Here is a 54,870-nt window from a genome sequence, read left to right as displayed (position 1 = left end):
GCAGACCGGGGCCTTTGGGCGTTTCGGCGATGATGCGGACCGCTTGGAGATGGCCGGGATCGAAGCGGCGAATATTCGCATAAGTGACGCAGTCAATGGCCGCACTGTCAGCCCTGCCTTCGGCGACTGCCCCGATGCTGCCGCGGTGGCTGCCGGTTTCGATAATCCGGCCGAAGAAGCGACCGCTGTCGGCAAGCGGAGCGACCGCTGCGCGAAAGAAATTGCTGCCGGAATTGCTGTCAGGGCTGTTGATCGCAGCCGTGGTGCCCCGCAAATCCGCCAGCGAGCAAAGGGGAGAATCCTTGCGGACGACAATGAAGCTGCGCATCAGCGGACCGTCGCAGCCAGGATGGTCATAGATCGGCGTCGCCACTAGGCGGACCCTGCCTCGCAGGCTCCTGGCAAAGGGATAGCCGCATGCCTGCGAGAGAAGAAGATCCGGCCTCAACCAGGCTTCGTCATAGGGAACCGTCCGATCGAGTTTTTCAGGCAAGCCCTTGAGGCCGGCATTCGCGAGATAATGCCGGAGGAACGACCAGAACTCAGCCGTCGCATCCGCGAGCGGCTCCGATGTGACATACATGGCGATGCTGACGAGAGGCATTCTGGTCTTTCCCTGCGACGAGGCGCAAGCATCGACCAGATCAGGCAATGCCGCCGAGGCATACATATTTAAGCTCGGTGTATTCGTCCAATCCGTGCCTCGACCCTTCGCGACCGAGACCCGACATCTTCACGCCACCGAACGGAGCCTCAGCCGTGGAGACAAGACCGGTATTGACGCCGACCATCCCATATTCGAGGGCTTCGGCGACGCGAAATACCCGCGACAGATCGCGGGCGTAAAAATACGAAGCAAGCCCGAACTCGGTGTCGTTTGCCTGTTCGATGACGTCCTGCTCGTCGCGGAAGCGAAAAAGCGGTGCAAGCGGCCCGAAGGTTTCCTCGCGCGCGACCTGCATGCCGGCAGCGACATCGCGCAGGATTGTCGGCTCGAAGAAATGGCCGCCAAGCGCGTGGCGCTTGCCGCCCAAGACGATCCCGGCCCCCTTTGCAACGGCATCGCTGATATGGCTTTCGACCTTGGCGACGGCGTTGTCGTCGATCAGCGGGCCAAGCACGACGTCGCGGTCGAGACCGTTGCCGACCTTCAGGCCCGAAACCGCCGCGGCGAGCTTGGCGGCAAACGCCTCGTAGACGCCGTCCTGGACATAAAGCCGATTGGCGCAGACGCAGGTCTGGCCGTTGTTGCGGAACTTGGCGATGAGCGCGCCTTCGACGGCGGCGTCGAGATCGGCATCGTCGAACACGATGAAGGGGGCATTGCCGCCAAGCTCGAGACCGAGCTTTTTGATCGTCGGCGCGCATTGCCGGTAAAGCAGCTCGCCCGTCCGGGTGGAGCCCGTGAACGTCAGGACCCGAACGTCACGGCTTGCCGTCAGCGCCCCGCCAATTGCCGCTGCGTCACCCGTGACGATGTTGAGAAGCCCSGGCGGCAGGCCGGCACGCTCACCGAGAACGGCGATGGCGATGGCGGAGAATGGCGTCTGCAGCGCCGGCTTGAGAACGACGGCACAGCCGGCGGCAAGCGCGGGGCCAATCTTGCGGGTGATCATCGCGTTCGGAAAATTCCAGGGCGTGATGGCGGCCACTACGCCTGCAGGCTGGCGCAGGACGAGGATCCGCTTGTCGGCCTGATGTCCAGGGATGGTCTCGCCGTTGATGCGTCTCGCCTCTTCGGCGAACCATTCGATGAAGCTCGCGCCATAGGTGATCTCCCCCTTGGCCTCGGCCAGGGGTTTTCCCTGCTCCAGCGTCAGGATCATCGCCAGATCGTCGCGGTTTTCGATCATCAGCCGATGCCAAGCCTTCAGAACGGCGGCGCGCTCCCCGGCGGTCTTCCTCGCCCAAAGCTTCTGGGCAATCACGGCGGCGCGGATGGCGTCCTCCGTTTCCGCGGCACCGAGATCAGGGACCACCCCCAGCGGTTCGCCTGTCGCCGGATTGCGGACCGTCGCCGCCTTGCGGCCTTCCGTTTCGATCCAGCGATCGGCGATGGGGCATGCCTGACGGAACAGCGAGGGATCATTGAGCTTCATATGACAACTTTCAACAGAATACGTGAGCGGCACCGGGATCGAAATTCAGATGGACTATATCTCCGCGGCTGAGCCCCGCGATAGCCTCGTGACCGAACGGCAGGCGAACCGCCAGCGCCTCGCCTGTTGCCGTCTCGGTGGAGACATGAATATTGTTGCCGAGAAAGGTAATGTCGCTTACCGTTGCGGCAAGGCCCGCTTCCGCCGCTTGGGCGCGCGACAATCGAATGCGTTCAGGCCTCAGCATCAGGGCTGCCCTCGTCCCGGAGGTTCCTTTTCCATGCACCGGAATATGATTGAAGACGCTCCCGCCGCCAAGCGAAATGGTAGCCTGCCCATCGGAGGATGACAGCAGGTCGCATGAAATGAAGTCGCTGTCGCCGATGAATTCGGCAACGAAGCGGGTCCGCGGATTGGCGTAGAGTTCCGGCCCCGTGCCGATCTGGTCGATGACGCCCTTGGAAAAGACGGCGATGCGGTCGGAGAGCCGCAACGCCTCCTCCTGGTCGTGCGTGACATAGAGGATCGTCACTTCGGTCTGCTGATGGATCCGGCGTATTTCATGCTGGATTTCCTCGCGCAGCTTCTTGTCGAGCGCCGACAGCGGCTCGTCCATCAGAAGCACCGGCGGATCATAGGCAAGGGCTCTGGCAAGGGCGACACGCTGCTGCTGGCCGCCGGACATTTGCGCGGGCTTGCGATCCTCGAAGCCTTCGAGCCTGACGAGGCGCAGCATCTCCTTCACCTTGCTATCGACCTCGGCTTTGGACTTGCGCCGGACCTTCAGCGGGAATGCGATGTTTTCGCCTACCGTCAGGTGCGGAAACAGGGTGTAGCGCTGGAACACCATGCCGATGTTGCGCTTGTGCGACGGCGTGGCGAGCAGGGTCTTGCCCTCCAGCGTGATGTCGCCTTTCGTCGGAGTTTCAAAACCGGCCAGGATGTAGAGGGTCGTGCTTTTCCCGGATCCGGACGGTCCGAGAAAGGTCAGGAACTCCCCGCGCCGAACGTCGAGATTGACGTCGTGGACGGCAACGACAGGGCCGTATTCCTTGCGTATTCCGCGGATCTGAAGGAATGGTTCTTTCATTGTTTCAGTACCTTACGCACGACGGCAACCAGCGCCATCAAGATGATCGTCAAAAGGATGAGAAGGGTCGACGCCGCAGCGACAACCGGCGTCAGGTCTTGCCGCAGCGTCGCCCACACTTTTACCGGCAGCGTCTGCAGCGTCGGGCTGGACATGAAGATCGCCACCACCACCTCGTCCCAGGATGTCAGGAACGAGAAGACGGCCGCCGAAAATAGCCCATGGCTAATCGCAGGCAGGGTCACCCTGATCTTTGCTTCCAGAGGCGAGGCCCCGCACAGAACCGCCGCGTCCTCGATCGACTTGTCGAAGCCCTCCAGCGCACTTGAGATGGACAGGATCGAGAAGGGCAGCGCGAGAACGAGGTGCGAAATGACGAAGCCTACCAACGTGCCGCCAAGGCCGATCCTCAGGAAGAAGGCATAAAGGGCAACCGCAAGGACCACGACGGGAAGGATCATCGGCGTCAGGAACAGCGCTTTCAGCGCATCGCGGAACAGGAACGAACCGCGCACCAGCCCGAAGGAGGTCACGAGCCCGAGCAGCACCGACAGGATCGTCACGATGACCGCGATCTTGAAGCTCGTCCAGGCTGATTCCAGCCAGCGCGGATCGGCAAAGAGCTCGCTGTACCATTGAAACGTCCAGCCGGGCGGCGGAAAGATCAGCCACTGCGAGGAGCCGAAGGACAGGGCGGCGATAAAGACGATCGGCAGCAGCAGAAAGGCCGCAGTCAGAACCGTTATCGTCAGCAGCATGTATTTCCACCAGCCGAGGCGGTCGAAATTGAGCAACATATCAACGCCCTCCCGGGTTCTGGTTGCCGACGAAGCGCAGCTGCACGGCATAGAGCGACAGGGTCACCACGAGGAGAACCAGCGCCGCAGCACCTCCCATGCCCCAGTTGACCAACGACTGCACGAATTGCGCGATCAACTCTGCGAGCATCATGTTCGCAGTGCCGCCGAGAAGCGATGGCGTGACGAAATAACCAAGCGACATGACGAAGACCATGAGGGCACCGGCCGCCATGCCAGGCATGGCCAAGGGCAGCAGGACACGGGTCAGGCACTGCCACCGGTTGGCTCCGCAAAGTGCTGCCGCCTGCAGGGTCGACGGGTCGATCTTCTTGATCACGCCGTAGAGCGGCAGGATGATGAAGGGCAGCATGATATAGGTCATGCCGATCGTCACCCCGGTCAGGTTGTTGACGAGCGCCAAGGGCTTGTCGATCAGCCCCATTCCGATCAGCATCTTGTTGATGAGCCCCGTCCGCTGCAAAAGCACCATCCAGGCATAGGTGCGGGCAAGCAGGTTGGTCCACATCGACAGGAGCAGGATCGCAAAGATCACCGACGTCAGGCGGCCGGGCATGATCGCCAGTGCCCAGGCGACGGGAAATCCGATCAGCAGCGAAATCACCGTGACGAGACCGGAGACGATGAAGGTGTTGGCGAAAATCTTCAGATAGGTCGCGGACCCGATCAGCTGGGCATAGTTTCCAAAGCCCGGAACAGGTTCCAGCACGCTGCGCAACAAGAGCACCGCCACCGGCGCGATGAAAAAGATCGCCACGAAGGCGAGAGCCGGAACGACTCCGCCAAAACCCGTTGCCCTGCGCGCCTTTGGCAGGGGCATGATTGCGCCGGAGGCATCGCTATATGTCGACATGACAGTCCTTCCCACCCGCCAATTTCCACAGGCGCCGAGGTCCAACAAACGGGCACTAGCGCTGCGGCAGGCACGGCGAACATTCGCCGTGCCTGATCATCTCAAGTTTCAGGCTATTTCGCCTGCCAGGCGTACCATTTCTCGCCGATGGCATCGCGATTATCAGCCCAATAGTTCATGTCGGCATTCACCTGGCTTGCCGTCTGCTGATCCGGCAGGGTCTTGGCCGTCTCCGGATCCATCAGCTTGGCCGAGTCAACATTGATTGGTGCATATCCGGTGGCTTTTGCAAGGGCGGCCTGCGGTTCGGCCGAGGTCGCCATTGCAATGAACTTCATCGCGGCTTCCGCGTTCGGCGAACCCTTCGGCACGACGAGTGAATCCGCGGCGGTGATGTTCTGTTCCCATGAGGTCTCGGTCTTGATACCGCTCGCCGCAAGCGCGGTCATGCGGCCATTCCAGACACTGCCGAAGGGAGCCTCGGCGGATGCCAGAAGCTGCTGCGACTGTGCGCCGCCCGACCACCAGACGATATCCGATTTGATCGTATCGAGCTTCTTGAAGGCGCGGTCGAGATCAAGCGGATAGAGCTTGTCGGCAGCCACGCCGTCGGCAAGCAGCGCCGCTTCGATCACGCCGGGAGCCGACCATTTGTAAAATGTGCGCTTTCCCGGAAACTTTGCCGTGTCAAACAGGTCCGCCCATGTCTTTGGGCAGGCGCTGACGGCATCGGCATTGCAGCCGATCACGAAGGAATAATAGAAGCTGCCGACCGAATAATCGGTTACGAAGCGCGGATCGAGCTTGGATTTATCGATGACGGAGAAATCGAGTTTCTCGAGCTGGCCATTCTTGCCGGCCTGAGCGGCATAGTCGCCTTCGACGTCGACCACGTCCCAGGTAACCTGACCGGCCTCGACCATCGCCTTGAGCTTGCCGTAGTCCGTCGGTCCGTCCTGTACGACGGTGATACCGGTCTTCTCGGTGAACGGGCTGGCCCATGCTGCCTTCTGCGCGTCCTGGGTCGTTCCTCCCCAGCTCGAGAAGACCATGTTGTCGGCGTGCGCCGGTCCGGACACAGCCACGAATGCGGCAACCGCCGCGAAAGCAAATGTTGTTTTCATGTTCCCTTATCCTTGTTCTGGTTTGTCCTGTATGCCTTATGCCGTCAGTGCGCCTCGCTCCTGGGAGAAAAGTTAGCTGGCTTCATAATCTTGTTTTCCGCCACCTCGATGAGATCGCGGATCTTGGGCAGGAAGGCCTGCCACCGGGGATCGGCCAAAAGCCTCTGGCGCCTCGCTTCCCGGTCGTCCAAGCTCGCAAAGGCCCAGATGTGGACGATTTCGTTGATCGTCCCGATCTCCGAAAAGAAGTAGCCGACGAGCGTGCCGAGATGGCTCTTCTGGATCTCGATCCCCTCTTCCTCGACGATCTTGAGATATTGCGGGATCGTGCCGTTCTTCAGTCGATAGGTGCGGATCTCGTAAAACATCGGCGCTACCTCATCACGAAGGGATCGGGGATCGGATCGTCCGATGTCCTGAGCCAGATCGTCTTGGTGCGGGTATAGTCGAGCGCCGCGGCCATGCCGCCTTCCCTGCCATGGCCAGACAGGCCGAAACCGCCGAACGGCGCGATCGGTGATACCACGCGGTAGGTGTTGACCCAGACGATCCCGGCACGGAGCCCCTTCATCAGCCGGTGCGCCCGGGTGAGGTTCTGGGTGAAGACGCCGGAAGCCAGGCCATAACGGGTATCGTTGGCGAGCCGCAGCGCCTCGGCCTCCGTCTCGAACGACACGACGGACAGGACCGGTCCGAAGAATTCCTCGATCAGGGACGGCGAGGCGACATCGTCGCAATCGAGAATCGTCGGCGGGAAATAATAGCCGTCGCCGTCGATCTTGCTTCCGCCCGTGACGAGGCGGGCGCCGCTTTCAATCGACTTGGCGACGAGGGCGCCGATATTGTCCTGCTGGCGCTTGGTGGCAAGCGGGCCGACTTCTGTCGCCATATCGAGCGGAGCACCGATCCGGATCGCCTCCGCCTTCTCACGCAGCATGGCGACGAACTTGTCCTTGATGCTGCGTTCGACGATCAGCCGCGATCCGGCAACGCAGCTCTGCCCCGTCGCGGCGAAGATGCCCGCGACCTGAGCATTGGCAGCGCTCTCGAGATCCGCGTCGGCAAAGACGATGAATGGCGACTTGCCGCCAAGTTCAAGCGAGGTGGAGGCGAGGTTTTCGGCCGAGTTGCGAACGACGTGCCGGGCGGTTTCTGGACCGCCGGTAAAAGCGACGTGCGCGACCTTCGGATGGCGGCCGAGGGCGGCGCCGCAGGAGGCGCCGAAACCCGTGATGATGTTGATGACGCCGGCGGGAAAGCCTGCCTCGTGCACGAGCCGCGCAAATTCGAGAAGCGGCGCCGGCCCATCTTCCGAGGCCTTGACCACCATCGTGCAGCCGGCCGCAAGCGCCGGGCCGATCTTCACCGCCGACAGGAAGAGCTGGCTGTTCCACGGCACGACCATCGCAACGACGCCGATCGGCTCGCGGCGAAGCCAGACATCCATGTCGGGCTTGTCGATCGGCAGGTAGGCGCCTTCGATCTTGTCGGCGATACCGGCATAATAGCGATAGTATTCGGCGACATAAGCGATCTGCGCAGATGTCTCGCGGATGATCTTGCCGGTGTCGCGTGTCTCCAGTTCTGCGAGGATCTGCGCGTTGGCGGCAACCAGGTCGGCCAGCTTGTAGAGCAGCTTGCCGCGTTGCGTGGCCGTCAGTTTCGGCCAGGCGCCTTCGTAAAGCGCCCTGTCGGCCGCGTTGACAGCCCGATCGACATCCCCTTCGCGCGCTTCGGGCATATCAGCCCAGACCGCGCCGGAGGCTGGATCGATGCTCGGATAGCTGGCCTCGCCATCCGAGAATTCGCCGTCGATGTAGTGCTGGAAACGCCGCATGGTCTTACTCCTGAAATGCTGGCATGACCTCGGTGATGAAGCGTTCGAGCGACGCCTTCTTGCGCTCGAAGCTCATGCCGGTGTCGATCCAGAAGGAATATTCGTCATAACCGAGCGCTTCATACGCCTTGAGCCGGTCGATGACGGTCTCAGCGTCGCCAACGACATTGTTGGTGCGCATGACCTGATCCGACAGCATCGCGTTTGCCCTGACCTGTTCGTCCGGGATCCGTTCAATCAGACCCTGGGTAACCGGCTTCTCATTCTTGAACCAGGCGAAGAAATAATTGTAGTAGACGCTGAGTTCATGGGCAGCCTGGGCGACATCGTCCTCTGACGAGCCGACATAGGTGTGACGCAGCAACATGATCTTGGGCCGCTCGATCTCGGGATTCTTCGCGCAGGCATCGTTGAAGCGCTCCATCAACGACTGAACCTCGTCGTCGCCCTGCCAGAGCGGCGTCACCTGAACGTTGCAGCCGTTGGCAACGGCAAATTCGTGCGAGTTCGGATCGCGCGCTGCCACCCATATGGGCGGGTTCGGCTGCTGCAGCGGTTTCGGCGCCGACGTGGTCGACGGGAACTTGAAGAATTCCCCGTCATGCGCGTAGTCGCCAGCCCATATGCCTTTGACCGCCGGGATGAGCTCGCGCATGCGCTGGCCAGCACCCCAGGCATCGAGACCGGGCAGCAGACGCTCGTATTCGAAGGAATAGGCCCCGCGCGCGATGCCGATGTCGAGTCGTCCATCGCAGATGATATCGGCCATGGCCGCCTCACCGGCGAGTTTGATCGGATGCCAGAAGGGGGCAATCACTGTTCCCGTCCCAAGCCGTGCCCGCGATGTGCGGCGCGCCAGATCGGCAATGGTCACGAAAGGGTTGGGCGCAATGGTGAAATCCATGCCATGGTGCTCACCCGTCCAGATCGCGTGCATGCCGCCTTTGTCGGCGATCTCGCAGAGCGCGACGAATTCCTCATAGAGGCTCTTGTGGCTTTGGCTGGCGTCGAGCCGTTCCATATGGACGAAGAGGGAGAACTTCATGCTTTTGCGTCCTTGGCTGGAATTGGGTGAACAGTGCCGCCGGTCTCGTCGCCGAAATAGACTCCGAAATTGCCGATCGAGCTTTCCATCGCAAAACGGTTGACGATATCGGCAGTCGAACTGGTCTTGAACTTTGCCGCAACCAGTGCGTCAGGCTTCAGGAACCTGCCCCCGGCAGGCTCGCCCTCTCCGGCAACGGCGTGATAGACAATGTGCTGCTTGCCGTCGCTCTTGCCCTCATAAACCGAATAGAGAAAGCCGATGCTGACCTTCAGCCCGGTTAGTGTCTCCAGGTATTTTTGCAGTGCCTCGGTCGGGCTGCCGTCATGGGCGTCGACACTTGGCAGGCAGAGCACATCCTCGCCGAGCAGCAGAACTTCCCCGCGCCGCTCGACAACGGCCGCAAGTTCCATATTGCCTTCGCTTGCCGCGGACACCGCCTTGCTTGCGAGCGTCGGCGTGAAATAACCGCCACGCGCATAACCGAGACCGTTGCGGCCGCTATTGTCGAAAGCTTCGATGCGCCCCATCAAGATGACGTGGTCGCCAGCCTCGATGACCTGCTCCATGGCACATTCGAACCAGGCCGCCACGCTTGAGAATATCGGGCAGCCTGCCGATCCCCTCGCCCACTCGACCGCCGCGAATCTATCCTCGACCGGTCGAGCAAAGGTGTTCGACACGTCTTTCTGCGTTTCCGAAAGCACGTTGATCGCAAAATGCTGCGCTCCGGTCATGATGGCGAAATTGCGCGACGTCTTGGCAAGGCAGACGAGGAGAAGCGGTGGATTGAGCGAGACCGAGGTGAAGGAGTTCGCCGTGAAGCCGATCGGATTTCTGTCCCCGTCGCAGGCGGTGACGACAGTCACCCCGGTCGGAAAAGCCCCGAATGCATCTCGCAGCGCTCTTGGGTCGACAGTCTGGATTGTCATCGTTCATCCTCCCCGAACGACAGCCACTCAGCGAGCAGCGAATTTACGATATCAGGCGCGGTCAGGTTCACCATATGACGATGGCCTTCGACGATGCGGGCATAGCCCCGCGGCGCAAGCTCGGCCATTTGCGTTGCCATCAAGGGCGTCGAGTTCGGATCATCGGACCCCGTCAGAAACAGGGCCGGACCAGCCACGTCTTTCCAGCCGTCAGCATAGGTCTCGTCTCCTCCCGCGAAGGCGGCGTAGGCAACGGCATATCCCTGGGGATCGACGAGGTTCAGCCATTTTCGTGTCAATTCACGCGCAGTGACGCTGTCCGCATCCTCGCCGAACCAGCGGGCCAGAGGGCCTTCCTTGTCCACGCCCGATACCGGAATGGCCGCGGCGCGCGAAAGCACGGCGGCCTTTGCCTCGGGGTCACGCCTGTAGACACCGTTGAGGTAAGCGACGCGGCTGATACGCTCGCCAAAGGTCGCGGCTGCCCCTCCCGAAACCAGTGCGCCCATTGAGTGCCCGGCAACATTTGCCGTGCCGATTGCCATCTCGTCGAGAAAGCGTCCGAACCAGGCGACGAACTCCTCGAGCCGACTGCCCACCGGCAGCTTTGCGCTTTCCCCATGTCCCGGCATATCGACAGCGATGACGCGATGGCCTGCAGACAGGAATGCGATCTGCGGAGCCCAAGCCTCAAGCCGCATGCCGACGCCGTGAATGAGAACCAGCGGCTCGCCGCTGCCGGCATCATGATAGGCCGTTCCGCTTGCCGTCGTCTTTCGGGGCAAGGCACCGGCGGCGTTTGTTGCTGCAGCGGTGCGTGTGGTCGATCCGGCCGTCAGCATCTCAGAGCCGCTCCCTCAAACGCCCGCAGGATTGGCAACGTCCTGCCCCAGGTCTTTCAGATCCTGGTAGCGGTCGCCGATGCGGTGATGCGGGCGCCCGCCTATCGAAGCCCCGAGAGCCACGACGATCTCATCGGCAGCAGGCGCATCGGGGATCGACGTCTGGATGGTCAGGTAGTGCGAACGGCGGCCTTCATCGTTCTTGTCCATCAGCGGGATCATGATCGGCGCATTGGCCGGACCGCGTGTGTTGCAGAAGGCGAGATAGGATTTGGCGCCGACGGCCTGGCGATAAAAATTGCCGAAGCGCAGCGTGTGGATGAGCGCGGACCCGTGTTCGATCTCGCCGTCCAGGCCGACGACAGCGGACTTTCCATATCCTTCGACAGCCTCGCCGGACCCGACCGCATCGATGATCATCTTGGTCAGCAACTCGCCGAGCACTGGAGCGCCTGCGTGAATCTCGGGCTTGAGGTCGTCGACAAAGCCGCGCCCTGCCCAAGGATTCTTCACGACCGCAAAGGCGGTAAACAGCTTCAGCGGAACCGCAGCGGCCTTGCCGCCTTCGATCAATGTCGTTTCGATCTGCAGTCCCGTCTTGCGAATTTGAATGGCCATCGAACACCTCATCTCTCAATTTCGTATTATGGTATACCATAATATATGAGTGTCAAGTTGGCTCCTGCATGGACGCAGTTCAGGCCGAGGCGGAGATTTTCAATTTGGCGCGCGTGTGCTCTCACGCTTGGAAAGCGCCTCTTCTTTTCAGCTTATTTTCAGCAGCCACAGACCGCGCAACGGCAGCGCCGAAGGCTCACGGCAAGTCCGGAGGTCACGATTGTCCCAGTTCATATGATACCGCCTTATGTATTATTTATTATGGCATACCATCACATTGAGCAAAGTTGGGTGTCAAGCTTGGAGTGCGGAGTCTGCTAAATTCCTAGGAATATGATTGCGCTTAGTGGAGTGACATCGACAGATGCTCGGTGCCGGCGCTTTGCCATCCGCCTGCGACGAAGACCACAGCGAGTCCGCCGCGCCTAGTCGGCAGGCTGCTTCGCCGACAGCACCGCTTCGGCAATCGCGCTCGCGGCGGCGACGTGATCCATCGCCGCCCGGTAAGCCCCCTCGCCGTCACCGCGGCGGATGGCGTCAACGATCTTCGACATCTGCAACGGCCCTTCGATGCCGCGCCTCTCCGTCTTGATCGTCATCGAGCGCAGGTGGTTTATGCGCACGGTGAGAAGATTGACGACACCCCAGGCAACGTTCCTGTCAACCATCGTGAACAGCGTATGATAGAAGGCAGAGGTGTTCGTCAGCACAGCCGACATGTCGTTGTCGCGGTAACTGTTGCGTATCCCGGCCAGCGATTCCTCCAGCGCAGCGACGATCTCGGGGCTGCCGCGCTCCGCGCACAGCCGCGCCGCCATGCCTTCCAGCGCGCCACGGATCTCATAGATCTGCTTGGCTTCCTCGATGTCGAGTTGCGCGACGATCGGCCCCTTGTTCGGCAGATTGGCGACAAGCCCTTCCGATTCCAAATGCCTCAGAACCTCGCGCACGACTGTTCGGCTGACGCCGAGCTGGGCGCAGAGGTCACGCTCGACAAGACGATCTCCGGGACGGAAATATCCATTGACGATCGCCTCGCGGACCTTGTCGAGCGCCAATTCCCGCAAGGTCTTCGCAGGACGCTCAACTCTAATGGCGTCCTTCAGAGCACCGCTCATTCTGTACCTCAGTGTTGGACTTTGCACGCTCAACTTCCGCCGCGGCAGCCGAATGCAAGAATCGTATTATGGCGTACCAGATACTGTAGCTGTCGGCGGCCGGCAATTCAACAAGCCGTGCCGACCTATAGCGCCGCGCGTCTTTCAGACGTGCAAAGGACGCTGTAGCACTAAGATCTGCTGCTCTAGAAGTCGCGAGCTAGCCTCTTGAAACAATCTCCTCGACCACGGTCTTGGCCTGCACCCGGATATCCGGAACGGCCGTGATCTCCCAGAATTGCCCCGCCGTCAGGGCGCCGACCGCAAACAGTCGGGCAGGCGAGATCCGGGACGAGGCTATCACCTCCGAAGCGGCATCCACCTGGATTCCAAGGCCAAGAGGATCGGGGACGATCAACTCAAAGCGGCTCATTTCCTTCAAAAGCGGTGAATGACTGATCCCGGCCCGCTCCATTCCCGTGCAGTTGACGAGCCAGTCCGCCCTGATCTCGGCGATCTCGCGCGTTGATCTGACCCTGTAGCTGGCAGCGAGCCGCCCCTCCTCGGCTCCGAGCGATTTCAGGAAGCCCGCGTGGAAGCGAACGGTTCCGTCTAAGACCAGCTTCTCAAACCTGTCGAACACGTCAGGCGCGACCCGGTGACGGTGGATGTTCCACCAGGGAAGTGCATGCCTGAGGAAGCGTGCCCGCTCCTTGTTCGAAAGCCGTTGCCAGAGAGCCTGCGTTGCAGGCCTCAGGCCGTCCATCACGGCTCGCCAGTCGGCAACCGTCCTGCTCTTTCCCCGCAGGGTCTTCAATATGCCGCTGATCGTCTCCGGAAGCCTCTCGACGTCGATCGGCAGAGGCACCGGCGGCTTCCACGCGTGTCCGAGCGGTGCGAGCCCGCGCCGCGAAAGCACATCAATCTTGCCGCTGTGGCCATGGGCGCGAAGCGCGAGAACCTGATCGATCATCGTCAAGCCGGATCCGAGGATACACACCGCATCGGATGGTGCGACGCGCCTCAGCCACGAAAGCCGCCACGGGTTCTCGATGATCCGTGATCGCAGCGATGGCGGGACGCCATCCGGATCGACCGGAAGGCTCGCGTTACCGACACCGAGGCAGAGCACCACGTTCTTCCCGGCGATCTCGTCACCATTGCCGAGATGGAAGGCCAGCGTGCTGCTATAGCGTTCAACGCATCCCGCCGCCTTGGCCTTGATGAAATCGACCCGGCAACGGCCGTCCCGCTTTCGAAGCAGCCGTGCAAGCGTATCGCGAACATAAAGACCGTAATCGCTGCGCGAGGCGAAATCGCCTGCCTGCGTCAGGCGTCCATGGCTTTTCAGCCAGTCGACAAAGTCGTCGGGTTGATGCGGCAACAGGCTCATGCGGCCGGCGGGAACATTGAGGCGATGGAGATAGAGCTCCGTCCGGTAGGCCGTCCCGCGGCCGAAACCGGGATCGTCGCCAACGACGGCGATCTTCGCCGAAGCGGGAAGCTGTTCGATGAGATTGCAGGTAACCGCTATCGCTGAAAAACCGGAACCGACGACGATAACATCGTATATCAACGCATTCTCCCTGAAGCTCAGGCAACGTCATCGAGACATTTTGTCATTCAAGCCTCGACGTCGCTCGCCGGGCCTTATGGATCGCACAAGCGGCAGAATCACGAAACAATTATCTCTATAGTCTATAAATATAGTTTGTTATTTCTCCCGCTAACCCCTTTCCGACGATTACCCTTTTGAGGGTGAGATCAAGAGCCGAGCGGCTCTGAACAAAGGGGCTCAAGATGAATTTCAGGAATTTGGTTGCCGCAATCGCCGTCGGCGTCGGCACTCTTGCAACGGCTGTTGTCGCTGAAGCGGCGGACAAGAAGGTCGTCGTCGCCTATCAAACCGACGCCTTGCCGTCTTCCGTGGCGATCGCCAATGGCGAATTCGCCAAGGAGACGGGATACGAGATCGACTTCCGCCGTTTTAACTCAGGCGCCGAAATCTTTGCGGCGATTGCTTCCGGCGACGTCCAGGTCGGCTATGTCGGCTCTAGCCCGTTTGCGGCTGCGGTATCACGCGGGCTCGAGGTCAAGGCCTTTTATCTCGCCTCGATCTCGGGCATCGACGAGGCTCTCGTCGTCCGTAACGGCTCCGGTATCGAAAGCCTGAATGATCTGAAGGGCAAGAAGCTTGCTGCTGCGCCGGTGTCGACGGACCACTATCAGCTTCTGGCGCTGATCAAATCGCTCGGCCTGACCGAAAAGGACGTTCAGGTCTTCGCCATCCCTCAGCCTGAGATCGTCGCCAGCTATAACCGCGGCGATATCGATGGCGGCTTCGTCTGGGATCCGGCACTCACCGAACTGAAGAAGAACGGCAAGGTTCTGGTGACCTCCAAGGAGGTGGCAGATAAGGGTGCGCCGACATTCTCGGCCTGGGTCGCGACCTCGACGTTTGCCGCCGACAACCCGCAATTTTTGAAGGGTTTCGCTTCGGTCATCAACAAATACTACGCGTCCTTCGCGTCGGACAAATCCGCCTGGGGTCCCGACAGCGACAACGCCAAGTCACTCGCCAAGCTTCTCGGCGGCACAGCCGACCAGCAGGCATCGGCCCTGAAGAACCTCACGCTGCTGACACCTGAGGTCCAGGCATCGGATGCCTGGCTTGGCGGCGGCGAAAAGGCGGGTGCCGGCAAGATCCTCAAGGACACCGCATCGTTTCTGAAGGAACAGGGCAAGGTTTCTGACGTGCTGGCGAATTACGGCGCCTTCGTCACCGCAGATGCCCTCACCGGCGTCAGCAACTGATCCTCCCCAACGCCGGCGCGCCTTGCCGCGCCGGCGTCGAACCTGCGAGCGGCAACATGCTTAAAGTCGATCACGCCAGCGTTTTCTTCGCAGCCCGCGACGGGCGGACCGTTCACGCGCTCGATCGCGTTTCCTTCGATATTCCCGAACGGGGCTTCGTCGTTGCGCTCGGAGCGTCGGGATGCGGCAAGTCAACCCTTCTCAATGCGATCGCCGGTTTCCTCCCGCTTTCGGATGGCCGGATCACGCTCGATGGCCGCGCGGTCGAAAGACCCGGCGCGGATCGTGGCGTCGTCTTTCAGAAGGACTCGCTGCTGCCCTGGAAATCGGTTGTCGACAATGTCGCGCTCGGTTTGAAATTCGCCGGGGTCAAGCGCAAGGAGCGCGAGGCCCGCGCGCTGGAGCTTCTCCGGCTCGTCGGTCTCGACGAATTCGCCGGCGCTTTTCCCTACGAGCTGTCGGGCGGCATGCGCCAGCGTGTCGGCATCGCGCGTGCTCTGGCGACAAATCCCGACATCCTGCTGATGGACGAGCCGTTCGGCGCGCTCGACAGCCTGACGCGCGAGCAGATGCAGGAACTGCTGGTTTCCATCTGGGATAAAACGGCAAAGAAGATTTTCTTCATCACGCACTCGATCGAAGAGGCCTTGTTCCTGGGCACGCAGGTGCTGGTCATGTCACCGCGACCGGGCCGCGTCGTGGCACGCTTCGATCTCGATTTCGTTCGCCGCTTCGCCGAAACCGGCGACGCCCGGTCGATCAAGGCGTCGCCGCAATTTGCCGAGCTGCGCGAGGAGATCCGCGCCATTCTCCACAGCACCGAAGACCTCAGGAGCGCCGCATGAGCGACATAGTGCAGGCCCCGCCGATTGCGGCGGGCAGAGAGGACCGCCAGGTCAAGCTGGTAAAAATGGCAAGCTTCGGAGCCGGCGAGAAATCGACGGTGGCCATCAGCATTGTCACGGCCCTCGCCATCCTTCTGCTGTGGTGGCTGGTATCGGCGCTCGGTGTCGTCCCACACCTGTTCCTGCCGCGTCCAGACGAGGTGCTGACACAAATCGGCGCCATTTATCGCGACGGTTACGCCGGAGCGTCACTGTCCGAGCATGTTTTTGCGAGCTTGTTCCGCATCGTGGTCGCAGCCCTCATCGCCGTTTCCGCCGGCATCCCGCTCGGGTTGCTCATGGGCCTGAATCGCTGGGCAAAAGAGGTGCTCGACGCGCCGATCGAATTCTACTGGCCGCTTCCGCCACTCTCCTACCTGCCGCTGATGATCATCTGGCTCGGCATTGGGGAGACGTCGAAGATCACGCTGCTGGTGCTTGCGATGTTCGCGCCAATCTGCCTCTCGGCCCAGGCCGGCGTTCGTTCGCTGCCGATCGAGCGCGTCAATGCCGCGCGTTCGCTGGGCGCGAGCCGGCTGCAGCTCTTCCTTGATATCGTCCTGCCGTCGGCCCTGCCCGAGATCCTCACCGGTATCCGAATTGCGCTCGGTGTCGGCTGGGGCACGCTGGTCGCGGCCGAATTGATCGCATCCACGCGCGGGATCGGTTTCATGATCATGTCGGCTTCACAGTTCCTGGCGACCGACGTCGTCTTCGTCGGCATCGGCATCATCGCGATCTGCGCGTTCACCTTCTCGGCCGCCATTCGATTTCTGGAGGCGTTCCTCGTGCCCTGGAAGGGCAAGCTCTGACCAAGTGGCGGCAGGGACGCCTATTCAATGGCTTCCTGCCGCCGCGTTCAGCCCGTGTATGGCGACAAGCTCGTCGGCGACCAGCTTCTGAAGCCGCCATAAATTGCGGTCCCGGATGCCACGCTCCTCCAGATGCTTCACCGTCAGATACAGATATTCGGCGCAGGAGCCCATGTGTCCGCAGGCTCTCGCAAGCACCTGCGCCACCGTCTCCAGCGGCAATTTGCGGGAAACCCGCTCGCCCTTCGGGCCAGCCCAAAAGACCAGCGCGCGCACCAGCCCATGCGCGGTTGCGACCGGGATCCAGCGAACCGTCGCAGCGTCTTCGATCGTGCCGACCTCACGGCGGATCAACCGCCTAATCTGGCCAAGGCGATCATCATCGGCAAGCCTGAAGACAATGCCGTTGCAACGTCCACCGCGGTCAAGTGCCATCATCAGGCCCGGCTGTGCTCGCGTTCCCCGCCAGCGGGTCATCTGCAGGCAGAAGGAGCGATGCCACCCTCTTGTTGCGCCATGCTGCGATTCGACGGCATCGAAGTCCGGCTTCCATATCAATGATCCATAGGCGAAGATCCAAAGCGGCGCGCCGATAGACTCATCGAGCAGCCGGTTGGCGAGCATCTCCACCTCTGCTTCGGTCAGCGGTGTTCGGTGTGGCTCGGGGCCTACATCGACCGCAGGGCGAAGGCTCAGCGATACGAGCTCGTCCGTTAGAGCCATTCTTGATCCGGTCATCAAAAGTTTGCTTCCCCGGACCGTCACCAGCTTATGCTCCCGCATATCCGTCATGCGTCAGTGCACCGTAAATCTGGCCGCATCGGCCTGGCGCCGCTGCAGGCTGCGTATCAGCATCGCGGCCTCCCTGACGATTGCCGAAAACGTCGCATCATCGGCCTCTGCGATCCTTCCCGTCATCTCGCGGATGATCGTCGTCAAATGAATGATGGAATGGCGATGCTGCGGATCTTCCGATCCTATTTCGGCATCGGCCATGGCGAGCAGCGTCTGCACCAGCCGCTCCATGGTTTGGCGGCGCCTGGTCCTCGGGTCGGCATTCGGATCTTCGCTAAGGCGCAGCAGGTCGGCGACAATGTCGGACATTGCGATTCCACTCACATTGCAAAGGCCGGGGGCATGGAAACGACATGCCTTCGACCGCGCGTTTGCGTCTTCAAGCCCTCCAGCAATCGGTAGCCGTTGCGCCAGCGGCCAAAGCCGCTGGAGACATTGATGTGTCCGGCAAGGCCGATATTCCTGGTCTCGGCGTTCCACAGGCGGCCGAACAGGGTCAACCGATCGACCGTCATGTAGGCATCGTTCATGCTGCCGACGACGATGCTTGGAAAAGGCAAAGGCGCCGTCGGCATGGCGCCAAACGAGATAAGCCCCGGATGCAGGTTTTCCGTGGCCGGCAGATCGCATGGAGCAACGAGCAATGCCCCTTTGACGCGCCGCGCCGCACTTCGCCCGGCCAAGCGGGCGGCAAGCAGGCATCCGAGACTATGGGCGACCAGATAGGCCTCGCCGGCCTCTTCAAGTGCGCCTTCCAATCGCAGCAGCCAACTGTCAAGGTTCGGATGATCCCAGTCCTGCTGGGCGACGCAACGACTGCCCGGCTGATCCTGCAGCCAGTGCTGTTGCCAATGCCCTTCTCCCGAGCCGAAAAGCCCGGGAAGAATAAGTACATCGATCATCTGACGGCATCCTCTCCGAAGCTGCTCGTCGGTCCTTTTCCCGATCGGGGCAAACATCTGACCTCACTCATCAGACCAGCCCGATCACCAGGGCGAACAGGAATGTGAAGGAACTGACGATCGTGCAGATTCCGGCCGCATGCCTGACATGCGACATGACGCTGCCTTCCGCTCTTCTCGCACCGTGCCGACGCAGGTCGGTCTCAACGACAATCGCCATCACGCCGTTCTCCTCAATACCAAAGGCCGGGCATGGTGCCCCAATAATGGAGTTCGTATTCGCGGGCGGACCGGTCGCGCTCGTCGTCCGGCATGAACAATCCGTTCACAGGCTCCCGTGCAGCGGGCGGCTTCAGGCCGAGGATCTGGCCGATCGAAAGCTTCAGCCAGAACTGAAAATCAAGCTTCATGCGAACCTCCTGTCAGGAACCGGTATTCTTCGGCTAGAGCATTTCCGTTTTTTTCGAATCAGGGCAGTGCTCTATCTCTTTGTTTTCATGCAATTCCGGACGCAAAACCGCTGTGCACTTTTGCTGGAATTGCTCTACGAAATCAGCGAATGACGTTGTGCATTGGCGAGAAGAACGTGAAGCGATGCCGTCGGTGCGTAGAGCATCAGCAGGCGGTTCTCCTCGCGTTTCGCGAGACGATATCGTCGGGCGAATTCGAAGACGCTCCACAATTGCTCGCTTGGCCCCGGCCTTTCCGCATCGGTGATCGTTGCTTCCTGAGATCGAGCCATGGTCACGATCCTTACTCGGCTGCCGCCAGGGCCGGGTTTGCGCCCGGAAAGAACGCCGCCAATTCGCCGATCACGTCGTTGATCCGGGCTAAAAGTGCGTCGGATGAAACCGCATAGTCTGTGAAATCGCGATCGGACGCATAGACGGCGGTCGGTAATGTGTGAGCCATGAAAAACCCAAACAGCGGCCGCAGCTGATGCTCGACCATCAACGCATGCCGGTCACCGCCGCCGGTCGCCGTGATGATGATCGGCTTGCCCCGAAGTTCGTGCGGGTCGATCAGGTCGATGAGGTGCTTGAAATGGCCGGGATAAGAGCCCTTGTACGTCGGCGAGCCGATGATCAGGGCATCGGACTGCACGATCTCGTCGACGACATGCCTGGCCTGCGCGTCGAGATCCTTGCGCCACAAGGCGCTGCCCAGCGACGGACCGACATCATGCAGATCATAGCTCTTGCTCGTAAATCCGTAGCGAATGCTCGCACGTTCGGCGACGTGCCGCACAAGTGCCAATGTCTTCGATGGACGGTTGAAGCTGCCAGCGATGCCGACGAGTTTGAAACCTGACATGGTTTTTCCTCTCATTGCGTTGCCTCAACTATTGTCTACAAAATTGATAGATTAAAGGAACGTGCATCTCTCCTTCTTCGCCTGGTTGAAAAAAACGTTCGCCGCCGCTCCGGCACGCATAGGCTGCATGGCGATCGTCACAAGGGATCGCCGGTCCAGCGACCGCTTCGACCTCGCGTGCGGGAAGACGGCAGGAAGGGGAATCGGCTTCTTTTGGAGGCGCTGGTGTGGGCGGCATCGTGATGTCGCGAGCCTGGCGAGAAGCTCGTACAAATTGCTCGCCATAAATGGCTTTGCCGCAAGGTCGAATATAATTGGTATAAGATTTCCGGTTCAGCGGAACGATTGGATGACAAGCCCTGCCTTTTCCTCTGCGGAAAATATACGCTTCTTATAGATTTTAGCGGGAGCTTTTCATGCCAGTGCAGACGGCTGATGTCATCGATTTCCAGGCCTACCGGCAATCTCGCAGCAAAGATGCGCCCGATGCGCTGAAGGCGGCCGCGCCCGTATCCTTTGCGATGCAGCCGGTTCTGATGTGGGTGCCCTATTGGGGCTTTGTCCCGGTCATGGCAATGGGCATTGCGGGATATGGCGTCTGATCAAGCGCTTCTTCCCGACGGCGAAGCGAGAGATGCCGCCGAAGAGATCACGGTTCAGACAGGACAGAATTTGCGGCGCATTCGCACCCGCCGCGGCTACTCCCTGGACCGGCTGGCAAAGATCGCCGGCGTCAGCCGCGCCATGCTCGGGCAAATCGAGACGGGCAAAAGCAGCCCGACATTGAGCATTCTCTCGAAGATTGCACTTGCTCTCGGTATTCCCTGCGCCGCTCTGATCGCAGAACGCGGCGACACCTCGATCATTACAGTACCGCGGGCAAGATCGAAGATCCTCGCCTCTTCCGAAGGGCGCTTCCGGACACGGGCTCTTTTCCCCTTCGAAGGCGAAAGAAAGGTGGAATTCTACGAGCTCAGGATCGCTCCGCACCATACCGAAAGTGCCGATGCCCATCAGCATGGAACGGTCGAAAATCTGGTCGTTGCTCAGGGCACCGTCGAAATCATCGCCGGCAAGCAGGCACCCCATATTCTGGGTGAAGGCGATGCCATCATCTTCGATGCAGACGTGCCGCACATCTACCGCAACATGACGGGAACGGAAGCAATCCTCTACCTAGTCACGACCTATCTCGAAGACGTTCGCGTCTGACACAAAAAGAGCCCCCGTCTCCGGAGGCTCTTGGTCGTTTCCTTGAGAGGCGGATGGCTCAGGCGGCCATCATGCAGCACATCATCATGCCGCCGCAGTTCATCATCATCGGCATGCCGCTCGACATCATACGCTTGCAGCATTCCATGAACATGTCCTTGTCCATGCCTTCCATCGGCTTCATTTCGCAGACCATGCCCTCGGCAGTCATGGTGCATTTCATGGAGCCCATCATCATCATCATCGGCATGGAGGCCATCATCGGCATCATCGCGCCGTTCATCATGGGCATGCCTGACATCATCGGCATCATTCCACCCATCATCGGGTTCATCATGGCGGGCATCATGTTGTTCATCATCGGCATCATGTTCATGGCGGGGTTCATTGTCTCTCTCCGATCAATATCGTGGCGTTTCGTGTTTCGATGAAACGGGAGATAAAAGAACCAATTACAGCAAACAATGTAAAAAAATCTTCCCTTATATTTTCCTCCAATAGAATGGAACGGTTTCGATGGGAATGTGCAATCTTGCCAAGATAACGGAATTCCATCCGCTATCATCGCCCGAGCGGGACGATCGTTCTGAACAGTCTCCCTGAATACGCCAGGAGAATTAAGTCCCCCACGCCATTGTGAGGGACTTTCTGAAAGTCTGGCGTTTCCGAACTAAGTTTCCGATATCTCGACCGACAGATCCGGGCCGAGCGCCTGCAGGAAGCTAGCGGCATCGAAAATGGCTGCCGGCGCCTTTGCGCCGATATCGCGGATGCGCCCTGAGAGGATACGCTGAACCGCTTCACAGATGATCGGCGCCGTGACGGCGTAGATGTCTTGTCCCTGTGCGACAATCTGACGGCGCACGTCACCCTGCGTGACGATCACTTCTACGGCAAAGCGCTGCGCCGAACGCCCGGATTCGTCGACTGCCTGCGGCGGAGGCGTCGACGAGTCGCGGACATCCCGCAGAGCGACTGTGCTCAAGAAGGTGTGCAGTTCCTTCGTCCGGACGTGCCGGGCGATCAGCGGCACTTCCGAAAAGGGAAGCTCGACGAAAGTCTGCCGACCGAACGGGGCCGGTAAAGTCGACACCCTTTCAGCAGGCGGTTGAGGCACCGGCTCCAGCTGCCCACCGCTGACGGCCAGGCGCCGTGCAGTGTTTCTTTCTCCGGTAACGCGTGTGCCTCTCGTCGGGAGCCAGCTGTCGAGCGCAACTCGAATTTCGATGTCGTCGGCGTGCTCCCACTCGTCCATGACAGCTGCAACGAGCAGGTCGGCCAAGCCGCCATAGAAACCCATGGCCGGGATGACGGCTGTGCCCGCTTCCAGGGCCGCAACCTCATGCCTCTCGAACGTGGCCTGCACACTCGGTTGCTCGGCCGTCACGTCGAGATAATGAATCCCCGCTCGCAACGCGGCACGCACCACTGCGTCGGCGGTGTCCATGAACGGGCCGGCGCAGTTGATGACCGCCGCCGCGCCGGCTAGCGCCCTGTCCAGTTCCCCGTCATCCTCGACCGCTGCTTCGCGGCATTCGATGCCGCGCTCCGCAAAGCCCGCAGCCGCCAGCCGCTCGGCATTCCGTCCAACCGCGATGGGCTTGAGACCGCGCCGCAACAGTTCGGCTACGACAAAACGACCGGTATGGCCGTTCGCTCCCAAGACCGCGATAGATTGGGACGTCTCCGTGATGTCGGCTTCGTAAATGGTCATTGTTTTCTCCCTCGCTACAGACCTGTCTGTACCCAATAAAACATACAGGTCTGTAGCGTGTCAATCCGTTTGCTGTTATGCTGGCGACATTGGAGGTACACGAATGTCGAAAAGCGCAACGAACTCCCGTGCCTCTGGCGGCAACGAGGTGCGGGATAGGATTCTCGAGACGGCGTCGGAACTCTTTTACCGGCGCGGCGTGCGTGCTGTCGGTGTCGATCTTGTGGTCGAAAAATCCGGCGTCGCCAAAACCAGCCTCTACCGCCATTTCGGCACGAAGGACGACCTCATCGCGGCCTTCCTCAAGCGCGAAGACCTGGACTTCTGGAGCACCTGGGATCGCGTGACGGAACAGCATTCGGACGATGCCGAGGCCATGCTCGATGCACATTTTGAGTGGATCGGCGAACGGGTCGGGCGGGAAAACTACCGAGGCTGTCCGCAGATCAACACCGCAGCCGAATTTCCCGAAGCGGATCACCCTGCCCGCAAGGTCGCCGAAGCCCACATGCGCGAGATGCGGCGGCGTCTGAAGACCATCGCCGAGGGGCTTGCGGTTGCCGCGCCCGATCGGCTCGCCGGTCAACTCGCGGTTCTGATCAACGGCGCCTTTGTCAGCATGCAGCTCTTTGAGCCCGGCGAGGCCACCGGTTTGCTCCGCGATGCAGCGCACGCCCTGATCGCCGCCAGCCGTAGCTGATCACACTGGACATCCGCTGAAAGTACAAATTGCAGAGCTGTGAAATGGGCAACAGGAAGCCGCAAGACAGGGCGACTGAGCAGCCCCCAAATCCCGGCTTTTCAAACATTATAGTGCCGGGTCCGGCTCAGTTAGAAATTTTAGAAATGATGAGGATGCGTCGGATCGTCGTGCGGCTTCAGGAAAAACCGGCGCGCAATATCCCAATAGCCATTATAGACAAGCCCGCCATTCGACCGGACAAGCGTTTCGCGGTTTTTGCGATAGACCGCCGGAAGGCGATACCAGGAGATGCCCGGCCGGCGGTGATGGAGAACGTGCAAATTGTTGTAGAGAAACAGCAAGCCGAAGAGATGGCTGTTTTCGACGATGGCGGTGCGTTCCTCATGGCTTTCGGCATATCTGTGCTCAGCATAGGATCTGAGCCGCGTCATCGCAGCACTCGTATAGACGAAACCGAGATAAAGCCAAAGCGGCATGCCGCAGACGACGGTCGCCCAGAAAAGAACGGCGGCGACACCGATGCCGTGCACACCCCATATCCGCCGTCGTCCCGGTTCGTTCGCCCGTACTAGCTGCCCTTCCTGTCCAAGGAAACTCAAAAGCATCACCGCAGGGCCGATGGTCAAACGGCCGAACAGGGTGGTATTCCACCGCGCCAGCGACCTGCCGGTCGCGCCGAGCTGGTCCCAGGTTGCCTTGGTAAAATAGGAGGATTCCGGATCTTCGATCGGATCGGTCAGATATTCGTCGCGATGATGCTCCAGATGGCTTTCCCTATAGATCGGATAAGGCAGCCACAGCGACAGCGGTATCGACCCGATCGCGTCGTTTATCCTTTGGTTTCCCGTTGGATGGCCGTGAATGACTTCGTGCTGAAGGGATCCCTGCCAGGCAATCAGCCAGCCTCCGGCGATCACGGCCATGATCAGCGGCAATGATTGCCACCACCAGGTGAGCGCAAGAAATCCGCCATGGATGACGAGTGCGAGAATGACGGTCGGCCATTCCGTCGAACGCGACGGAAGAATGGTTCCGGCGGCCTGCGAAGTCCTGTCGAGCATGCGTGTGATTTTTCCCCATCAACCACACCAATCTATCGCAGGGCATCAGCGATAGAGAATAATGCCTATCTATTTTATAGACTTATTTGAAAAAATCCGTCTCAATCCGATCGGATTGCTTGCTCGAGTCTAAGGCTTGTCGCCGCGAAGATGGCGTTCAAGGAAGGGCAAATTGTCCTGTCCCCAATAGATCTCGCCATCATAGACATAGGTGGGAAAGCCGAAGACGCCGCTGTCGCGCGCATGCACGCGGTCTGCCGACCATTTGTTCTGGACATCGTCGTCGGCTTGTCGCCGGAGGAGTGTTGCGCCGTCGAAACCCGCTGATGTCACGATCGCCTGGCGCACGTCGGGCTTGCCGATATCCCTCGCCTCGCTCCAGAAGGCATGCTGCAGGGCGCGAGCAACGCCGATCCAATCCTGTCCGTCGAGATAGGCCGCAATCACGAAGAGGGACGCCGGCGTCGGATCGCTCAAATCCGGGCGATGTTCGAGCCGCAGTTCCTTGCCGCGCACGCGCGCCCAGCGCTTGAGGTCCCGCGTCCAGTAAGCGCGCCGGATCTCCGGGCGATTGCGCGAAAAGATACCGCCATTTTCCTCGACCACCGTCGTCAAATAGGGCGTGATGACGACGTCGTTCTTTGCCGCAAGTTCGGCGAAGACGTCGAAGCCGATGTAGGACCAGGGCGAGCCGATAGAAAAGAAGTACTCTACTGATTTGGTCACTGATGCATGTTCCCTGCGAGGTGATTGTTCTGGCATCGAATGGTCGACGGCATTTTCAGGAAGCGGATCTAACTTCGGATTGGGCTTTCCATCCGAGTTCCGGTGCGATCAGCGTCACGAAGTCGTGGAGAATCTGTCGATACTCCTCGTGCTCGAACTCGTAAGGGAGCTCCAGCCTCAACTCGCCGACCTCAGGCAAGATCGGATCGGCAAAAAGCTGCGCCAATATCTCGTCCGAGGTGCCGACGACATCACGGGCGAACAGGGTGCGCCGCTCGCCCTGCGGTGAAAGGGTTCGCTCATGACGGCCATCGGCATAGTCTCGATACCGGCGCCGCGTTGCGGCATCGGCGCTATCGAAAGGCACGATGACGCGGCCCAGCGCGACCCGGCGCTGCGTGCCGGCGGCGCGATAGGTGTGGATCAGCCGCGATTGCGCGGTGAAGAAATCATCGGTCCCGTCGCCCGTTATCACATTGCCGGTCAACAGGTTGAAGCCATTGCGGCCGGCCCATTCGGCCGAGCGCTGCGACCCGCCGCCATACCAGATCCGGTCGATCAGGCCCTTGGCATAGGGCTGCAGCCGTGGCCGCTGCGGACCGAAGGGCGTCTTGATCAAGGTCTGCTCGTCGCCGAGATAAGTGCCACGCAGATTGTCGGCAAAGCGCAGCACGCGATCATGCGAGAAATCGTAACCCGTCCAGTCGCCGTCGAAGACAAGCGGAGCGATCAGCTCGGCGTGCAGCGGCCGGCCGGCGCTGACGCCGATATTCAGCCGCCCGCGCGACAGAACATCGACGGTGGCGAGATCTTCGGCCAGCCGGTAAGGGCTCTCGTAACCGATCGGGATGACCGCGGTTCCAAGCTCGATCCGGCTGGTTCGCTGCGTCGCCGCCGCCAGGAAGGCGCTCGCGGAAGAGATTCCAGGCTCCAGGTGCCGCTGCCGGACCCAGGCACTGTCGAAGCCCAGATCTTCGCCATATTGCAGCTGCTCAAGCGTCTGCTCCAAGCCCGACAAAGGATCGCCGGCGGGATAATTGCCGGGTGTGAGGAAGCCGATATGGCTGATGGATATGTTGCCCACGCGTGCCATCCGATGATCAGTATTTCGGCAGGCCGGGCGGGTTGGTCTCGGATGCCGGCAGGGCTTCCTCGGAGAGATGCCAGTGGTCGAGTATCTTCGCGTAGGTGCCGTCCTTGATCAGACCGTTGGTGGCAATGGTGAGCGCATCGGCCAGTCCGCTTCCTTTGCGAGTGGTGATCGCGACGTCCGAGCGATCCGGCCAGCCGGCGCTCAGCGTGCCGACGCGTTTGATGTTCTTGTCGCGCGCGGCGATGAAGACGAGCTGTGCATGCGGCTGTACGATGACATCGGCCCGGCCGGAACGCAGCGCGAGAAGGCTTGCCGCCTCGTCGTCGTAATATTGCAGCTCGATCGGTTTCAGGCCCGCTGCGACATCTTCTTCGCTCCATTTCACCAGGATACGCTCCTGGTTGGTGCCGGCCCCGACAACGATCCTGAGGCCCGCCGCATCCTTGGGCTCCTTGATCGAGGTTACAGGACTGTCGGATTTTACGAAGAAACCATGCAGGCCCTGGCGGTAGGTGGAAAAATCGAATTTTTCCTTGCGCTGCTCGGTGACCCCAACATTGGAGATGACGGCATCATACTTGCCCGAGGCGAGGCCGAGCGGCCAGTCGATCCAGGCGACCGGCACGATCTCCAGTGTCAGGCCAAGGCTGTCGGTGATGGAATAGGCATAATCGGGATCTGCCCCGACCACGGTCTTGGCGTCCGTGGCATAGGTCGCAAGCGGCGGGCCGCCGGGGCTGACGGCGATGGTGAACTTGCCAGGTGTGACGAACTTGAATTCCCTGGGGATTGCGGCAATCGCCGCATCGTTCCTGGCGGCGTGAAGCCGGCCTGGCTGCTCTGGGCTGAGGTCGAAATCCTCGGCTGCATGAGCTGCGCCGAAGAAAAGGGCCGACGCCATGGCGGCGATCAGCAGGGTCCGGAATGCCGGAAAGGCAATCATCGTCTTCAATCTCCAAATTGTCAGGCAGGAATGGCCGGCAGCATTGCCGCCGGCCCAATAGGGATCGATCAGGAGCCGCTCTTCGGCAGGCCCGGTGGGTTGGTCTGGGCCTTGTCGATCGCCTCCGGACCGAGGTTCCACGTATCGAGGATCTTCCGGTAAGCACCGCTGGCGATCAAGTCGTTAACGACATCGGTCAAGGGCGCGGCCAGGCCGCTGCCCTTGCGCGTGGTGACGGCAATTTCTGCGGTGATCGGCCAACCGCCGCTGACGGTGCCGACGAGCTTGGTCTTGCCGTTGATCCCCGCCGAATAGGCCTGCGTCGCGTTCACGCTGAAGACCGTGTCTGCTCTGCCCGACTGGACGGCAAGATCCTTGACCGCATCGTCGTCATAATATTGCACCTCGATCGGCTTCAGGCCGGCGGCGACATTCTCACGATCCCATTCCAGCAGGATCTTCTCCTGGTTCGTGCCGGCATCGGTGATGACCTTCAGACCGGCAATATCTTTCGGCTGCTTGATCGAGGTGATCGAGCTGTCGGACTTGACGTAGAAGCCAAGCTCGTCCTTGCGATAGGTCGAGAAATCGAATTTCTCCTTGCGCTCTTCCGTGACCGTCACGTTGGAGATCACCGCGTCGAACTTTCCAGAGGTCAGCCCCAGGGGCCAATCGGCCCAGGCGACGGAAACGAGCTCGAGCTTCAGGCCCAGGCTGTCGGCAATCGCCTGCGCCAGGTCGACGTCGTAACCGATAACCGTCTTGGAATCGGAGGCATAATCATGCAGCGGAAGATTGCCGCTCGAGCTGATGCCGACGGTGAAGATGCCACTTTCGACGAACTTGAAGTCCTTGACTTCGGCAATGCGCTTCTCGTTCTTTTCCACCCGCAGCCGGTTGGGCTGCTCGGGGCTGAGATCGAACTTCTGCTGCGCCTGAGCGGAACCGAAACCGATCGCGGCAATGGTGACGGCTCCCGCTATCAGAAGCCTTGCCCTATCTGTAAATGTCATGCCCCTTCTCCATTTCATCTTTAGGTTGTGGTTATTGTTATTCGGCCGGAGCAGCCCGTCGCGGCCCGGCATTTCGCCAGCGCTATCAGGCGCTAGAGAACCTTGGCGAGGAATTCCCGCGTACGGGGATGTTCCGCTTGTGCGAAGATGCGGGCCGGCGGGCCAGCCTCCAGGATGCGGCCGCTTTCCATGAAGACGACCGTGTCGGCGACTTCGCGGGCAAAACCGACCTCATGGGTGACGATGACAAGCGTCGTGCCGGTGCGGGCAAGTTCCTGGATGACGTCGAGCACTTCGCCGACGAGCTCGGGATCGAGCGCCGAGGTCGGCTCGTCGAAGAGCAGCACCTTCGGGCGGAGCGCCAGTGCGCGGGCGATCGCCACACGCTGCTGCTGGCCGCCGGAAAGCTGGCGCGGATAGGCATTGATCTTGTCGTAGAGGCCGATGCGTGCCAGCAGCTCCTGCGCCAGCTGCACGGCGTCCCCACGGCCGATGCCGCGAACCTGGATCGGTGCCTCGATGAGGTTTTCGAGCACGGTCAGATGCGGGAAGAGATTGAAGCTCTGGAAGACCATGCCGATATCGGCGCGGCGTGTGAGGATATCCTTCTCCTTGAGCTCGTAGAGCGTATCGCCCTTCCTGCTGTAGCCAACGAAATCGCCGTCCACCGAGATGAACCCCTCATCGACACGTTCCAGGTGGTTGATGGCGCGCAGAAGCGTCGACTTGCCCGAACCGGACGGACCGAGGATGGCGGTCACGCTGCCGGCGGGAAGGCTGAGCTCGACATCATCGAGCACTTTCAGCGAGCCGAAGCTTTTGGAAATGCCGTGAATGCGCACCGCGCCTCCTGCGGCCCGCAGCGTCGCCGCATCCCGGAAACCGATCTTGCGCACGGTGTCGGTCGCCGTATCGAGGACAGGCAGCGGACGGCGGAAACGCTCGAAAAATGCCTGGAAGGGCAACGGCGTCGGATTGCGCACGGCGCCTTTGGAGAAGTAGCGTTCGATATAGCGCTGAGCGATCGACAGCACCGTCATGATGATCAGATACCAGACGGTCGCGACCATCAGCAGCGGAATGACTTCGAGATTGCGGCGGTAGATCACCTGGACCGTATAGAAGAGCTCCGGCAGCGCCAGCACGTAGACCATGGAGGTGCTCTTCGCCAGTCCGATGAGTTCGTTGAAGCCGGTCGGCAGGATCGAGCGCATGGCCTGCGGCAGCACGATGCGGAAGGCCTGGCGGCGGCGCGGCAGGCCGAGTGCTGCGGCGGCCTCCAACTGTCCGTGATCCACCGAGAGAATACCGCCGCGCACGATCTCGGCGAAGAAGGCCGATTGGTTGAGCGTCAGGCCGAGAAAGGCGGCGGCAAACGGCGTCAGCAGTTGCACGGTGGGATAGTCGAGGAAGACTGTATCGGTGAAGGGAATGCCGATCTTGATCGTCTCATAGAGGTAGCCGAGATTGTTCAATATCAGCAGCAGCACGATGACCGGGATTGAGCGCAGCAGCCAGATATAGCCCCAGGAGAGACTGGAGAGAAGCGGCGACTTGGAAACGCGGGCAAGCGCCAGGGCCGTTCCGAGGATGGAGCCGGATATGGCGGCAAGCACGGTCAAAAGCAGCGTCCTGCCGAGACCGACGAGGACTGGTTCGGCAAAGAACCATTCAGCAAAGACGCTCCAACCCCAGCGCGGATTGGTGAAGATGGAATAGAGCACGGCGACGATGACGATGGCAGCAAAGATCGTGCCTGCCAGGCGGCCCGGATGGCGCGCCGGCACGATGCGGTAACGGGAATGATCCTTCGATTCTGCCGTCCTGCTGCCGGCGTCGATGCCGGCGAAATCCGTCGTCAGTGCCATTGTGCTTCCCTTTTATGATTGTCGGTCTTTGCCGTTTTCAGAAATTTGCACCGGCCACGCGCAGGCGTGGTTCGGCATCTTCGTGAGCAGGTTCAGCGAGATGAGTGATGTCCTTCTCGAAGGGCAGGCTCCTGTAGATCTCGGGATCGGCGGATGTGTCGAAGAGAGCGGTGTAGCCGTAGTTCAGATAGAGGCCGACGGCCTCGGGCTGGCGAAAGCCGGTCGTCAGATAGATGCGGGAATAGCCCTGGCGAGCGGCCTGGGCCTCCAGCTCCACCAGCACCTTGCGGGCAAGGCCCTGACGGCGCAGATCGGAGCGCGTCCAGATGCGTTTGAACTCGGCCGTGCGGTCGTCATAGTTCTTGAAGGCACCACCGCCGATGGTTTCACCATCACGGATCAACAGGAGAAAATTGCCCTGAGGCGGCGCAAAAGCCTCAGGAGGATAACGGTTGAGCTCGGCCGCAGCACCTTCGGCATTGAAATAGTTGCCGTAACGGCTGTCGTATTCGTAGATCAATTCATCGATCAGCGGCTTGGCGCGCGGGTCGAGAGGGCTAGTATACAGAAACGTATCGCTCATATCGTTCATCACCCGTTGTCATCAGTGAGGAAGGTTTCGGCGAGCCGCACCCAGTAGCGGGCGGCGGGCGCGATGATCGCGTCGTTGAAATTGTAGTGGGCGCTGTGGAGAGGAGCGCTGTCGCCATTCCCGACGAAGAGATAGCTGCCGGGATTTGCCTGCAGCATGAAGGCAAAATCCTCGCTTGCGGTTCTCGGCCGGAAATCCTTCTCGACCGCCGCGGGGCCGAGTGCGTCGTAGGCGACGTCGCGGGCAAAGGCCGTCTCCGCAGCATGGTTGATCAGCGCCGGAAAGCCGAGGCGGTAATTCACATCCGCCTCGGCGCCGAAGCTTTCGGCTTGGGCGCGTGCAAGTGCCGGAATGCGCTCTCGCAACAGCTGGCGGACCGTCTCGCTGAAGGCCCGCATGGTGAGCTTCATCTCCACACTTTCGGGGATGACGTTTGAGGCGGAGCCGGCATGGATCGAGCCGACGGTCGCGACCGCCATATCCTGCGGGTCGACATTGCGCGAGACGACGCTCTGCAGGGCGGTGATAAAGGAGGCCGAGGCGAGCACCGGATCGACGGCGCGGTGCGGTTCGGCGCCGTGGCCGCCCTTGCCGATGATCTTGATCACCGCCTGATCGACCGAGGCCATGGCGGGGCCGCTAACGAAGCCGAATTGTCCCGCGGGAACACCCGGCCAGTTGTGCAGCCCGAAGACCGCATCGACAGGAAACCGTTCGAACAGGCCTTCCGAGATCATCTTGCGGGCGCCGGCGCCGATTTCCTCAGCGGGCTGGAAAATCAGCCGCAACGTGCCGCTGATATTGCCGCTTTCGGCGAGATAACGCGCGGCAGCGAGCAGGATCGACGTATGCCCGTCATGGCCGCAGGCATGCATGACGCCGGGGTTGCTGCTGGCATAGGCAAGACCAGTTGCCTCCTCGATCGGCAGCGCGTCCATGTCGGCGCGGATGCCGATCCGCTTTTTCCCCTCGCCGCGCCTGAGGGTGGCGACGATGCCGGTTCCGGCAATGCCCGTCGCCACCTCATAGCCCCAGGAGGAAAGGCGGGATGCCACAAGCTTGCTGGTCCTGAGCTCCTGGAACGCAAGGTTCGGCGGCGCCTCAGGCGCCGACAGCCTTTCCGCGCTCGATCTGATCTGCGCCCGCCGTGTAGCGGCTTTCACGGAAGGGCAGACCGAGATGGTCGCGCAGCGTCTCGCCCTTCAGGACGGGATCGAAATAGCCGCGCTCCGTGAGGATCGGCAGAACATATCTCGAGAAATCGTCGAAGCCCTCGGCGATGACAGGGAAACCGAGGATGAAGCCATCGGCAGCGCCATGGTCCACCCAGCGGATGATTTCGTCGGCGATATGCTCCGCCGTGCCGATGAAGGGCGTGCGCGGCGTTGCGGAATCAAGCGCGACCTGGCGGAGCGTCAGGCCTTTCTCCCGCGCCGTCTTCTTGATGCGGTCGGTGGTGGCGCGGAAATTGTTCCTGCCGATATCGCCGAGTTCGGGGAATGGCGCGTCGAGCGGATAGACGCTGAAATCATGATGATCGAAGAAGCGGCCAAGATAGAGCAGTGCCTCCTCTGTCGTGACGAGGTTGCGGATCGCCTGATACTTGGCTTCCGCCTCGTCCTGCGTCGCACCGACGATCGGCCCGATACCAGGATAGATGCCGACTTCCGCGGCACTGCGGCCATGGGCAATCACGCTGCCCTTGAGCTGTCGGTAGAAAGCCTGTGCATCCTCGAACGGCCCACCATTGGTGAAAACCGCATCGGCATGTTTGCCGGCGAGCCTGATGCCGGAATCCGAGGCGCCGGCCTGGAAAACGACAGGTTGGCCCTGCTTGGAACGGCCGATGTTGAGCGGCCCCTCGACTCGGAAGAAACGGCCCTTGTGGTTGAGGCGATGCATCTTCGTCTTGTCGACAAAGACGCCGGTCTCACGGTTGCGGACGAAGGCGTCGTCGTCCCAGGAATCCCACAGGCCCTTGATCGCATCGATATAATCCTCGGCGATCTCGTAGCGCAGTTCGTGCTCGGGATGTTCGCGGCTGTAATTGCGGCCCGACCCCTCAAGCGGCGAGGTTACCGCATTCCATCCTGCCCGGCCGCCGCTGATGAGATCGATCGAGGCGAACTGGCGGGCAATGGTGAAGGGATCGCTATAAGAGGTCGAGACCGTGCCGACGAGGCCGATCTTCGAGGTCGAGGCAGCGAGCGCCGAGAGAATGGCGATCGGCTCAAACCGGTTGAGGAAATGCGGGATGGACTGCTCGTTGATGTAGAGCCCGTCCGCAACGAAGGCGAAAGCGATGCCGGCCGCCTCCGCCTTGCGCGCCGTCTTGACGAAGAAATCGAAATTGACGCTGGCATCCGCCGGTCCGCTTGGGTGTTTCCAGGCATTCATCTGACCGCCGGGACCTTGCAGCATGATGCCGAACGTGACGTGTTTTTGAGCCATGGGATCAATCCTCCTTGGAAACGATCAGGCGACGAGGGAAAGCCGCTCTTTGGCGAGAAGCTCGATGGAAGCCAGGCGCTCGGCAACCGAAAGCGCCGGCGTGTCCAGCACGAACTCCTTGACCCCATAGCGGCGGTGAAGTTCGTCCAGCTCCTTGCGGATCTGCTCCGCCGTGCCATGCAGCACGCTCGGCACCCTCTCCTCGATGCGGTAATCGGTGACGCCGGCCTGGCGGGCAAATTCGGCCGCCTGCTCCTCGCTGCCGACATTGACGGTCTGGCCGTTCGGCAGGAACACCTTGACGATGCGCAGATTGCCGACGCGCTCGCGGGCATAGTCCTCGCTTTCGGCGGCAAAGGCGGCGAGCGCCAGGATCGGGCGCTTGCCGCCGGATGCCCGCTCATAGGCCTCGAAGGTCCTGCGCAGATTGTCAGGATCGCCGTTCAGGTGACCGGCGAAAACGAGTTCCCAGCCCTTCTCGGCAGCGAGTTCGGCGCTTTCGACGCTGGCGCCGAGCAGGAAACGCTCAGGCGCAGTCGGCGGGAAAGGCGTTGCCTGCGCGCCGTCGTAATTCGGGTCGGCGGCGAGATAGATGTTGAGATCGGAAAGCTGGCTCGCGAAATCCGGCTTCCTGGCCGGATCGACGGCAAGCTGCAGGGCGCGCGTCGAAAGAGGAAAACCGCCCGGCGCCTTGCCGACACCGAGATCGACGCGGCCGGGTGCAAGCGATGCCAGAAGATTGAAGGTCTCGGCAACCTTATAGGCGCTGTAGTGCTGCAGCATGACGCCGCCGGAACCGATGCGGATCCTCGAGGTCCTGGCGAGAAGATAGGCGATCAGCGCCTCCGGCGCGGAGCTCGCCAGATTGGACATGTTATGATGCTCGGCGACCCAGAAACGGTGATAACCGAGTTCCTCGGCCCGAGCGGCAATCTTTACCGTCGCCCGCAGCGCATCCGCGGCCGTCAGCCCCTGTTCGATCGGGCTTTTGTCGAGAAGACTGAGGAAGTAGGTCATGGCACCACGATCCGATCCCTGGTTGCAAAGTGTAGTCTATAAAATCAGTAGACAAACTTCATTATAAGAAATGACATTCTCTTTCGAACGCGTTGAGTGAAAAAAGCGGCCGCACCCAAGATGGAAAATCGGATGCTGGGAATGTGTCTCCCAGCCACCGAAAGGCTTCTTTCAATCGACCACTTGATGGTCTATATTCTGGTCGAAAGGGAGTAGCCGCATGAAGCTGTCAGAACAGGTCAAGCCGATCAGCTATCTCAAGGCGCATGCGCCCGAGATCATCCGGACATTGAAGGATAATCCGCAGCCGGTCGTCATTACCCTTCACGGGGAGGCGAAAGCCATCCTTCAGGACGTCGGCCAATATGAAGAAACCCAGGAGACACTGGCGCTCCTGAAGGTACTGGCGCTCACCAACCGGCAAGTCGAGGAGGGTAAACTGCGCCCTGCTGCGGAATCCTTTGCGCGCATCCGCAAACGTCTGGCGGACAGCCAATCCTGATGCCATATCGTGTTCTTTTCGCCGAGGATGCGGAACGCGACATCGAAGATCTCTATCGCTTTATCGCCGGTCGCGACGGCGCCGAGACGGCAGAGCGCATTCTGACGGACATCGAGAGCGCCTGCGCCGAGCTTGAAGAATTCCCCGCCCGCGGAAATATTCCGAAGGAATTGGCGGGGATCGGAATTTCCGAATATCGGGAACTGCACCATAAGCCGTGGCGCATGATCTTTCGCATCATGGGCACTGATGTCGTCGTCTACTGCGTGGTAGATGGACGGCGCGACATGCAGAGTTTTCTGGAGCGAAGGCTCATCCGCGCTTAGCCACACGCTGCCCACAAGGAGGCTGAACACTGTCCAACCTTCCGTCCGGCCGGCGCATTTGGCCGCAGAAGCGCCATCAGCATCAAGCCGATCGCGAATTCTCCGTTTTCGCTTCCCTGCCGGTCAAACCCTGGACGGCGAACGCAATGCTCACCGCGCGATTCACGGCCGCCGCAAGAACGGACATGTGGGTCTCGCCGGCATAAACCTCGAATTCAGCACGCAATCCGTCGGCGGCCCCGTCTAGTCGCTCCGCCATCTCTCGCGCCAGGAGGACGGTCCGCTCGATCTTCCTCTTCTCCAGACGTGCCGCCGCATCCTCGTTCCGGTACTGGAAGGGTGCCAGCTCATCGCCTTCGTGTTCCCCGGCAGACAAATGCAGGAAGGGTGCATTTCCGGGTATGACTTGACGGCGCGCCTCATTCTTGAGGATTTCACTGTTCTCCCAATAGATGGTCGGGCTGGCCGCAATCCAATTGGCAAACAGACCTGGATGCTCGAACAGGCCATAGAGAGTAAAGAGGCCGCCGAAGGAATGTCCGAAGAGCGATCGGCGCGTCGGATCCAGGATCACCATCTCTGCAATCCGCTGTATAAGCTCGTTCTCGATGAAATCGAGCAGCTTACCAGTCCCGCCGATGACAACCGGCGGACCGCCCTCAACGAAGGGCGGATAGGATTTGACCGGCGGAGGCCCCAGGTCCCAAGACCGGCGGAGCGGATCATAGGGCTCGTCGCACGGGTAGCCGATCGCCGCGATCACCCCCCAGCCGACATTCGTTCCCGTGGGATAAGGTGCCTGCGTGACCAAGCTGGCAACCGCGAAGGGGAAAGTGGCGTTGCCGTCGGTCATAACGAGAAGCGGCCATCCTTTCGCCGGCGGTCTCTCTGCCGGAATGGAAAGGAATATGCGATAGGGCTCGCCGCCCGCGGCAGGAGCCAGATCGAAAAAACACGTTCCGGGCATCGAATAGACGCTGGTAGGATTAGTCATGAGCATGTTTTCTGATGTTTGAAGAAAGGGATAGGGAAGGGAAACTGATGTCGGTGTGGTTCATGGGCGGGTTTCAGAGCTTTCCAGGTCGGTGCAACTCTTGCTGATATCCTGACTTTCACGAAAGCGCATCATGGCGATCACGGTTCACGTTTACACAGGCTGATCTAACCTAGTTCCAGGCATGATTTGAAGACCCGAGGCTATCGCGCGGCGGTCCCGCTGTTCGATGGCCGGCCGCGACATTCAACGCGGGGTGCGATATTCCAACTTTGCAGAAACAGGACATTTCGACTTTGCGGCCACAAAGTTGCGGCTACAGAAAGATAAGGCGGAGCTTAAGGCATTGTAACATAATAGATATTTTGGTTCCATAATATGCATTGATGCCACTTTGCTGCGTCGCCAAGGCAGGCTCCATTTTCAACCGTAAGCAATACTTCTCTCTCGAGTTCAATTTTTCGGAGAGCAGACTTCAATCGCCAGACTTGCGCATCCCGGCCATGCGCATGCCCTCGATTAGCACTTCGATTCTGTGCGGGTCGATGGCATGTTGGCCACGACGGATGCGTGCGAGGTTGACGCCGGGCGAAATGCTCTCAAGCGCAGCAAGGTGCTTGCGCGCTTCATCCATGTGTCCGAGGTAAGCATTGGCGGCGATCAGCATCCAATGATTGGCGTCGTACCCTGAATTGACCGCTTGCGAGCGCATCGCCCAATCCAGTGCCTCCTCGTAGCGCCCTTCGGCCATACGGATATGCGCCATGCCGGTCAACTGCCAATGCGTCCCGAGTTCATTCGGGTTGAGCCGCAGCGCCCGTTGCAGATAGTCAGCGGCCTCGCCGAGATCGCCACCCAACAGCGCTCCGACGCCCGCTTGTTGCAGGACCATCGCGTTGTTGGGATTTTCCGAGATCGCCCGCCGCAGCAAGGCAATCCCAGTGTGATAGTCGCCCCCCATGTGGATCAGTACGAAGGCGCCATAGCTCAGCACCATCGCGTCGTCGCGGGCAATCGCCAGTGCCGCCCGGGCCACCGCTAGCGCACGTTCCGCATCGGCGTTCGACGCTCCGGGAAACTGCATGGCTACCCGCAACAGATAGGCTTGACCGGTCATCGCCAGGGCGGGTGCGAAGCCCGGATCGAGGGCAATCGACCGCTCCAGCAGCACGATCGCACGCGCATTGGCATCGGGCCGCGAGACAAACACATCCGGCAATGCCTGTAGATAGAGATCGTATGCATCAAGGCTCTCGGGCCGCTCACGACGTGAGCGCTCGATTTCGGCTCGCTGGATTTTTGGTTCGACCACCGCGACCACGCTTTCCGTGATCCGATCCTGTACGTCGAACACGTCCTCGAAGGCCCCGTCGAACTTGTCCGCCCATATGTGCGCTCCTGAAATTCCATCCACCAATTGTGCGCTGATGCGCAGCCGGTTGCCGGCTCGCCGGCCGCTTCCTTCAAGGACGTAGCGAACACCCAGTTCCTTGGCTATCTGTCGCACGTCGACGGCATGGCCTTCGTATACGAAGCTCGAATTGCGGGCGATCACCGCGAACGACTTGAAACGGCTGAGGGCCGTGATGATGTCCTCGACGATACCGTCGACGAAGTATTCCTGTTCGGGGTCACCGCTCATGTTTTCAAACGGCAGGACGGCGAGCGACGGAAACATCCCGTGGGCGACAGGTGGGATCGCTGGCGCGGGCGCAGTGTTCAGAGCATAAGCGCGCACCGGCCGAGCGATGTTCTTGAGTGTTTTCTCTCCCAAGTCGCGAAACCGCACGGTCACCCGGTCCCGCACGTCGTCGAACACCTTGCCCGAGATGCAAACTCCGCCTGGCTCGGCCAGTGCTTCCAGCCGCGTGGCGATGTTGACGCCGTCGCCATAGATATCGCTGCCATCCCCGATGACGTCGCCCAGATTGATGCCGATGCGCAGCACGATGCGGCGGTTCTCGGGCATTGGCTCGTTGGCCTGCGCCATCTTGTTCTGCAGTTCGATCGCCGCGGTGACGGCGTTCACCGCACTGGCGAACTCCACGAGCACCCCGTCGCCCATCACCTTGACGATGCGCCCGCCATGTTCACGCACCGTGGGGTTGAGAATCTCAGTCCGAAGCTGCCTCAGTGCCGCCAGCGTTCCATTCTCGTCGGCACCCATCAGCCGCGAGTATCCGACGACATCGGCGACAGCGATGGCGGCAAGTCGGCGTTGGACGGGCAATTCAGCCATCTACGGTGACATCGCTTCAATATTTGTTTCCGCTAATGTTATTCTTGATGCCGGGAGAAGTCCAATAAAGCGCCGCTTATTCCGGCATTGAAGGTCATGAACTCGTGGAGGACGTCTTTGCTGAAAACCTGCGCCTCTCAGGAACTCCCCGGTCGCCCATTTGTTTTACATTCTGCACCACCCGGAAGTTTTCCAAGGTGCAGTCGGCGACAGTGGAACTGATCCATGGACATGACGCGCATCCGAGATCGCATGGTGGAGCACCACGTTACGCGTCGTGGCATTCGCGATCCAAGTGTGACCGAAGCGATGCGCACGGTGCCGCGCGAAAAATTCGTTCCTCCGGGCTCCGAGGAATTCGCCTATGAGGATGCGCCCCTGTCGATCGGCGAAGGCCAGACAATCTCGCAGCCGTTTATCGTGGCTTTGATGCTCGAAAAGGCCAAACTGGATGCCGGCGACACGGTGCTCGAGGTCGGAACAGGTTCCGGCTACGCTTCAGCCCTTCTGAGCCGGATAGCCAGGCATGTCTACTCCATCGAGCGCCATGAAATACTGGCGCTCGAGGCCAAGGAACGGTTCGAGAAACTGGGATACCGCAACATTGACGTTCGCGTGGGCGATGGCAGCAGGGGCTGGGCGGAAGCCGCCCCCTTCGATGCCATTATTGTTTCTGCGAGCGCACCAGAGGTGCCAACCGCCTTGAAGGAACAACTGGGGCTCGGAGGGCGGCTCATCATTCCGGTCGGCCGCGGCGATGGGCAGCGCCTGAAACGCCTCACGCGCGCCGGCGCCACCGCATTCGAGGAAGAAGATCTCGGCGGGGTGCTCTTCGTTCCCTTGATCGGCGAAGACGCCTGGACTGCTACCCATCCGATGTATACGGCCACGGCCCCCTCATTGCCGAAAACGGTTGCCTCCGAGCGAAGCTCTCCGCAAGACGCACAGGGCGGCGGCATGGGAAAGATAGACAAATTGCCCGCGCTGCCGGAAGGCGTGCTCGATCATAGCGAATTTCAGCAAAGGTTCTGGGCTGTTCAACGTATTTCCTGGATCGTGTTCACGCTTCTTCTGGTGTCCTGCTTGTTGGGTCTGCTTGGAAGAGGCGGTCCGTTTTCGCGGCAAACACTCATACTGCCCGAAGGATCCGTGGATTTTCCCGTCATCTCCCGATGGAATGCTCCCGAGGATATGACGGTGACCTTCACGCCGTCGTCCGAAGACAGGATCTTCACGATAGATCCCGCCTTTCTTCAAACCTTTTCGATCCAGGGCGTCGACCCGCCCCAAAAAGCGACCTTCGCGCGCGCGGGCCGGATAGGCTACGTGTTCCCCGCCGACCCGGCAGGGCCGACGCAGATCGTCTTCCGTCTGCAAACGCAACTCCCCGGCCCTCTTCGCGCCACCATTGGCATGGGCGGAGAGACCCGCACCCAATCCACTTTCATCTTTCCATGAGGACAGCACGGTGGACGCGGTATTACGCGGACTGGCAATCTATTTCACCTTGCTCGTGATCATCCGCTTGTCGGGAAGACGGACATTGGCCCAGATGACACCGTTCGATCTGGTGATCGTGCTGGTGATCTCCGAAACCACCCAGCAGGCGATGCTAGGCGATGACTTCTCGATCACCAACGCCGTCATCTTGATCCTCACACTGTTTACGACCGACATCGGCCTGTCTTACGTGAAGAGGTGGTGGCCTCGCGCAGCTCATATCATCGATGGCGTTCCAACCATTCTGGTGACGGATGGCGTCTACGACGAACGCGCACTCAGAGGCGCCCGGCTGCAGAAGGAAGACGTCATGCAAGCGGCTCGAAGCCAGGAAGGCATCGAGAGCGTGGGGGAGATAAAATTTGCGATCCTCGAAGTAAGCGGCAACATCAGCATCATCAAGAAGCAGAAATCCGGCTGACAATCGACGACGAAGGAGACATCCCGAGTTAAGGGCATGAACTCTCTACCATTTTTGAGTTGATAGCCGCTGGGGATGCGCGTCAGAAGGATAGGTCGAGCACCCTGCCCTCGAACAGACGGTCCCGGGAGCCTTCGAGATGCGCCTTCATCAGTCTTTGTGCATCGTCAGGCCGGCCATCGGCGATCGCCTTGTAGATGGCGTTGTGCTCTTCGTAGACCTGTTCCAACCCTTGGCGAGGGCCGAGCAAAGAGAGGCCGTGGAGATGCATGCCAACGGCGATATGGGCCTTCAGCGCATCGATCGAGGCCGTGTAATAATGATTGTTGGCAGCCTCCGTCACCGCGCGGTGGAAGAGAAAATCGGCGTCGGTGCGATGAAGCTGGTGGCTGGTCGCCTCACGCAGATCCGCAAGCGCGCTGGCGATCTTCTGAATGGCCTGCTCATTGCGGCGTTTTGCGGCAAAATAGGCCGCCGCCGGCTCGATCGTCAGGCGGAACTCGTAGCAGCGCTGGATGTCGGCGATCGTCTTGACCGGTGAATAGGCAAGCTGCGTCGTCGGCGATCCATGCGCACTGACGAAGGTGCCGGCGCCCTGCCGGGCATAGACCATGCCCTGATCGCGCAGGCGCGCCAGCGCATCGCGGACGATCGGCCGCGACACACCCAGCATCGAGGCAAGCTCATGCTCGCCGGGAAGGCGGGAATCCGGCGGATAATTTCCGCCGCGGATACGCTCGAGCAACTGGTCGAAGACGCGATCGACCAGCTTGACGGCCTTGCCGCGTTCGGGCTTGCCCGGTGGGCCGGCTTCCGCGTTCAAAGATTCGCCATTCACTTCAGCCACGTCATTCTCCCCGGCGGTATCTTACTATGCCGCCCGATTCCAAAGAACCAGTCTTAGCAAACTATCGGGATTGCCGAAGCCCCCCGACTTCACGGCGCACCGAAAATGCCGCCCGTCGGCTGCCGTGACTTCGAACCACGGCACGCCAGCTTCGATTTCGCCCTTCGGCACCAGCACCCTGACATCAAGCGCCTGGAAAACGGCAAGCGCTGTATCGCCGCCTCCAACCATCAGCATGTCAGGCCTGGTATCGTCGATGGCCGTTTTGACGCCAGCCGCAAAATGGCGGGCGACAAGTGCCGGATCGGTTGCCATATCGCCGGTGCAGCGCAGCAACGCCGGCAGCGCCATGCCCTCCCCGCCTTCGACCTGCCCCATCGGCGCGTCAACCACCATACGCAGAACGCCCGAGGCTTCGAGCCGGTCCATCTGGGTAGCGGTAATCGGGTCGCGCGAGCCAAAGGCGAACAGGGTACGCCGGGTCGCCGCAAACTCCGGCACCGATTGCCGCCCCGTCTCGCCGAGTTGACGGGCAAGTGCGGAACCCAGACCCCGTGCGCCGACCGCAAGCGTCAGCCGCCAGTCATGATCGGCAACGATCTGGTCGAGATCACTATCGTCCTCCGCATCGGCAACGGCAACATTGCCCGCACGGCCCTCGAACAGATCGGCGATCGGCAGTGGCTTGTCGACGCCGCGGCCGACGACACAGCCTCTACAGGTCACACGCTCCTGATCGGGAATGGCGGGCGCCACGAGGATAGTCTCCATGCCGAGCGCATCGGCCAGCGCCAGGCTTTCCGCCGCGACATTGCCCTTCAGCCGGGAGTCGATCTTCTTCATCACGACCGCGGGCTTCACGCCACGAAGTGCCGCGGTCGCGAAGCGGACCCTCTCGGCAGCTTCCGGTTCGCCGAGCGCGCGAGAGGCGGTATTGATAACAACAACGTCACAGCCTGTGGCGATCGCATCCTCTGCGGCCTCGACATCGACGGCGACCGCAACCGAAAGGCCGGCTTCGACGAAGGGCGTTCCGGTATCGAGCGCACCCGTCAGATCATCGGCGACGATAACGGCCTTCAGCGTCATGCGGTCTGTCCGGTGTTGACGGCGTGACAGGCGACGAGGTGGCCGGGCTTCGCCTCCTTCCACGCGGGAATGACCTTGCTGCAGACATCCATGGCGATTGGGCAGCGCGTGTGGAAACGGCAGCCCGACGGCGGGTTCAGCGGGCTCGGCACGTCACCCTGCAGGATCTGGCGCTGACGTGTGCGCTCATGCTCGGGATCGGTCTCCGGAACGGCCGACAGCAGCGCCCTGGTATAGGGATGCAGCGGATTGTCGAAGAGTTCCTCGCGGGTGGCAAGTTCGGCGAGCCGCCCGAGATACATGACGCCGACGCGGGTGCTGATGTGGCGCACGACGGCGAGATCATGGGCGATGAAGAGATAGGTCAGCCCGTATTTGTCCTGCAGATCGAGCAGCAAGTTGATGATCTGGGCCTGGATCGACACGTCGAGCGCCGAAATCGCCTCGTCGCAGACGATGAATTTCGGCTGGCAGGCGAGCGCGCGGGCAATGACGACGCGCTGGCGCTGTCCGCCGGAAAGCTCGTGGGGGTAACGCTGGGCAAACCGCGTGGACAGGCCGACATCGGTGAGCAGCGTCGCCACCCTCTCCTTCAGTTCCGCCTTGGTGCAAAGCTTGTGGAAGAGGATCGGCTCGCCGATCGCCTCGCCCACCGTCATGCGCGGATTGAGTGTCGAATACGGGTCCTGGAAGACGATTTGGAGGTCACGGCGGAAGGGCCGCATCTGTTTTTCATCGAGCGTCGCGAGATCCTGGCCCTTGTAGACGACCTTGCCGCTGGTCGCCTTGTAGAGGTTGAGAATGGTGAAACCGGTCGTCGACTTGCCGCAGCCGGATTCGCCGACCAGGCTCAGCGTCTCGCCTTCCATGATGTCGAGATTGACATTGTCGAGCGCATAGACGGTCGCCGAACGCTCACCGAAGGCGCCGAGCTTGACGTGGAAATGCTTGACCAAGTTTTCGACCTTGAGCAGCGGTTGAGCACCCATCATGCGGCCTCCTGCATTCTCTGGACGACGAAACAGGCAGCGCGGTGATTGCTGCTGCCGCTCAGCGGTTCGAGCTGCGGCACCTTTTCGTGGCAGATGTTTTCGGCAAGCGGGCAGCGCGGCGCAAACGGACAGCCCTTCGGCCGGCGGCCAGGCTCCGGCGGCGTACCGCCGATCGAGCTCAGCCGGCTTGCCGGCGGGTCCGAGAGCTTCGGGATCGAGGACAGCAGGCCGCGCGTATAGGGATGGCTCGGGCGGGCATAGAGCTCGTCGACCGGCGCATCTTCGACCACCGTGCCGGCATAAAGCACGGCGACGCGATCGACGAGGCCGGCGATCAGCGCCAGGTCATGGGTGATCCAGACGACCGACATGCCGAGCTTGGTCCTGAGATCCTTCACCAGATCGACGATCTGCGCCTGAATGGTGACGTCGAGCGCCGTCGTCGGCTCGTCGGCAATCAAAAGCTTCGGATTGCAGGCAAGGCCGATTGCGATCATCACGCGCTGGCGCATGCCGCCGGAAAGTTCGTGTGGATAGGCCTGCAGGCGCTCTTCCGGGCCAGGAATACCGACAAGGCGCAGAAGCTCAACCGCACGTCTGCGGGCCTCCGCCTTTTTCATTCCGCGGTGATAGATCAGCGGCTCGCAGATTTGGTCACCGACGCGCATCACCGGATTGAGCGAGGTCATCGGATCCTGGAAGACGAAGCCGATCTCGCCGCCGCGCACCTTGCGCAGCTCTCTATTCGACATCGTCTGCAGGTCGCGGCCGTCGAATGTGGCCGATCCCTTGGTGACTTTGATCTTGTTTGGCAGGAGCCGCATCAGGCTCAGCATCGTCAGGCTCTTGCCGCAGCCGGACTCACCGACGACGCCAAGGGTCTCGCCCCTGTCGACATGGAGATCGATGCCGTCGACGACGATGGCGGGGCCGTTGCGGCCATCGATTTCGACTGTGAGGCCCCTGACATCGAGCAGGCGGTTGGTGTTTTTCGTGTCCATCATTTGCTGCCCCGCGGATTGAGCGCGTCGTTGAGACCGTCGCCAAGGAAGCTGAAGGCAACCGAGGCAAGGCCGAGCACGGCCGCCGGAGCGGCGAGAAGGTGGGGATAGTGTTGCCAAACACGCAGGCCGTCTGAGATCATGTTGCCCCAGCTCGGCGTCGGCGGATTGACCCCGACGCCAAGGAAGCTGAAAGCACTTTCCAGCACCATCGCCGTACCGAGACCGGCGCTGACCGAGACGATCAAGGGCCCCAGCGCGTTCGGAATGACATAACGCTTGATGATGATCCAGTTCGACAGGCCGAGCGCCTGGGCCGCTGTGATATAGGGCCGGCTGCGGATCGACAGCACCTGGGCGCGGACGAGACGGGCGTAAGGCGGCCAGGAGATCAGCGCCATCGACCCGAAGACGAGAATGAAATCCACCCACATAGTTTCGCGGTAGAAGGGATTGAGGGTCGCGAGGTAACGCGCCTCCATCCATTTGCTGATTGGTGACTTCAACGACGCGTTGATGACGACGACGAGCAGCAGGTTGGGAACCGACATCGTCACGTCGGTCAGCCACATGATGGCGCGATCGAACGGATTGCCGAAGAAACCGGCGACGGCACCGAGCACGAGACCGATCAGCACGGCAAAGACGGTGACGATGACGGCGACGAGGAAAGCGGTGCGCGTGCCGAAGACCACACGGCTGAAGACGTCGCGGCCGAGATCGTCGGTTCCGAAGAGGTGGCTCATCGACGGCAGGACGTTGCGGGCGTTGAGATCCTGGCTCAGATAATCATAAGGCGTGAGGTAAGGCCCGAAGATCGCTGTGAAGGCGAGGATCACGACGACGACAAGGCCGAAGATGGCGAGCCGGTTGCGCTTCAACCGATACCAGGCGTCGCGCCACAGGCTGACCGGTTCTTCGACGGTTTCGATGGTGGAAAGAGGGATGGCGGACATGGTCAGCGGCTCCTTCTTGAATCATTGGCGCGTGGATCGAGCAGCGGATAGAGCACATCCACCAGGAGGTTCGAGACCATCACCAGGAACGATCCGATCAGCGTGATCGCCAGAATGACGGGATAATCGGAATTGATCAGCGCCTGCACTGTCAACCGACCGAGGCCCGGCAGGCCGAAGACGAGTTCGACGAAGATTGCGCCGTTGACGATGGTGATCATGATCAGGCCGAGCTGCGTGACGACGGGCGTCAGCACCGGCCGCAGGATATGGCGCAACGCCACGATGATCTCGGGCACGCCCTTGGCGCGGGCGGTCCGGACGAAATCCTCCGACAGCACCTCGATGACGGCGGCACGCGTCTGGCGAACGATCAACGCGATCGGCTGGAAGGAAAGGACGAGCAGCGGCAGCAGGATACGGACATCGAGGATGCCGCCCCAGCCGTAGGGCACGCTCGCACCCGGCAGCAGCACGATGAGGCCGACCATCAGCAGCGGACCGGCGACATAGGCCGGGATCGCCCAGAGGAAGAGTGCGGAGCCTAAAATGGCATAGTCGATGCGCGAATTCTGGTTCAGCGCGGCGATCATGCCGAGCGGGATCGCGACGACGGCGGTCAGGATGATGGAACAGAGGGCAAGCTGGAAGGAGACGGGTGCGGCAGCCGAGACCATAGCCCAGACGGAACGGCCCGATGTCAGCGAGCTGCCGAATTGGCCGTGCAGCAGGTTCCAGATGTAAAGGCCGAACTGGACGATGAAGGGTTTGTTGAGGCCGGCACTTTCGCGAATGGCTTCGATGCGCTGCGGATTATAGGCAACGTCGCCCGGCGCGCGCAGGAAGATCAGCTTGATCGGATCGCCGGCGCCATAGAAGGCCAGCGCGTAAACCGCCAGCATCACCACGAGAACGGACGGAATCCAGATGGCAAATCGGGTTAGCACGTAGCGCAGCAAGGCCACCTCCCACCTGTTGTTCGATGCGTTCCCGCTGTTGGCTGCGATCGCATCTCTTCTTCTTGAAACTTGCGCGAAGGCCTTGCGGCCTTCGCGCGGTTTATTGCCGACAGGGACGGTTTCCGACCGATCAACCGATGGAAATGTTCCAGGGTTCGACGACCTGCCAGTCAAGGTTCTTTTCCAGGCCCTTAACGTCCTTGGTGGCCCAGCGCGACATCGCCTGAGAATACCATGGAATGAACGCCCAATCCTCGCGGAACGCCTTCTGAGCTTCCTGCGCGAGAGCGATTCGCTGCGGATCATCCGCAGCCTTGGTCGTCGCTTCGGCAAGGGCACTGTCGACCTTGTCGTTCTTGTATCCGCCGAGCTTGTTCTGCGCGTTCGACGAGGTCGAGGCGATGCTGCCTGCCAGATAGGAGACGGCATCCGGCACGCGTGTGCCGACGTCGTCGCGGAAGATCTGGACCGAGTTCTGATCCGGACCGGCATAGGAGTCCTGCTGCGGCTTCATGTCGACGGCGGTGATGCCGAGATTCTGGCGCCACTGCTCGGCAATGAACTGAGCGGCAGCCTGAATGGCCGGCCCCGAGATGCCGACGAAGAGGATCTTCGGCAGGCGCTCCGGACCGCCATAGGTCGATTCCGCAAGCAGCTTCTTGGCAGCCTCCGGATCATAGGGATAGGGCTCGAAGCCGGAATTCTCCGCACCCGGGACCGAGTTGAGGATCTGGTCCGCCTTCTTATGCGGCCCGTCGGGATAGGAAGCCTTGAACAGGCCATCGCGATCGACAGCCATGATCAGAGCCTGGCGAACCTTCGGATCGTCCATCGGCGCACGAGAGATGTTGAACCAGAAGTGCTGGCTGGTCGGGATCAGCGGGCCGGCGGAAAATTCCGGGCCGAGATCCTGGATAATGGTCGAGGTGATCAGTTCGGTATGGGCGTTGAACTCGCCCGACTTGATGAGCGAGGTCGCGGTGACATTGTCCTCGATCGAGGTGATATCAATACGGGCAAGCTTTGGCTTCGGTCCGAAGAAGTTCTCATTCGGCTCGAAAGAAAGCTTGCCGGCATCGATATCGAGGCTCGTCAACTTGAAGGGTCCGGAGAAGACCGGCTTACTGTCAGGCTTGTACCAGTCGATGATCTCCTCGCCGTCGCTGCCGCGCGACTGGGACGCCTTGGTGATCGGCGCGATGTGGTTTGCAAGGCGCATGAAGAAGATCGGGTCTGCAGCAGCCAGCGTCACGACGACCGTTCCCTCGTCGGGTGTCGCGACACCTGTGAGCTCGTTGCCGGAGCCGGCGGCGATTTCGGCGTAACCCTTGACCCTGCTCAGCACCTGGTCGGCGCGCTGGTTCTTGGTGTTCGGCATCGAGGAGACTTCCCACGACCCCTTGACATCGGCCGAGGTGATCTTGCTGCCGTCGGAGAAGACAGCCTTCGGGTCGAGCTTGAAGGTCCAGACAGTGTTGTCGGCCGATTCCCAGCTGGTGAAGACGTAGGGCTTAATATTGCCTTGGCTGTCGAAATACATCGGCGATGCCCACCAGATCGAATTCCAGCGGAACGTCCTGCCGCCGCCGCGCAGCGGCGACCAGTCCTGGTCGAAGGCCGGATTTGCGACCTTCAGGACCTGGCCTTCATCGGCCATAACGATGCGGGCATTCATCCCGAATACGGTGAGGCCGACGCCGGCTGCAAGGCCGAGCTTCAGCGCGTTACGACGTGATATATTGGTTTTATCCGATTGATCAGACATGGCATTCCTCCCAGAGTGAATTCGGCAGCGCTCTCCCTGCACCTGCCAGGCGCAGCACAATCCGTTCCGTATCGTTCTCTCGTTATTGTAAATATGTCAACAAAAAATCGCAATTTCGATCCCAACAAAATTTTCCTCTAAAAATATATAAGTTATAACAGATAGATAACTTTTCGAAGCTGCATCACAGCATTTTGTCTTCTTGACAAAAGCGCGGCGATGGAAAAGTTCTTTGCACTCCATCGCGACAGACGAATGACAATTGGAATGCGCAGCCGGCCGGTTCGAACACGGATCCCCAGACAGGACGCGCCGAGGAGGGCGAAATGAGCGATCACAGGATTACAGGCGTTTTCAGCGCCTCCGCAACGCCACTGACGGCGGACAACAGGCCGGATTTCGCACTATTCACCGATCATTGCCGGCAGTTGCTGGCCGAGGGATGCCACGGCGTGGCGCTGCTCGGAACCACGGGCGAGGCCAATTCCTTCTCCGGAGCCGAGCGCCGCGCCATTCTGGAAGCAGCACTTGAGGCCGGCATTCCTGCTGACAGGCTTCTGCCAGGCACGGGCGTCGTCGCCATTCCCGAGACCGTGGAACTGACCCGGCACGCGCTGTCGCTTGGCGTCACCAAGGTGGTGATGCTGCCGCCCTTCTACTACAAGGGCGTCTCTGACGACGGTCTCTTCGCCGCCTATTCGCAGGTGCTGGAAAAGGTGGCCGACACGCGGCTGCAGGTCATCCTCTATCATATTCCGCAGGTCTCAGGCGTGCCGCTGTCCATTCCGCTGATCGGACGGCTGATTGCGGCGTTCCCGGAAACGGTCGTCGGCATCAAGGAATCTGCCGGCGATTTCAACAACATGCAGGCGATCATCGGCGCCTATCCCGGTTTTTCGGTGCTGGCGGGCGCCGACCCGCTGTTGCTGCCGCTGCTGAAAGCGGGCGGCGCCGGCTGCATCACCGCAACGTCCAATCTCGTGGCGAATTCGTTGCGCACCGTCTACGACCACGTCCATGACGAGGCGCGCGCCGCCGACGTCGAGACGGCACAGGCCCGCATCAATGCCTATCGCACGCTTTCCAATTCCTACGTCCAGATCCCGACCATCAAGGCGATGGTGGGGCTGAAGACCGGCAATCCCGCGTGGAAGCGCACGCGCGCGCCGTTGATGCCGCTCGGCGATGCCGACTATGCCGCACTCGCCGAAAGCTATGCCAAGCTGCCTTGAGGAGATCCGCCATGAGTTTCACCGGCCTGCCTCCGGAAGCCGTTCCGGCCCTGATGACCGGGACCATCACCTCTCACCCCACTGTCGAGGGTCGCGCGGAGGCCTATCTGCCCTCCCCCTGCATCCAGAACCATGCCGCAAATCTCGCCTTTCTGCCCGACGGCACGCTGACCTGCGTGTGGTTCGGCGGCACGATGGAGGGCATGGGCGACATTTCGATTTACATGTCGCGGCTGACACTTGGCTCCGAGCGCTGGTCGGAACCTGAAAAGTTGAGCGACGACCCGGAGAAATCCGAACAGAACCCGTTGATTTTCAACGCTCCGGACGGAAAAGTATGGCTGCTCTATACCTCGCAGACTTCCGGAAATCAGGACGGTTCTGTTGTCAAATGCCGGATTTCAAGCGATGGCGGCCAGACCTTCGGCCCGGTCCAAATCCTCTGCGACAGCCCTGGCACCTTCGTTCGCCAGCAGATCGTCGTGAACGGTCGGGGCGACTGGCTGCTTCCGGTCTTCCGCTGCGTCGGCCTGAACGGCCAGCGCTGGAGCGGCGATGCCGATACGGCAGCCGTGCTGATGTCACGTGATGGCGGTGCGAGCTGGCAAATGCACGATATTCCAGACAGTATCGGCGCGGTGCACATGAACATCCTGTCGCTTGGCGGCGACGGGATGATCGCCTTCTACCGCAATCGTTTCGCCGAAAACATCCTGTCCAGCCGATCATCCGACGGCGGCGAGACCTGGAGCGCACCCGAGGCCGCTGACCTGCCGAACAACAACTCCTCGATCCAGGCCGCAATCCTGAATGACGGAGCAATCGCAATGGTTTACAACCATTCGAATGCCGCCATGTCGGATGCGCGGCGCCAGTCCCTCTATGACGAAATCGAAGGCGGCGAAGCTGAAGAGACCGCTGTTGTTGCGGGCAACCTCCGCAAGGCCGTCTGGGGTGTTCCGCGTGCGCCGCTGAGCCTTGCGATATCAAGGGATGGCGGCAAGAGCTTTCCGCATCGCGTGGATCTCGATACCGGCGACGGTCTCTGCCTGAGCAACAATTCGAAGGATTCGCTGAACCGCGAATTCTCCTATCCCTCGATTGTCCAGGGCGGCGACGGCACAGTCCATATCGCCTACACCTATTACCGGCGCGCCATCAAATATATCAGCCTCGCTCCGCAATCCCTGCCGTAAGCACAGCGGTAGCCGGGAAATTGGAAACCTGCGTCCGATCGCTTGCGAAAAGATGCAGGATGCCAACGGCTGTGGGTTTACTGGCGGCAGAAATTGACAACAGGATCGGATTATTCGCCGCCGTAGCAAAGATGATGACCAGCTGTGCCTGAAATGCTGTTTTCATCGATGCAGTTCTTATAACACATTGATATTTTTATCGATAGCTACACGTCTACGCTAGCCTGAAGCGCGACAGATCGCGCATCGAAAGATAAAAAATTCCGCCCTTTGGAATGCTGGCTTGACATTGATCTTACAACTTTACATTAAAGAGGGCGAGGATATTGCCGCAAGATCTTGCAGGGAGGACTGGTTCATGGCCAGCTTGGATTCGCCAATCACGATAGTTCGGCCGCATCGGATCGAATTCGGCGTCGGCACGGCGGGAAAGCTCGGCAAATGGGCTGATGAAAAGGGCTATCGGCGCACGCTCGTCATCTCCGATGCCTTCAACGCTTCGCGCATCGACGTGCTGGAGCTGAAGGGCGAGGTTACGGTCTTTGCCGACGTGACGCCCGAACCGGATACAGCCAATCTCGAAAAAGTCCTGGCGGCGGCAAACGCCGCCGATGCCGAGCTGATCGTCGGCTTCGGCGGTGGCAGCGCCATGGATCTGGCAAAACTTGCGGCAGTGCTTGCCGGCTCCACCCAGACGCTGCACGAGGTCGTCGGTCCGAACAAGGTGCATGGGCCGCGCAAGGTAGCGCTTGCCCAGGTGCCAACCACATCGGGCACCGGCAGCGAGGCCGGCATTCGCGCGCTCGTCACCGACCCCGCGACGATGGCAAAGCTTGCGGTGGAAAGCCTGCATATGTTGGCCGACATCGCCGTCATCGATCCGGCTCTGACCTTCAGCGTCCCTGCCCGCACGACGGCGGCAACTGGCGTCGATGCCATGGCCCATTGCGTCGAGGCCTTCACCAACCGCAAGGCCCATCCGATGGTCGACATCTATGCGATCGAGGGAACGCGCCTCGTCGGCAAATATCTCGCCCGCGCCGTCAAGGACGGCAACGACGCCGAAGCGCGCGCCGGCCTCTCGCTCGCCTCGCTCTACGGCGGTTTCTGCCTCGGCCCGGTCAATACCGCCGGCGGCCATGCGCTTGCCTATCCCCTCGGCACGCGCTGGCATGTGGCCCATGGCGCGGCCAATGCGCTGATTTTTCCGCATGTTCTCGCCTTCAATACACCGTCGGCGCCTGAGAAAACCAAGGCGGTGATGGAAGCGCTTGGGCGTGAAACCTCCGGGAACATCACCTCCGTCTTCGATGCGGCTTACGCCTTCTGCGCCGAACTCGGCATCGAGATGAAGCTTTCCGGCCTCGGCGTGCCGGAAACCGATCTCGACGCCATGGCCGACGACGCCTTTGCCATTCGCCGTCTGCTCGATAACAATCCGCGAGATCTGTCTCGCGCCGACATTCGCGCGATTTATGCTGCTGCCTTTTAAGCGGTAAGGTTTTTTAGAAGGGACTTGATCGATGGACAGAAATGCGAAAGTCGCCGTGACGCTCGGCGATCCGGCCGGCGTCGGCCCCGAGGTGATCGTCAAGGCCTTGGCAGCCCTTACGAGGGAAGAGCGCCGTGATTTCGTGATCGTCGGCAATGTCGAAGCGCTGGAGCGCGCCGACCGCGTCACCGGCGCCGGGCTGCGGTTCGGGCCCGCCGATGCACCCAGTGACGACAGGATCGCCGTCGACGAGGTCGCGCTCGGCGCGGCCCTACCCGAGATCGGCAAGGTCAGCCCCGTCGCCGGCGATGCCTCGGTGCGCTATATCACCCGCGCCGTCGATCTCGCCATGTCGGGGCAAGCGGATGTCATCGTCACCGCGCCGATCAACAAGGAGGCGATGAACCTCGCCGGCCATCACCATGACGGCCACACCGGGCTTCTCGCGCATCTCACCGGCTCGAAGAGCTCCTTCATGCTGCTTGCCTCCGAGCGGCTGAACACCATCCACGTCTCGACCCATATCTCGCTGAAGGGTGCGATCGAGCGCGCCAAGACCGAGAGGGTGCTCGCCACCATCGAAGCCGGCCACAATCATTTCCTGCGGCTCGGCCGCAAGGCGCGCATTGCTGTCGCCGGCCTCAACCCGCATTGCGGCGAAAACGGCCTGTTCGGCACCGAAGACATGGAATTCCTGGCGCCCGCCGTCGAGCAGGCGCAGGCAAAAGGCATCGACGTCGTCGGGCCGATCTCGGCCGATACGGTGTTCGCCCGCGCCTATAACGGCGCCTTCGATCTTGTCATCGCCCAGTATCACGACCAGGGCCATATCCCGATCAAGCTCGTCGCCTTCGACACCGCGGTCAACGTATCGCTCGGCCTGCCGATCGACCGCGTCTCGGTCGATCACGGCACCGCCTTCGACATCGCCGGCACCGGCAAGGCCAACCACGTCAACATGCTCTCGGCCATCGCCTATGCCAGGCTGATGGCCCGCTCGCCGCGGCGGGAGGTGTGAACCACCAACCTCATCATATGCCAAACAATCGGCGATCCCAGAAGACGGGTTGGTGGAGGCTGGTGGTGATCGACGGGAATTCCGGGTGGGCCGGGTTGATCAATATGTTGTTGTCGACGCGGGCGACAACGCTTGGGACCAGCAGGATGGCGCTGCGTTTTTCCTGGTACCAGCGTTCGCCGAAAGCCTTGCTGACGTTTGCCGGCATGCTGTCCCAGCCGGGCAGCGCGGGCTCGGAGAAGACCTCGTAGCTTAGCCCACGCGGCAGGGTGATCGTGACATAGTGCTGGTTGGGCGGCAGCCGCCCGCTGCCATGGACGAGCTTTTCCAGCAGCGCTGTCGAATAGTGTTCACTCGTGTAGATGATCGGGCTGCCCAAAGTGTTCCACCGCCCTGGCGCGATGGTCGAGCCGGTGGCGTCGAAGATCGGATAGGTTCCGTTGGGATCTCCGATGCGGACGGATGTCAGCGTGCGGTCGAGATGCTGTGCGTTCACGCAGCACTGCCGTATTTCAGGCTTCCGAGGATATCGAGCACGAGTTCGCCGCCGATCTCGCTCTGGATGACCACGTCGATCGGCCGCCTGTCCTCCAGCATCGCATGCGGACGAAACAGGAAATCACGTGCCTCGGTCTCGGTCTGCCAGACATCGAGCGCCGATCCCCAGACGCGCGCCAGACGCGCGAGCTTTATGCCCTCGTCGGAAGAGAGCCGATGCTTGGACTTGCGCCGCTCATAGGTGGCCTTTGGAACGAGCCGGTATTTGAACTGGGTATCATCAGGTGCCAGGAGCAGCGCCATGCGATCAAGCGCCTTGACCGGCAAACCTTCCTCGATGCTTGAGAGCAGGCCGAAGGCCGAACGCGACGCCGGCTCCCTGGCGGGCAATCCGAGAACATCGGCGATGACTGCAAATCCCATCATGGTCACGGTCCTTTTCACTTGATGTTATATTTAGTCTCAAGTGAGACAATGATCAATAGCGCCGATCCGGCTTATCTCCGATAGCAGCGGATTGCCCTGCGCGCCGGAGACCTCTATATTTTCCGAAGGCACGAACAACGAAGGAGGTTGCCTATGTCACCGCGGGACGCCTGATCCAGCAATATCAAGACTTCTGCCTTTCCAAGGGCATTGATTTCATACGCATCGAATCCGTACGGCCGCATGACGATACCACGCTCTTCTGCAGCGCTGGAATGCAGCAGTACAAGCCCCTCTTCTCCGATCCCTCCCATAGTGGAACCGTCGCAAACAGCCAGGCTTGCCTGCGCATGGGCGACCTCGACGAGATCGGCGACGGAACTCATCTTCTCCATTTCACCATGCTCGGCCTTTTCTCGTTCAGGGAAATGACCGTCGGCAGCGCCATCGATTTCTGGCTCGAGTTTCTGGGAACGCTCGGGCTCGTGCCGGATCATGTGACGATCCATCCGGATCGTCTGGTGGAATGGACGCCGCTCTATGGCGGGCGTGTGCCCATCGCGCCGGATCCGGAATGCATGTGGAGCGATGGCAGCATCAGCGGATACTGCACCGAGTTCTATAAGGACGGCGTCGAGATCGGAAACATCGTCAATCCGCTTGGAAGCTGCATCGACGTCGGCTTCGGCCTCGAGCGTCTCGACATGATCGTCAACGGCACGCCGCAAGACGATGCGCTCGGAACGCTGTGCGAGACGGTCATGACAATCGTGGAAAGCGGCTACCGGCCGGGCAACAAGGAGCAGGGATACGTCTTGCGAAAACTGCTCCGTCGCATCCACAAGATGGGCGGCACGCTCGATCATCCTTTCTTCACAGAAGAGGTCGAGCGCCAGAAGCGGCTGCTCGCCAAATATCTGCGTCTGCGTGACCGGCATCCAGAGATGAGTCCCGACTGGTGGTTCGACACTCACGGCATCGATCTCTCCGACATCCGGGAGACCGCGGACGAGTAGCAAGGCGCAAGGCCTCCCGCAGAGATCAGCGGGAGGCCTTGCCATATCCTGGAAAGCGTCAGCGTTTCGGCCGCCTCCAGTTTGCCCAGGCGGCGTTCGTTCGCGCCGAGGTTTCAGCCTTGCCCCTGATGC

General features: G+C 60.8%; 61 protein-coding genes (2 of these 61 cut by a window edge). 16 read left to right on the top strand and 45 right to left on the bottom strand.

Translation table 11 applies throughout. The features are described from left to right. The 14 genes from AC1D2N_RS31455 to AC1D2N_RS31390 form a co-directional block, all read right to left on the bottom strand. Window positions 1-604, bottom strand: the 5' portion of a protein-coding gene (locus tag AC1D2N_RS31455) for a phosphate/phosphite/phosphonate ABC transporter substrate-binding protein (protein ID WP_130654047.1). It extends 197 nt beyond the left edge of the window; the window shows 604 of its 801 coding nt (coding positions 1-604); its start codon is at window positions 602-604; the stop codon falls past the left edge of the window. A gap of 40 nt (window positions 605-644) precedes the next feature. Beyond that, window positions 645-2,099, bottom strand: coding sequence for an NAD-dependent succinate-semialdehyde dehydrogenase (locus AC1D2N_RS31450; protein WP_018446102.1), 1,455 nt, complete (start codon window positions 2,097-2,099; stop codon window positions 645-647). Window positions 2,100-2,109: 10 nt separating this feature from the next. After that, entirely contained in the window at window positions 2,110-3,189 is a 1,080-nt protein-coding gene (locus AC1D2N_RS31445; protein WP_018446103.1) for an ABC transporter ATP-binding protein, read from the bottom strand. Next, entirely contained in the window at window positions 3,186-3,986 is an 801-nt protein-coding gene (locus tag AC1D2N_RS31440; RefSeq protein ID WP_018246715.1) for an ABC transporter permease, read from the bottom strand. The genes AC1D2N_RS31445 and AC1D2N_RS31440 overlap by 4 nt, the downstream gene beginning before the upstream one ends. A 1-nt stretch (window position 3,987) precedes the next feature. Further along, window positions 3,988-4,860 carry an ABC transporter permease gene (locus AC1D2N_RS31435; RefSeq protein ID WP_130654048.1) on the bottom strand — a complete coding sequence of 291 codons (873 nt, stop codon included), beginning with the start codon at window positions 4,858-4,860 and terminating at the stop codon, window positions 3,988-3,990. 113 nt (window positions 4,861-4,973) lie between these two features. Beyond that, window positions 4,974-5,984: an ABC transporter substrate-binding protein gene (locus AC1D2N_RS31430; protein ID WP_018446105.1), complete on the bottom strand. Its 1,011-nt coding sequence runs from the start codon at window positions 5,982-5,984 to the stop codon at window positions 4,974-4,976. 44 nt (window positions 5,985-6,028) lie between these two features. Continuing rightward, window positions 6,029-6,352: an NIPSNAP family protein gene (locus tag AC1D2N_RS31425; RefSeq protein WP_130654049.1), complete on the bottom strand. Its 324-nt coding sequence runs from the start codon at window positions 6,350-6,352 to the stop codon at window positions 6,029-6,031. 5 nt (window positions 6,353-6,357) lie between these two features. After that, window positions 6,358-7,821, bottom strand: coding sequence for an aldehyde dehydrogenase (locus AC1D2N_RS31420; protein WP_130654050.1), 1,464 nt, complete (start codon window positions 7,819-7,821; stop codon window positions 6,358-6,360). Between the two features lie 4 nt (window positions 7,822-7,825). Further along, window positions 7,826-8,866: an LLM class flavin-dependent oxidoreductase gene (locus tag AC1D2N_RS31415; protein ID WP_018246711.1), complete on the bottom strand. Its 1,041-nt coding sequence runs from the start codon at window positions 8,864-8,866 to the stop codon at window positions 7,826-7,828. Then, window positions 8,863-9,798 (bottom strand): flavin reductase family protein, encoded by a 936-nt coding sequence (locus AC1D2N_RS31410; RefSeq protein ID WP_130654051.1) that lies wholly within the window; start codon window positions 9,796-9,798, stop codon window positions 8,863-8,865. Before AC1D2N_RS31410 ends, AC1D2N_RS31415 begins: the two co-directional genes overlap by 4 nt. After that, window positions 9,795-10,640, bottom strand: coding sequence for an alpha/beta fold hydrolase (locus tag AC1D2N_RS31405; protein ID WP_130654052.1), 846 nt, complete (start codon window positions 10,638-10,640; stop codon window positions 9,795-9,797). Before AC1D2N_RS31405 ends, AC1D2N_RS31410 begins: the two co-directional genes overlap by 4 nt. Window positions 10,641-10,655: 15 nt before the next feature. Next, the gene (locus tag AC1D2N_RS31400) at window positions 10,656-11,258 is read right to left on the bottom strand and encodes an amino acid synthesis family protein (RefSeq protein WP_003538313.1); all 603 of its coding nucleotides are present in this window, start codon (window positions 11,256-11,258) and stop codon (window positions 10,656-10,658) included. 425 nt (window positions 11,259-11,683) lie between these two features. Beyond that, on the bottom strand, window positions 11,684-12,376 hold the full coding sequence (locus AC1D2N_RS31395) for a GntR family transcriptional regulator (RefSeq protein WP_018446110.1): 693 nt from the start codon (window positions 12,374-12,376) through the stop codon (window positions 11,684-11,686). 199 nt (window positions 12,377-12,575) lie between these two features. After that, window positions 12,576-13,931 (bottom strand): FAD/NAD(P)-binding protein, encoded by a 1,356-nt coding sequence (locus AC1D2N_RS31390; protein ID WP_130654053.1) that lies wholly within the window; start codon window positions 13,929-13,931, stop codon window positions 12,576-12,578. Window positions 13,932-14,155: 224 nt separating this feature from the next. Between AC1D2N_RS31390 and tauA the strand changes: the two genes are divergently transcribed. Genes tauA through AC1D2N_RS31375 form a run of 3 tightly spaced genes read left to right on the top strand, consistent with a single transcriptional unit; the run spans window position 14,156 to window position 16,865 of the window. Further along, on the top strand, window positions 14,156-15,169 hold the full coding sequence (tauA, locus tag AC1D2N_RS31385; protein ID WP_047620430.1) for a taurine ABC transporter substrate-binding protein: 1,014 nt from the start codon (window positions 14,156-14,158) through the stop codon (window positions 15,167-15,169). Between the two features lie 56 nt (window positions 15,170-15,225). Further along, on the top strand, window positions 15,226-16,014 hold the full coding sequence (locus tag AC1D2N_RS31380; RefSeq protein ID WP_047620429.1) for a taurine ABC transporter ATP-binding protein: 789 nt from the start codon (window positions 15,226-15,228) through the stop codon (window positions 16,012-16,014). Further along, window positions 16,011-16,865, top strand: a complete 855-nt coding sequence (locus tag AC1D2N_RS31375; protein ID WP_477982656.1) for an ABC transporter permease subunit — start codon at window positions 16,011-16,013, stop codon at window positions 16,863-16,865. The genes AC1D2N_RS31380 and AC1D2N_RS31375 overlap by 4 nt, the downstream gene beginning before the upstream one ends. Window positions 16,866-16,889: 24 nt before the next feature. On the opposite strand, the gene AC1D2N_RS31370 is transcribed toward AC1D2N_RS31375, so the two are convergent. From AC1D2N_RS31370 to msuE, 7 genes are all read right to left on the bottom strand, one after another. Then, window positions 16,890-17,657, bottom strand: coding sequence for a gamma-glutamylcyclotransferase (locus AC1D2N_RS31370; RefSeq protein ID WP_130654055.1), 768 nt, complete (start codon window positions 17,655-17,657; stop codon window positions 16,890-16,892). A 3-nt stretch (window positions 17,658-17,660) separates the two neighbouring features. Continuing rightward, complete coding sequence (locus AC1D2N_RS31365; RefSeq protein ID WP_130654056.1) at window positions 17,661-17,969, bottom strand: hypothetical protein; 309 nt, start codon at window positions 17,967-17,969, stop codon at window positions 17,661-17,663. An 11-nt stretch (window positions 17,970-17,980) separates the two neighbouring features. Then, the gene (locus tag AC1D2N_RS31360) at window positions 17,981-18,562 is read right to left on the bottom strand and encodes an RBBP9/YdeN family alpha/beta hydrolase (protein WP_018246701.1); all 582 of its coding nucleotides are present in this window, start codon (window positions 18,560-18,562) and stop codon (window positions 17,981-17,983) included. A gap of 70 nt (window positions 18,563-18,632) precedes the next feature. After that, window positions 18,633-18,782 (bottom strand): hypothetical protein, encoded by a 150-nt coding sequence (locus AC1D2N_RS31355; protein ID WP_165403117.1) that lies wholly within the window; start codon window positions 18,780-18,782, stop codon window positions 18,633-18,635. A gap of 13 nt (window positions 18,783-18,795) precedes the next feature. After that, a complete protein-coding gene (locus AC1D2N_RS31350; protein WP_165403116.1) occupies window positions 18,796-18,972 on the bottom strand; it encodes a hypothetical protein in 177 nt (58 codons plus the stop codon). A gap of 134 nt (window positions 18,973-19,106) precedes the next feature. Further along, a complete protein-coding gene (locus tag AC1D2N_RS31345) occupies window positions 19,107-19,304 on the bottom strand; it encodes a hypothetical protein (protein WP_130654057.1) in 198 nt (65 codons plus the stop codon). A gap of 11 nt (window positions 19,305-19,315) precedes the next feature. Next, on the bottom strand, window positions 19,316-19,876 hold the full coding sequence (gene msuE, locus AC1D2N_RS31340) for an FMN reductase (protein WP_130654058.1): 561 nt from the start codon (window positions 19,874-19,876) through the stop codon (window positions 19,316-19,318). A 416-nt stretch (window positions 19,877-20,292) separates the two neighbouring features. Between msuE and AC1D2N_RS31335 the strand changes: the two genes are divergently transcribed. The 3 genes from AC1D2N_RS31335 to AC1D2N_RS31325 are packed head-to-tail and all read left to right on the top strand — an operon-like array spanning window position 20,293 to window position 21,519. Then, a complete protein-coding gene (locus AC1D2N_RS31335; protein ID WP_018246696.1) occupies window positions 20,293-20,478 on the top strand; it encodes a hypothetical protein in 186 nt (61 codons plus the stop codon). Next, window positions 20,468-21,088, top strand: coding sequence for a helix-turn-helix domain-containing protein (locus tag AC1D2N_RS31330; RefSeq protein WP_018446120.1), 621 nt, complete (start codon window positions 20,468-20,470; stop codon window positions 21,086-21,088). Before AC1D2N_RS31335 ends, AC1D2N_RS31330 begins: the two co-directional genes overlap by 11 nt. Window positions 21,089-21,141: 53 nt before the next feature. Next, on the top strand, window positions 21,142-21,519 hold the full coding sequence (locus tag AC1D2N_RS31325; protein ID WP_112907919.1) for a hypothetical protein: 378 nt from the start codon (window positions 21,142-21,144) through the stop codon (window positions 21,517-21,519). 239 nt (window positions 21,520-21,758) lie between these two features. Here AC1D2N_RS31325 and AC1D2N_RS31320 read toward each other — a convergent pair whose 3' ends face one another. Then, window positions 21,759-22,802: a saccharopine dehydrogenase family protein gene (locus AC1D2N_RS31320; protein ID WP_130654059.1), complete on the bottom strand. Its 1,044-nt coding sequence runs from the start codon at window positions 22,800-22,802 to the stop codon at window positions 21,759-21,761. A 103-nt stretch (window positions 22,803-22,905) separates the two neighbouring features. On the opposite strand from AC1D2N_RS31320, the gene AC1D2N_RS31315 reads away from it, so the two are divergent. Beyond that, a complete protein-coding gene (locus AC1D2N_RS31315) occupies window positions 22,906-23,502 on the top strand; it encodes a TetR/AcrR family transcriptional regulator (RefSeq protein WP_028732321.1) in 597 nt (198 codons plus the stop codon). A 140-nt stretch (window positions 23,503-23,642) separates the two neighbouring features. Here AC1D2N_RS31315 and AC1D2N_RS31310 read toward each other — a convergent pair whose 3' ends face one another. The 10 genes from AC1D2N_RS31310 to AC1D2N_RS31265 all read right to left on the bottom strand — a co-directional run bounded on the left by AC1D2N_RS31310 (window position 23,643) and on the right by AC1D2N_RS31265 (window position 34,269). Beyond that, complete coding sequence (locus AC1D2N_RS31310; RefSeq protein ID WP_130654060.1) at window positions 23,643-24,566, bottom strand: fatty acid desaturase; 924 nt, start codon at window positions 24,564-24,566, stop codon at window positions 23,643-23,645. A 129-nt stretch (window positions 24,567-24,695) separates the two neighbouring features. After that, a complete protein-coding gene (locus AC1D2N_RS31305; RefSeq protein WP_130654061.1) occupies window positions 24,696-25,292 on the bottom strand; it encodes a 2-hydroxychromene-2-carboxylate isomerase in 597 nt (198 codons plus the stop codon). Between the two features lie 55 nt (window positions 25,293-25,347). Next, window positions 25,348-26,385 carry an LLM class flavin-dependent oxidoreductase gene (locus AC1D2N_RS31300; protein WP_130654062.1) on the bottom strand — a complete coding sequence of 346 codons (1,038 nt, stop codon included), beginning with the start codon at window positions 26,383-26,385 and terminating at the stop codon, window positions 25,348-25,350. Between the two features lie 7 nt (window positions 26,386-26,392). Further along, a complete protein-coding gene (locus AC1D2N_RS31295; protein WP_130654063.1) occupies window positions 26,393-27,328 on the bottom strand; it encodes an ABC transporter substrate-binding protein in 936 nt (311 codons plus the stop codon). A gap of 68 nt (window positions 27,329-27,396) precedes the next feature. Next, the gene (locus tag AC1D2N_RS31290; RefSeq protein ID WP_130654064.1) at window positions 27,397-28,341 is read right to left on the bottom strand and encodes an ABC transporter substrate-binding protein; all 945 of its coding nucleotides are present in this window, start codon (window positions 28,339-28,341) and stop codon (window positions 27,397-27,399) included. Between the two features lie 92 nt (window positions 28,342-28,433). Next, a complete protein-coding gene (locus AC1D2N_RS31285; protein WP_130654065.1) occupies window positions 28,434-30,209 on the bottom strand; it encodes an amino acid ABC transporter permease/ATP-binding protein in 1,776 nt (591 codons plus the stop codon). A gap of 37 nt (window positions 30,210-30,246) precedes the next feature. Further along, window positions 30,247-30,804 carry a GNAT family N-acetyltransferase gene (locus tag AC1D2N_RS31280; protein WP_130654066.1) on the bottom strand — a complete coding sequence of 186 codons (558 nt, stop codon included), beginning with the start codon at window positions 30,802-30,804 and terminating at the stop codon, window positions 30,247-30,249. Next, a complete protein-coding gene (locus AC1D2N_RS31275) occupies window positions 30,801-31,937 on the bottom strand; it encodes a M20 aminoacylase family protein (RefSeq protein WP_477982670.1) in 1,137 nt (378 codons plus the stop codon). The genes AC1D2N_RS31280 and AC1D2N_RS31275 overlap by 4 nt, the downstream gene beginning before the upstream one ends. Next, the gene (locus AC1D2N_RS31270) at window positions 31,903-33,252 is read right to left on the bottom strand and encodes an LLM class flavin-dependent oxidoreductase (protein WP_130654068.1); all 1,350 of its coding nucleotides are present in this window, start codon (window positions 33,250-33,252) and stop codon (window positions 31,903-31,905) included. Before AC1D2N_RS31270 ends, AC1D2N_RS31275 begins: the two co-directional genes overlap by 35 nt. A gap of 24 nt (window positions 33,253-33,276) precedes the next feature. Further along, window positions 33,277-34,269 carry an LLM class flavin-dependent oxidoreductase gene (locus AC1D2N_RS31265; protein WP_130654069.1) on the bottom strand — a complete coding sequence of 331 codons (993 nt, stop codon included), beginning with the start codon at window positions 34,267-34,269 and terminating at the stop codon, window positions 33,277-33,279. 220 nt (window positions 34,270-34,489) lie between these two features. Between AC1D2N_RS31265 and AC1D2N_RS31260 the strand changes: the two genes are divergently transcribed. Together AC1D2N_RS31260 and AC1D2N_RS31255 are read left to right on the top strand one after the other, a co-directional pair. Then, window positions 34,490-34,771, top strand: a complete 282-nt coding sequence (locus AC1D2N_RS31260) for a type II toxin-antitoxin system Phd/YefM family antitoxin (protein ID WP_003591561.1) — start codon at window positions 34,490-34,492, stop codon at window positions 34,769-34,771. Next, complete coding sequence (locus tag AC1D2N_RS31255; RefSeq protein WP_028732312.1) at window positions 34,771-35,097, top strand: type II toxin-antitoxin system RelE/ParE family toxin; 327 nt, start codon at window positions 34,771-34,773, stop codon at window positions 35,095-35,097. Before AC1D2N_RS31260 ends, AC1D2N_RS31255 begins: the two co-directional genes overlap by 1 nt. Before the next feature lie 82 nt (window positions 35,098-35,179). On the opposite strand, the gene AC1D2N_RS31250 is transcribed toward AC1D2N_RS31255, so the two are convergent. Both AC1D2N_RS31250 and AC1D2N_RS31245 read right to left on the bottom strand, forming a co-directional pair. Next, window positions 35,180-36,091 (bottom strand): alpha/beta hydrolase, encoded by a 912-nt coding sequence (locus AC1D2N_RS31250; protein WP_130654070.1) that lies wholly within the window; start codon window positions 36,089-36,091, stop codon window positions 35,180-35,182. Between the two features lie 475 nt (window positions 36,092-36,566). Continuing rightward, window positions 36,567-38,330, bottom strand: coding sequence for an adenylate/guanylate cyclase domain-containing protein (locus AC1D2N_RS31245; RefSeq protein ID WP_130654071.1), 1,764 nt, complete (start codon window positions 38,328-38,330; stop codon window positions 36,567-36,569). A gap of 225 nt (window positions 38,331-38,555) precedes the next feature. On the opposite strand from AC1D2N_RS31245, the gene AC1D2N_RS31240 reads away from it, so the two are divergent. Together AC1D2N_RS31240 and AC1D2N_RS31235 are read left to right on the top strand one after the other, a co-directional pair. After that, window positions 38,556-39,788 carry a protein-L-isoaspartate(D-aspartate) O-methyltransferase gene (locus tag AC1D2N_RS31240; RefSeq protein ID WP_130654072.1) on the top strand — a complete coding sequence of 411 codons (1,233 nt, stop codon included), beginning with the start codon at window positions 38,556-38,558 and terminating at the stop codon, window positions 39,786-39,788. 10 nt (window positions 39,789-39,798) lie between these two features. After that, entirely contained in the window at window positions 39,799-40,251 is a 453-nt protein-coding gene (locus tag AC1D2N_RS31235; RefSeq protein WP_047620416.1) for a DUF421 domain-containing protein, read from the top strand. An 82-nt stretch (window positions 40,252-40,333) separates the two neighbouring features. On the opposite strand, the gene AC1D2N_RS31230 is transcribed toward AC1D2N_RS31235, so the two are convergent. From AC1D2N_RS31230 to AC1D2N_RS31200, 7 genes are all read right to left on the bottom strand, one after another. Next, a complete protein-coding gene (locus AC1D2N_RS31230; protein ID WP_003549481.1) occupies window positions 40,334-41,098 on the bottom strand; it encodes a FadR/GntR family transcriptional regulator in 765 nt (254 codons plus the stop codon). 24 nt (window positions 41,099-41,122) lie between these two features. After that, the gene (locus AC1D2N_RS31225; protein WP_115157797.1) at window positions 41,123-42,187 is read right to left on the bottom strand and encodes a four-carbon acid sugar kinase family protein; all 1,065 of its coding nucleotides are present in this window, start codon (window positions 42,185-42,187) and stop codon (window positions 41,123-41,125) included. After that, window positions 42,184-43,176: an ABC transporter ATP-binding protein gene (locus tag AC1D2N_RS31220; protein ID WP_130654233.1), complete on the bottom strand. Its 993-nt coding sequence runs from the start codon at window positions 43,174-43,176 to the stop codon at window positions 42,184-42,186. Before AC1D2N_RS31220 ends, AC1D2N_RS31225 begins: the two co-directional genes overlap by 4 nt. Beyond that, the gene (locus AC1D2N_RS31215; RefSeq protein WP_018246675.1) at window positions 43,176-44,183 is read right to left on the bottom strand and encodes an ABC transporter ATP-binding protein; all 1,008 of its coding nucleotides are present in this window, start codon (window positions 44,181-44,183) and stop codon (window positions 43,176-43,178) included. The genes AC1D2N_RS31220 and AC1D2N_RS31215 overlap by 1 nt, the downstream gene beginning before the upstream one ends. Next, window positions 44,180-45,136 carry an ABC transporter permease gene (locus AC1D2N_RS31210; RefSeq protein ID WP_018246674.1) on the bottom strand — a complete coding sequence of 319 codons (957 nt, stop codon included), beginning with the start codon at window positions 45,134-45,136 and terminating at the stop codon, window positions 44,180-44,182. Before AC1D2N_RS31210 ends, AC1D2N_RS31215 begins: the two co-directional genes overlap by 4 nt. A 2-nt stretch (window positions 45,137-45,138) precedes the next feature. Next, complete coding sequence (locus AC1D2N_RS31205) at window positions 45,139-46,095, bottom strand: ABC transporter permease (protein WP_130654073.1); 957 nt, start codon at window positions 46,093-46,095, stop codon at window positions 45,139-45,141. Between the two features lie 130 nt (window positions 46,096-46,225). Next, a complete protein-coding gene (locus tag AC1D2N_RS31200) occupies window positions 46,226-47,860 on the bottom strand; it encodes an ABC transporter substrate-binding protein (RefSeq protein WP_018446139.1) in 1,635 nt (544 codons plus the stop codon). Window positions 47,861-48,186: 326 nt separating this feature from the next. Between AC1D2N_RS31200 and AC1D2N_RS31195 the strand changes: the two genes are divergently transcribed. Further along, window positions 48,187-49,092 (top strand): dihydrodipicolinate synthase family protein, encoded by a 906-nt coding sequence (locus tag AC1D2N_RS31195; RefSeq protein WP_130654074.1) that lies wholly within the window; start codon window positions 48,187-48,189, stop codon window positions 49,090-49,092. 11 nt (window positions 49,093-49,103) lie between these two features. Then, window positions 49,104-50,288, top strand: coding sequence for a sialidase family protein (locus tag AC1D2N_RS31190; protein WP_018446141.1), 1,185 nt, complete (start codon window positions 49,104-49,106; stop codon window positions 50,286-50,288). On the opposite strand, the gene AC1D2N_RS31185 is transcribed toward AC1D2N_RS31190, so the two are convergent. Continuing rightward, window positions 50,260-50,454, bottom strand: a complete 195-nt coding sequence (locus AC1D2N_RS31185) for a hypothetical protein (protein WP_130729859.1) — start codon at window positions 50,452-50,454, stop codon at window positions 50,260-50,262. The two genes, AC1D2N_RS31190 and AC1D2N_RS31185, sit on opposite strands and share 29 nt — an antisense overlap. A 192-nt stretch (window positions 50,455-50,646) precedes the next feature. Here AC1D2N_RS31185 and AC1D2N_RS31180 point away from each other — a divergent pair, with 192 nt between their 5' ends. Further along, window positions 50,647-51,780: an iron-containing alcohol dehydrogenase gene (locus AC1D2N_RS31180; protein ID WP_130654075.1), complete on the top strand. Its 1,134-nt coding sequence runs from the start codon at window positions 50,647-50,649 to the stop codon at window positions 51,778-51,780. A 31-nt stretch (window positions 51,781-51,811) separates the two neighbouring features. Then, a complete protein-coding gene (pdxA, locus tag AC1D2N_RS31175) occupies window positions 51,812-52,798 on the top strand; it encodes a 4-hydroxythreonine-4-phosphate dehydrogenase PdxA (RefSeq protein WP_018446143.1) in 987 nt (328 codons plus the stop codon). A 13-nt stretch (window positions 52,799-52,811) separates the two neighbouring features. Here the strand turns inward: pdxA and AC1D2N_RS31170 are convergent, their stop codons facing one another. After that, a complete protein-coding gene (locus AC1D2N_RS31170) occupies window positions 52,812-53,294 on the bottom strand; it encodes an RES family NAD+ phosphorylase (RefSeq protein ID WP_130654076.1) in 483 nt (160 codons plus the stop codon). Beyond that, window positions 53,291-53,722, bottom strand: coding sequence for an antitoxin Xre-like helix-turn-helix domain-containing protein (locus AC1D2N_RS31165; protein WP_018070805.1), 432 nt, complete (start codon window positions 53,720-53,722; stop codon window positions 53,291-53,293). The genes AC1D2N_RS31170 and AC1D2N_RS31165 overlap by 4 nt, the downstream gene beginning before the upstream one ends. Window positions 53,723-53,892: 170 nt before the next feature. Here AC1D2N_RS31165 and AC1D2N_RS31160 point away from each other — a divergent pair, with 170 nt between their 5' ends. After that, entirely contained in the window at window positions 53,893-54,738 is an 846-nt protein-coding gene (locus tag AC1D2N_RS31160; RefSeq protein ID WP_157213641.1) for an alanine--tRNA ligase-related protein, read from the top strand. A gap of 113 nt (window positions 54,739-54,851) precedes the next feature. Here the strand turns inward: AC1D2N_RS31160 and AC1D2N_RS31155 are convergent, their stop codons facing one another. Beyond that, window positions 54,852-54,870: the final stretch of an ABC transporter permease gene (locus tag AC1D2N_RS31155; RefSeq protein ID WP_026230618.1), read on the bottom strand. The gene runs 752 nt beyond the window's last position; the window shows 19 of its 771 coding nt (coding positions 753-771); the start codon falls outside the window, past its right edge — the gene reads right to left on this strand; its stop codon occupies window positions 54,852-54,854.

The sequence above is a fragment of the Rhizobium sp. P1_B8 genome, from assembly GCF_056406515.1.
The sequence above is the reverse complement of the archived record's forward strand: the minus strand, read 5'-3'. Positions and strand labels throughout refer to the sequence as shown.

Excerpts from the sequence above, each read along its gene's own strand:
- AC1D2N_RS31445 (WP_018446103.1), bottom strand. The coding sequence starts at position 3,189 with ATGAAAGAACCATTCCTTCAGATCCGCGGAATACGCAAGGAATACGGC.
- AC1D2N_RS31440 (WP_018246715.1), bottom strand. The coding sequence starts at position 3,986 with ATGTTGCTCAATTTCGACCGCCTCGGCTGGTGGAAATACATGCTGCTG.
- AC1D2N_RS31435 (WP_130654048.1), bottom strand. The coding sequence starts at position 4,860 with ATGTCGACATATAGCGATGCCTCCGGCGCAATCATGCCCCTGCCAAAG.
- AC1D2N_RS31430 (WP_018446105.1), bottom strand. The coding sequence starts at position 5,984 with ATGAAAACAACATTTGCTTTCGCGGCGGTTGCCGCATTCGTGGCTGTG.
- AC1D2N_RS31425 (WP_130654049.1), bottom strand. The coding sequence starts at position 6,352 with ATGTTTTACGAGATCCGCACCTATCGACTGAAGAACGGCACGATCCCG.
- AC1D2N_RS31420 (WP_130654050.1), bottom strand. The coding sequence starts at position 7,821 with ATGCGGCGTTTCCAGCACTACATCGACGGCGAATTCTCGGATGGCGAG.
- AC1D2N_RS31415 (WP_018246711.1), bottom strand. The coding sequence starts at position 8,866 with ATGAAGTTCTCCCTCTTCGTCCATATGGAACGGCTCGACGCCAGCCAA.
- AC1D2N_RS31410 (WP_130654051.1), bottom strand. The coding sequence starts at position 9,798 with ATGACAATCCAGACTGTCGACCCAAGAGCGCTGCGAGATGCATTCGGG.
- AC1D2N_RS31405 (WP_130654052.1), bottom strand. The coding sequence starts at position 10,640 with ATGCTGACGGCCGGATCGACCACACGCACCGCTGCAGCAACAAACGCC.
- AC1D2N_RS31400 (WP_003538313.1), bottom strand. The coding sequence starts at position 11,258 with ATGGCCATTCAAATTCGCAAGACGGGACTGCAGATCGAAACGACATTG.
- AC1D2N_RS31395 (WP_018446110.1), bottom strand. The coding sequence starts at position 12,376 with ATGAGCGGTGCTCTGAAGGACGCCATTAGAGTTGAGCGTCCTGCGAAG.
- tauA (WP_047620430.1), top strand. The coding sequence starts at position 14,156 with ATGAATTTCAGGAATTTGGTTGCCGCAATCGCCGTCGGCGTCGGCACT.
- AC1D2N_RS31380 (WP_047620429.1), top strand. The coding sequence starts at position 15,226 with ATGCTTAAAGTCGATCACGCCAGCGTTTTCTTCGCAGCCCGCGACGGG.
- AC1D2N_RS31375 (WP_477982656.1), top strand. The coding sequence starts at position 16,011 with ATGAGCGACATAGTGCAGGCCCCGCCGATTGCGGCGGGCAGAGAGGAC.
- AC1D2N_RS31370 (WP_130654055.1), bottom strand. The coding sequence starts at position 17,657 with ATGACGGATATGCGGGAGCATAAGCTGGTGACGGTCCGGGGAAGCAAA.
- AC1D2N_RS31365 (WP_130654056.1), bottom strand. The coding sequence starts at position 17,969 with ATGTCCGACATTGTCGCCGACCTGCTGCGCCTTAGCGAAGATCCGAAT.
- AC1D2N_RS31360 (WP_018246701.1), bottom strand. The coding sequence starts at position 18,562 with ATGATCGATGTACTTATTCTTCCCGGGCTTTTCGGCTCGGGAGAAGGG.
- AC1D2N_RS31355 (WP_165403117.1), bottom strand. The coding sequence starts at position 18,782 with ATGGCGATTGTCGTTGAGACCGACCTGCGTCGGCACGGTGCGAGAAGA.
- AC1D2N_RS31350 (WP_165403116.1), bottom strand. The coding sequence starts at position 18,972 with ATGAAGCTTGATTTTCAGTTCTGGCTGAAGCTTTCGATCGGCCAGATC.
- AC1D2N_RS31345 (WP_130654057.1), bottom strand. The coding sequence starts at position 19,304 with ATGGCTCGATCTCAGGAAGCAACGATCACCGATGCGGAAAGGCCGGGG.
- msuE (WP_130654058.1), bottom strand. The coding sequence starts at position 19,876 with ATGTCAGGTTTCAAACTCGTCGGCATCGCTGGCAGCTTCAACCGTCCA.
- AC1D2N_RS31335 (WP_018246696.1), top strand. The coding sequence starts at position 20,293 with ATGCCAGTGCAGACGGCTGATGTCATCGATTTCCAGGCCTACCGGCAA.
- AC1D2N_RS31330 (WP_018446120.1), top strand. The coding sequence starts at position 20,468 with ATGGCGTCTGATCAAGCGCTTCTTCCCGACGGCGAAGCGAGAGATGCC.
- AC1D2N_RS31325 (WP_112907919.1), top strand. The coding sequence starts at position 21,142 with ATGGCTCAGGCGGCCATCATGCAGCACATCATCATGCCGCCGCAGTTC.
- AC1D2N_RS31320 (WP_130654059.1), bottom strand. The coding sequence starts at position 22,802 with ATGACCATTTACGAAGCCGACATCACGGAGACGTCCCAATCTATCGCG.
- AC1D2N_RS31315 (WP_028732321.1), top strand. The coding sequence starts at position 22,906 with ATGTCGAAAAGCGCAACGAACTCCCGTGCCTCTGGCGGCAACGAGGTG.
- AC1D2N_RS31310 (WP_130654060.1), bottom strand. The coding sequence starts at position 24,566 with ATGCTCGACAGGACTTCGCAGGCCGCCGGAACCATTCTTCCGTCGCGT.
- AC1D2N_RS31300 (WP_130654062.1), bottom strand. The coding sequence starts at position 26,385 with ATGGCACGCGTGGGCAACATATCCATCAGCCATATCGGCTTCCTCACA.
- AC1D2N_RS31295 (WP_130654063.1), bottom strand. The coding sequence starts at position 27,328 with ATGATTGCCTTTCCGGCATTCCGGACCCTGCTGATCGCCGCCATGGCG.
- AC1D2N_RS31290 (WP_130654064.1), bottom strand. The coding sequence starts at position 28,341 with ATGACATTTACAGATAGGGCAAGGCTTCTGATAGCGGGAGCCGTCACC.
- AC1D2N_RS31285 (WP_130654065.1), bottom strand. The coding sequence starts at position 30,209 with ATGGCACTGACGACGGATTTCGCCGGCATCGACGCCGGCAGCAGGACG.
- AC1D2N_RS31270 (WP_130654068.1), bottom strand. The coding sequence starts at position 33,252 with ATGGCTCAAAAACACGTCACGTTCGGCATCATGCTGCAAGGTCCCGGC.
- AC1D2N_RS31265 (WP_130654069.1), bottom strand. The coding sequence starts at position 34,269 with ATGACCTACTTCCTCAGTCTTCTCGACAAAAGCCCGATCGAACAGGGG.
- AC1D2N_RS31260 (WP_003591561.1), top strand. The coding sequence starts at position 34,490 with ATGAAGCTGTCAGAACAGGTCAAGCCGATCAGCTATCTCAAGGCGCAT.
- AC1D2N_RS31255 (WP_028732312.1), top strand. The coding sequence starts at position 34,771 with ATGCCATATCGTGTTCTTTTCGCCGAGGATGCGGAACGCGACATCGAA.
- AC1D2N_RS31250 (WP_130654070.1), bottom strand. The coding sequence starts at position 36,091 with ATGACTAATCCTACCAGCGTCTATTCGATGCCCGGAACGTGTTTTTTC.
- AC1D2N_RS31245 (WP_130654071.1), bottom strand. The coding sequence starts at position 38,330 with ATGGCTGAATTGCCCGTCCAACGCCGACTTGCCGCCATCGCTGTCGCC.
- AC1D2N_RS31240 (WP_130654072.1), top strand. The coding sequence starts at position 38,556 with ATGGACATGACGCGCATCCGAGATCGCATGGTGGAGCACCACGTTACG.
- AC1D2N_RS31225 (WP_115157797.1), bottom strand. The coding sequence starts at position 42,187 with ATGACGCTGAAGGCCGTTATCGTCGCCGATGATCTGACGGGTGCGCTC.
- AC1D2N_RS31220 (WP_130654233.1), bottom strand. The coding sequence starts at position 43,176 with ATGGGTGCTCAACCGCTGCTCAAGGTCGAAAACTTGGTCAAGCATTTC.
- AC1D2N_RS31215 (WP_018246675.1), bottom strand. The coding sequence starts at position 44,183 with ATGATGGACACGAAAAACACCAACCGCCTGCTCGATGTCAGGGGCCTC.
- AC1D2N_RS31210 (WP_018246674.1), bottom strand. The coding sequence starts at position 45,136 with ATGTCCGCCATCCCTCTTTCCACCATCGAAACCGTCGAAGAACCGGTC.
- AC1D2N_RS31200 (WP_018446139.1), bottom strand. The coding sequence starts at position 47,860 with ATGTCTGATCAATCGGATAAAACCAATATATCACGTCGTAACGCGCTG.
- AC1D2N_RS31195 (WP_130654074.1), top strand. The coding sequence starts at position 48,187 with ATGAGCGATCACAGGATTACAGGCGTTTTCAGCGCCTCCGCAACGCCA.
- AC1D2N_RS31190 (WP_018446141.1), top strand. The coding sequence starts at position 49,104 with ATGAGTTTCACCGGCCTGCCTCCGGAAGCCGTTCCGGCCCTGATGACC.
- AC1D2N_RS31185 (WP_130729859.1), bottom strand. The coding sequence starts at position 50,454 with ATGAAAACAGCATTTCAGGCACAGCTGGTCATCATCTTTGCTACGGCG.
- AC1D2N_RS31180 (WP_130654075.1), top strand. The coding sequence starts at position 50,647 with ATGGCCAGCTTGGATTCGCCAATCACGATAGTTCGGCCGCATCGGATC.
- pdxA (WP_018446143.1), top strand. The coding sequence starts at position 51,812 with ATGGACAGAAATGCGAAAGTCGCCGTGACGCTCGGCGATCCGGCCGGC.
- AC1D2N_RS31165 (WP_018070805.1), bottom strand. The coding sequence starts at position 53,722 with ATGATGGGATTTGCAGTCATCGCCGATGTTCTCGGATTGCCCGCCAGG.